This window comes from Pseudobacillus sp. 179-B 2D1 NHS, from assembly GCF_045370945.1.
In the GTDB taxonomy this organism is placed as follows: domain Bacteria; phylum Bacillota; class Bacilli; order Bacillales; family Domibacillaceae; genus Pseudobacillus.
Genome location: NZ_JBIQDP010000024.1, coordinates 1 through 57,671 on the forward strand (window position 1 = coordinate 1; position 57,671 = coordinate 57,671).

General features: G+C 35.9%; 48 protein-coding genes (1 of these 48 running past the window's edge). 31 read left to right on the forward strand and 17 right to left on the reverse strand.

All coding sequences use genetic code 11. The features are described from left to right. Positions 1 to 211: 211 nt before the first annotated feature. Complete coding sequence (locus tag ACH0BF_RS19430) at positions 212 to 1,033, forward strand: SMI1/KNR4 family protein (protein ID WP_406910053.1); 822 nt, start codon at positions 212 to 214, stop codon at positions 1,031 to 1,033. Between the two features lie 260 nt (positions 1,034 to 1,293). On the opposite strand, the gene ACH0BF_RS19435 is transcribed toward ACH0BF_RS19430, so the two are convergent. From ACH0BF_RS19435 to ACH0BF_RS19460, 6 genes are all read right to left on the reverse strand, one after another. Further along, positions 1,294 to 2,271, reverse strand: a complete 978-nt coding sequence (locus tag ACH0BF_RS19435; RefSeq protein WP_406910054.1) for a DNA adenine methylase — start codon at positions 2,269 to 2,271, stop codon at positions 1,294 to 1,296. A 57-nt stretch (positions 2,272 to 2,328) separates the two neighbouring features. Further along, the gene (locus ACH0BF_RS19440; RefSeq protein ID WP_406910055.1) at positions 2,329 to 2,478 is read right to left on the reverse strand and encodes a hypothetical protein; all 150 of its coding nucleotides are present in this window, start codon (positions 2,476 to 2,478) and stop codon (positions 2,329 to 2,331) included. A 189-nt stretch (positions 2,479 to 2,667) separates the two neighbouring features. After that, a complete protein-coding gene (locus ACH0BF_RS19445; RefSeq protein ID WP_406910056.1) occupies positions 2,668 to 4,647 on the reverse strand; it encodes an LPD1 domain-containing protein in 1,980 nt (659 codons plus the stop codon). Between the two features lie 303 nt (positions 4,648 to 4,950). Further along, positions 4,951 to 7,353 carry a preprotein translocase subunit SecA gene (secA, locus tag ACH0BF_RS19450; RefSeq protein ID WP_406910057.1) on the reverse strand — a complete coding sequence of 801 codons (2,403 nt, stop codon included), beginning with the start codon at positions 7,351 to 7,353 and terminating at the stop codon, positions 4,951 to 4,953. 252 nt (positions 7,354 to 7,605) lie between these two features. After that, a complete protein-coding gene (locus ACH0BF_RS19455) occupies positions 7,606 to 13,533 on the reverse strand; it encodes an Ig-like domain-containing protein (RefSeq protein ID WP_406910058.1) in 5,928 nt (1,975 codons plus the stop codon). A gap of 128 nt (positions 13,534 to 13,661) precedes the next feature. After that, positions 13,662 to 16,064, reverse strand: coding sequence for a CAP domain-containing protein (locus ACH0BF_RS19460; protein ID WP_406910059.1), 2,403 nt, complete (start codon positions 16,062 to 16,064; stop codon positions 13,662 to 13,664). A gap of 255 nt (positions 16,065 to 16,319) precedes the next feature. Between ACH0BF_RS19460 and ACH0BF_RS19465 the strand changes: the two genes are divergently transcribed. Then, a complete protein-coding gene (locus tag ACH0BF_RS19465) occupies positions 16,320 to 16,655 on the forward strand; it encodes a hypothetical protein (RefSeq protein WP_406910060.1) in 336 nt (111 codons plus the stop codon). An 81-nt stretch (positions 16,656 to 16,736) separates the two neighbouring features. On the opposite strand, the gene ACH0BF_RS19470 is transcribed toward ACH0BF_RS19465, so the two are convergent. The 11 genes from ACH0BF_RS19470 to ACH0BF_RS19520 form a co-directional block, all read right to left on the reverse strand. After that, a complete protein-coding gene (locus ACH0BF_RS19470) occupies positions 16,737 to 17,948 on the reverse strand; it encodes a hypothetical protein (protein ID WP_406910061.1) in 1,212 nt (403 codons plus the stop codon). Positions 17,949 to 18,103: 155 nt separating this feature from the next. Further along, positions 18,104 to 19,084, reverse strand: a complete 981-nt coding sequence (gene holA, locus ACH0BF_RS19475; RefSeq protein WP_406910062.1) for a DNA polymerase III subunit delta — start codon at positions 19,082 to 19,084, stop codon at positions 18,104 to 18,106. 291 nt (positions 19,085 to 19,375) lie between these two features. Continuing rightward, on the reverse strand, positions 19,376 to 19,783 hold the full coding sequence (locus ACH0BF_RS19480; protein WP_406910063.1) for a hypothetical protein: 408 nt from the start codon (positions 19,781 to 19,783) through the stop codon (positions 19,376 to 19,378). Between the two features lie 154 nt (positions 19,784 to 19,937). Next, the gene (locus ACH0BF_RS19485; RefSeq protein WP_406910064.1) at positions 19,938 to 20,165 is read right to left on the reverse strand and encodes a hypothetical protein; all 228 of its coding nucleotides are present in this window, start codon (positions 20,163 to 20,165) and stop codon (positions 19,938 to 19,940) included. 347 nt (positions 20,166 to 20,512) lie between these two features. Then, positions 20,513 to 23,008 (reverse strand): type IA DNA topoisomerase, encoded by a 2,496-nt coding sequence (locus ACH0BF_RS19490; protein ID WP_406910065.1) that lies wholly within the window; start codon positions 23,006 to 23,008, stop codon positions 20,513 to 20,515. 72 nt (positions 23,009 to 23,080) lie between these two features. Continuing rightward, complete coding sequence (locus tag ACH0BF_RS19495; protein WP_406910066.1) at positions 23,081 to 23,689, reverse strand: hypothetical protein; 609 nt, start codon at positions 23,687 to 23,689, stop codon at positions 23,081 to 23,083. Positions 23,690 to 23,748: 59 nt separating this feature from the next. Then, entirely contained in the window at positions 23,749 to 24,186 is a 438-nt protein-coding gene (locus tag ACH0BF_RS19500; protein WP_406910067.1) for a hypothetical protein, read from the reverse strand. A gap of 104 nt (positions 24,187 to 24,290) precedes the next feature. Then, positions 24,291 to 25,277 carry a CpaE/TadZ family protein gene (locus tag ACH0BF_RS19505; RefSeq protein WP_406910068.1) on the reverse strand — a complete coding sequence of 329 codons (987 nt, stop codon included), beginning with the start codon at positions 25,275 to 25,277 and terminating at the stop codon, positions 24,291 to 24,293. A 172-nt stretch (positions 25,278 to 25,449) separates the two neighbouring features. Next, the gene (locus ACH0BF_RS19510) at positions 25,450 to 26,775 is read right to left on the reverse strand and encodes a hypothetical protein (protein ID WP_406910069.1); all 1,326 of its coding nucleotides are present in this window, start codon (positions 26,773 to 26,775) and stop codon (positions 25,450 to 25,452) included. Between the two features lie 337 nt (positions 26,776 to 27,112). After that, positions 27,113 to 28,483 (reverse strand): FtsZ/tubulin family protein, encoded by a 1,371-nt coding sequence (locus ACH0BF_RS19515; protein WP_406910070.1) that lies wholly within the window; start codon positions 28,481 to 28,483, stop codon positions 27,113 to 27,115. Between the two features lie 19 nt (positions 28,484 to 28,502). Beyond that, positions 28,503 to 28,850 carry a hypothetical protein gene (locus ACH0BF_RS19520; RefSeq protein ID WP_406910071.1) on the reverse strand — a complete coding sequence of 116 codons (348 nt, stop codon included), beginning with the start codon at positions 28,848 to 28,850 and terminating at the stop codon, positions 28,503 to 28,505. A 1,044-nt stretch (positions 28,851 to 29,894) separates the two neighbouring features. Here ACH0BF_RS19520 and ACH0BF_RS19525 point away from each other — a divergent pair. The 29 genes from ACH0BF_RS19525 to ACH0BF_RS19665 form a co-directional block, all read left to right on the forward strand. Then, positions 29,895 to 31,622, forward strand: a complete 1,728-nt coding sequence (locus ACH0BF_RS19525; RefSeq protein WP_406910072.1) for a hypothetical protein — start codon at positions 29,895 to 29,897, stop codon at positions 31,620 to 31,622. Further along, positions 31,597 to 35,016 (forward strand): TraM recognition domain-containing protein, encoded by a 3,420-nt coding sequence (locus tag ACH0BF_RS19530; protein WP_406910073.1) that lies wholly within the window; start codon positions 31,597 to 31,599, stop codon positions 35,014 to 35,016. Before ACH0BF_RS19525 ends, ACH0BF_RS19530 begins: the two co-directional genes overlap by 26 nt. Positions 35,017 to 35,254: 238 nt before the next feature. Further along, complete coding sequence (locus ACH0BF_RS19535; protein ID WP_406910074.1) at positions 35,255 to 35,758, forward strand: hypothetical protein; 504 nt, start codon at positions 35,255 to 35,257, stop codon at positions 35,756 to 35,758. A 98-nt stretch (positions 35,759 to 35,856) separates the two neighbouring features. Further along, positions 35,857 to 37,707 carry an AAA family ATPase gene (locus ACH0BF_RS19540; RefSeq protein ID WP_406910075.1) on the forward strand — a complete coding sequence of 617 codons (1,851 nt, stop codon included), beginning with the start codon at positions 35,857 to 35,859 and terminating at the stop codon, positions 37,705 to 37,707. Positions 37,708 to 37,885: 178 nt separating this feature from the next. Further along, positions 37,886 to 38,470 (forward strand): hypothetical protein, encoded by a 585-nt coding sequence (locus tag ACH0BF_RS19545; RefSeq protein ID WP_406910076.1) that lies wholly within the window; start codon positions 37,886 to 37,888, stop codon positions 38,468 to 38,470. Positions 38,471 to 38,833: 363 nt separating this feature from the next. Next, the gene (locus ACH0BF_RS19550) at positions 38,834 to 40,687 is read left to right on the forward strand and encodes a hypothetical protein (RefSeq protein WP_406910077.1); all 1,854 of its coding nucleotides are present in this window, start codon (positions 38,834 to 38,836) and stop codon (positions 40,685 to 40,687) included. 788 nt (positions 40,688 to 41,475) lie between these two features. Continuing rightward, complete coding sequence (locus tag ACH0BF_RS19555) at positions 41,476 to 42,345, forward strand: RNA-binding protein (protein WP_406910078.1); 870 nt, start codon at positions 41,476 to 41,478, stop codon at positions 42,343 to 42,345. Next, complete coding sequence (locus ACH0BF_RS19560) at positions 42,338 to 43,318, forward strand: hypothetical protein (RefSeq protein ID WP_406910079.1); 981 nt, start codon at positions 42,338 to 42,340, stop codon at positions 43,316 to 43,318. Before ACH0BF_RS19555 ends, ACH0BF_RS19560 begins: the two co-directional genes overlap by 8 nt. Before the next feature lie 30 nt (positions 43,319 to 43,348). Further along, a complete protein-coding gene (locus ACH0BF_RS19565) occupies positions 43,349 to 45,010 on the forward strand; it encodes a P-loop NTPase family protein (RefSeq protein ID WP_406910080.1) in 1,662 nt (553 codons plus the stop codon). A gap of 331 nt (positions 45,011 to 45,341) precedes the next feature. Then, positions 45,342 to 45,878, forward strand: coding sequence for a hypothetical protein (locus ACH0BF_RS19570; RefSeq protein WP_406910081.1), 537 nt, complete (start codon positions 45,342 to 45,344; stop codon positions 45,876 to 45,878). Between the two features lie 109 nt (positions 45,879 to 45,987). Continuing rightward, positions 45,988 to 46,299 (forward strand): hypothetical protein, encoded by a 312-nt coding sequence (locus tag ACH0BF_RS19575; protein ID WP_406910082.1) that lies wholly within the window; start codon positions 45,988 to 45,990, stop codon positions 46,297 to 46,299. A 33-nt stretch (positions 46,300 to 46,332) separates the two neighbouring features. Continuing rightward, positions 46,333 to 47,256: a hypothetical protein gene (locus ACH0BF_RS19580; protein WP_406910083.1), complete on the forward strand. Its 924-nt coding sequence runs from the start codon at positions 46,333 to 46,335 to the stop codon at positions 47,254 to 47,256. 95 nt (positions 47,257 to 47,351) lie between these two features. Then, positions 47,352 to 47,732, forward strand: coding sequence for a hypothetical protein (locus ACH0BF_RS19585; RefSeq protein ID WP_406910084.1), 381 nt, complete (start codon positions 47,352 to 47,354; stop codon positions 47,730 to 47,732). Further along, positions 47,733 to 48,542: a hypothetical protein gene (locus ACH0BF_RS19590; RefSeq protein ID WP_406910085.1), complete on the forward strand. Its 810-nt coding sequence runs from the start codon at positions 47,733 to 47,735 to the stop codon at positions 48,540 to 48,542. Between the two features lie 79 nt (positions 48,543 to 48,621). Beyond that, a complete protein-coding gene (locus ACH0BF_RS19595) occupies positions 48,622 to 48,849 on the forward strand; it encodes a hypothetical protein (protein ID WP_406910086.1) in 228 nt (75 codons plus the stop codon). A 34-nt stretch (positions 48,850 to 48,883) separates the two neighbouring features. Then, positions 48,884 to 49,111 carry a hypothetical protein gene (locus ACH0BF_RS19600; RefSeq protein WP_406910087.1) on the forward strand — a complete coding sequence of 76 codons (228 nt, stop codon included), beginning with the start codon at positions 48,884 to 48,886 and terminating at the stop codon, positions 49,109 to 49,111. A 98-nt stretch (positions 49,112 to 49,209) separates the two neighbouring features. Further along, positions 49,210 to 49,425 (forward strand): hypothetical protein, encoded by a 216-nt coding sequence (locus ACH0BF_RS19605; protein WP_406910088.1) that lies wholly within the window; start codon positions 49,210 to 49,212, stop codon positions 49,423 to 49,425. Next, positions 49,422 to 49,688 carry a hypothetical protein gene (locus tag ACH0BF_RS19610; RefSeq protein WP_406910089.1) on the forward strand — a complete coding sequence of 89 codons (267 nt, stop codon included), beginning with the start codon at positions 49,422 to 49,424 and terminating at the stop codon, positions 49,686 to 49,688. Before ACH0BF_RS19605 ends, ACH0BF_RS19610 begins: the two co-directional genes overlap by 4 nt. A 48-nt stretch (positions 49,689 to 49,736) precedes the next feature. Further along, positions 49,737 to 50,087 (forward strand): hypothetical protein, encoded by a 351-nt coding sequence (locus ACH0BF_RS19615; protein ID WP_406910090.1) that lies wholly within the window; start codon positions 49,737 to 49,739, stop codon positions 50,085 to 50,087. 102 nt (positions 50,088 to 50,189) lie between these two features. Then, positions 50,190 to 50,438: an LPD11 domain-containing protein gene (locus ACH0BF_RS19620; protein WP_406910091.1), complete on the forward strand. Its 249-nt coding sequence runs from the start codon at positions 50,190 to 50,192 to the stop codon at positions 50,436 to 50,438. A gap of 531 nt (positions 50,439 to 50,969) precedes the next feature. Then, entirely contained in the window at positions 50,970 to 51,188 is a 219-nt protein-coding gene (locus ACH0BF_RS19625; protein WP_406910092.1) for a hypothetical protein, read from the forward strand. Positions 51,189 to 51,536: 348 nt separating this feature from the next. Further along, the gene (locus tag ACH0BF_RS19630) at positions 51,537 to 51,836 is read left to right on the forward strand and encodes a hypothetical protein (protein ID WP_406910093.1); all 300 of its coding nucleotides are present in this window, start codon (positions 51,537 to 51,539) and stop codon (positions 51,834 to 51,836) included. A 47-nt stretch (positions 51,837 to 51,883) separates the two neighbouring features. Beyond that, positions 51,884 to 52,858: a phosphoadenosine phosphosulfate reductase domain-containing protein gene (locus tag ACH0BF_RS19635; protein WP_406910094.1), complete on the forward strand. Its 975-nt coding sequence runs from the start codon at positions 51,884 to 51,886 to the stop codon at positions 52,856 to 52,858. Between the two features lie 44 nt (positions 52,859 to 52,902). Next, complete coding sequence (locus ACH0BF_RS19640; RefSeq protein WP_406910095.1) at positions 52,903 to 53,370, forward strand: hypothetical protein; 468 nt, start codon at positions 52,903 to 52,905, stop codon at positions 53,368 to 53,370. A gap of 23 nt (positions 53,371 to 53,393) precedes the next feature. Beyond that, positions 53,394 to 53,807 (forward strand): hypothetical protein, encoded by a 414-nt coding sequence (locus ACH0BF_RS19645; protein WP_406910096.1) that lies wholly within the window; start codon positions 53,394 to 53,396, stop codon positions 53,805 to 53,807. A gap of 122 nt (positions 53,808 to 53,929) precedes the next feature. Next, on the forward strand, positions 53,930 to 55,465 hold the full coding sequence (locus ACH0BF_RS19650; RefSeq protein WP_406910097.1) for a DNA cytosine methyltransferase: 1,536 nt from the start codon (positions 53,930 to 53,932) through the stop codon (positions 55,463 to 55,465). A 253-nt stretch (positions 55,466 to 55,718) separates the two neighbouring features. Next, positions 55,719 to 55,964: a hypothetical protein gene (locus ACH0BF_RS19655; protein ID WP_406910098.1), complete on the forward strand. Its 246-nt coding sequence runs from the start codon at positions 55,719 to 55,721 to the stop codon at positions 55,962 to 55,964. 79 nt (positions 55,965 to 56,043) lie between these two features. Beyond that, positions 56,044 to 57,000, forward strand: a complete 957-nt coding sequence (locus tag ACH0BF_RS19660; RefSeq protein ID WP_406910099.1) for a hypothetical protein — start codon at positions 56,044 to 56,046, stop codon at positions 56,998 to 57,000. A 143-nt stretch (positions 57,001 to 57,143) separates the two neighbouring features. Beyond that, positions 57,144 to 57,671 carry the 5' portion of a hypothetical protein gene (locus tag ACH0BF_RS19665; RefSeq protein ID WP_406910100.1) on the forward strand. The gene runs 384 nt beyond the window's last position, so the window shows 528 of its 912 coding nt (coding positions 1–528); the start codon lies at positions 57,144 to 57,146; its stop codon lies off the right edge, out of view.

The window sequence follows — 57,671 nt, forward strand, 5'->3', positions numbered from 1 at the left end:
TACCCCGGCTACCGATAGGATAAATCCTAAACAAAAAAGATCAACCAGAAAAATCTGGCTGACCTTATAATACGAACGGGGCAGTTTAGTTACAGATTGGAGGATATTTCAACTAAAAAAATACTTCCTATATTACATTATTAGAGGTGTATCAGTTTTTTGGGGAAATAGTGTAATTGTAAGTATTATTTATAAAATGGGAGTTGTGGAAATGGAATTAATCTTATGGGAAGAAGAATTTGATGAATATTTTTTAGGTGAACTAGAGATAGAAATGCTTCAAAAAGTACAATTTGAGCTGAATATTGATTTGCCCACTTTATATATTAACTTAATGAGTAACAGGAATGGGTTTTATTTAAAAAAGAAGTACTTCCCTACATCTACTGCCAACAGTTGGGCTAATAATTCAGTGCATGTAGATTATTTATATGGTATTGGAGAAAATCCAGGATTATTAGATAATATATACTTGCGTAAAGAATGGGGAATAAGAAGTGAAAAATTAATAATTGTATCGGCAGAACCACCGATATTTATCTGTTTAGATTATAGAAAAAGAAAAACTCCCGCTGTTACTTTTATTGATGTAGAGGAGAAACAAGAGTTTCAATTAGCAGTTAATTTTGAAGAATTTATTACTGGACTCGTCAATTACATTGAAGAAGACGAAATTGATATGTTTGATACGAGTCTATCGCAACAAGAAATGAAAGATTACTATGACAAAATCGATGCAATAATTGCAAAAGGGAAAACAGGTGAAATAGACCGTTTATTTACTAAGGTTCTCTCGACAAATAACGAGTTAATCAGATATATGATCGAAAAAATGCGGCAACATCCAAACTCTAAAGTCCAGTTTTATTTAATGTTGTTCCTAAGTGAATGTGCAGAAGGGCACAACAAAGGGACAATAGAGGATAACTATTTACTCGAAGTAGTGAACGAAATTTCAACATCAAAAAATAAAGATGCCAAAGCCTTTGCTATACGTAGTTTAGAACATTTACATAAAAGGCTTAAAATCTAAAGGATTTTTTTGTTGCAATATTTTAAACTAACGGATGCGTTAGTTCAACAAGAAGTAAACAACTTTATTATTCATTTTTTAAGTATTACATAAGTAGATGGATATAATTTGAAACAATTTTAAAGAGCCTTGCTGCATATAGAATGTAGTAAGGCTCTTATCTTTTTAATCAAAATTCAATAACTTTATTATCACTATACAATAAGCTTTTTGAAAAACAGCATGCCCCTTGTCTCAATAGCTTTTTTTTAAATTCTTGATTATACTGAATAAACTCTTCCAATAACCTCTTTTTTGGGAAACTCATATAATCCTTCAATCCATCGTTCATAATCATATGTTAGAACAATGTCTGCTCCATCAAAACCAAAATGCAATGTATCTAACAAGCAAGCAAGTTTACAATGATCTTCCTTTGTGAAGTAGCAATGATAAAGATCTTTCCCTTTTTTAAAATATGGGGGATCAATAAAGATTGTTGTTTCCCTTTGCCAATAAGCTTCCTCAATGAGTTCAACAGCTCTTTCCTGTGTGATTTCATAATGATCACTTAAACAATGAATCTTCTCAATCTTTTTAATAAGGGCTGACGGATTCCAACGAGAAAGTAATTTCTTTTGACTACCATTTTTACCGCCAAGAGGATTTGCCTTGACTATACCGCTATAAGCTAACCGATTTACCAATAATGAGGCCCAAGCCGCTTCCACAGCATTTAACCCTACATAATCTTGCTTTATGGCTGTTTGAGCGGTAAAAAAATGTTCATGAGTAGGTACGATAGTCTGTAATCGGTCAATCAGTGCATATGGCATGTATTTTATAACCCACCAAAGGGAATATACCCCTATGTCTAGATCATTTAAATATAGCTTTTCCACAACTCCTGCTTCTAACATTGCTAATTCAAAGCTTCCCCCTCCAGTAAAGGGAGAGACTAACACTTTTGACTTTGCTTGTTGCAGATGGGAGTACAATAAATTTATCATTTTTGATTTACCACCAGGATATCTATAAGGTGAAAGCCTTTTTGATAACTTTATTGGCGGTGGATCAATGTGTGATTCATTTAATGACCTTTCCTCAAGAATAAGTGTAAAACGGTGTTTAACAGCATCCTCTTGTATATAGGTATAACCATCACAGCTTTCACACCAAAACCCTTTATTCCATTGATCTAGTTGAAAATCACCACTTTCAAAGGTGCTTTCAAGACCACAAAATTGGCATGTGTACATAAAGATATGTCCTTTCTCTCTTCTATGTATTGTGTTAAAAATATTTTTCTATTTGAGTTATTTGGATCTTTCCCAACGGCTACTTCTGCCTTCTCTTAATCCTTGTTTATATGCTTCTTTCTTAATCCTGTTTATCTCTGCCTGAGCAAAACACAAAATAACTAACCCAACAAAACCAGCTGTTCCTACTATTAATAGCAAATCCATTTTCTGGGTACCTCCACTTATTTTCCTATTAATCCTTAAGAAGTTTTTCCTCATTTCATTAAGTGCTTTTCTTAAAATAAAACAGGAGATCTTTCGTTAAATACTGCCTTCGAAAGAATCTCCTGATATTGCTTTTAGTTCTTTAGTGAAAATCTTAATTTATTTCTTCCATTCCTTTAAAACATTTATTTAAAAAAGCGATAATTGAACGCAATCTCTTTCCGCATTACTCTCTAACATAACTGGTTGGACTATATTTTTCTCAGCATTGTAATTCTCTGATGTCTTTTCCGGAAGGCTTGCAACTGTCACTAATCCTACTGGTTGTTGGATTTCCCCATTTTTTTCTACCTTTGATATAAGGGTAACCTCTTCTTGATCCTTTCTTTTCTGAAGTTGGCTCATTAAGTCATCAAAATAACAGATGACTACCTGTAAATAGCGTTGATCTTCAGGATATACAATATCCTCATATTTGGGTTTTAAAAAGGAAGTCTCGACTCTTTTCTGATACAGATATAACTCGAAAGAACGAGCAAATACTTCTGTTGGCATAAGATAATAAGAAGAATTATACTTTGATTTCCCTTCCCATTGCTGTTTGAACGGATCATCAATTGGTAACTGATCTACTTTTCTTTGTAAAACTTCTTCATATACATGCAGGACCCGTCGAAATGCAAGACCTTCACTCAACATGTATCCACTGCCTAAGAAAGTGAAATCAATAGAGTGAGCCCACTCATGTGCAAAGGAACTAGGAGAATCAATATCTACAATCGTTGCACGATGATAAGGAAAATATAGACCCGCTGCACGATGGTGTCCTAATTTCTTAATACGGAAGCTATGATCCTTCATTTTGATTAAAGGTATAATCTTTTGAAAAGCTACAAATTCCTCTTCAAGTTTTTTGAACACATTCAAATCTACATCATTATCTAATTCCACATATCCGAAAATATCTAAGTATACATTGTTTTCCATAACTTGTTGTGTTTTTTTGTTAATGTGTTTTTTTGTTTCAAATGATTTTGCGTAATCTGATCTCTGTTGAAGAAGGTGCTCTGTCTTCAATACTACCTGACCAGCTTGACGTAAAAGTTCAGGAATCGCAGTAAATAGCACTAGATTATTCCTTATGTGTTCAATGTGTCCTTTTTCATTTGTAGATAAGTAGAAAGCTTCCATCATATCTTTTGCGGAGCCACCCTGCGGCCAAATAGCAACTACTTGATCCATAAGACCAGCATCTTCGAACGCTTTATGCAGGTCCGCTTGAAACTTCTCATTTATATATGGAAGATGTAAATGTTTGGTTTCGGGATCAAAGCACTTCATAAAGAGTGTTTGCATTAGAGCAAACCTATAGTGATCTCGATTGTTCAACAAAAAAGCTTCCAATGTATTGATGATAAATGCTTCAGCTAAAATGATTGGTAGATCTACAACTTTAACCATTGATGATGCTCCATATTTCGGAAAATAGAGCTCTCTATTATGTCTTTTTTTACTCACCTTCGGACCGGATATTATTCCATAAATCGATTCCTCTACTTCTTTTCCTTTACCACCAGGTTGTCTTTTCCTAATTGTAAGTTGAAGCGGAATGTTTTCTTTCATAAGTTGTGTCCGTTGTTCGGCAGTAGCATACTTTAAGTTAACTACTCGTGCCAATAACTCTATATTCCTCTCTGCTTTTTTTATTTCATTCATACCTTCATCATAATCATTTTTTAGACAACGCTCTTCTTCCTTAGAAACCATCTGTCTCTCATGTTCAGACATGTCAATTCTATAGTGTCGATAAGCAGCAGCTTTCTGACGCCCCTCCTCAATCAACTGAAACAGCGGTTGAATACTAATTAACTCGTATTGTCCAAAGAATAAACTTTCAATGAATATTTTTGTTTCGTCCCAGTCTTTCATACTCTCAATTTTTTTTCTAATTTGTTTGGTAAGTGACTCCACTAATTCATCCATCATCTTTGATCCGTAGAACCAAGTATTCCAGTGGTTCTTTTGCGTATAAGAAAGATAGGAAGATACCGGATCTTTTAACTTCAGTTTAAATTCATGAACTCCCAGAGCTATGCCCTTTTGTTCAAACTCCTTTTCGATCATTTTTTTTCTTAATGATAGGATTCTTTCTTTTGTTAATGCAGTCATTGTTATTCCTCCTGAAAATGTTTTTTTTCCACAGCAAAAAAAGCCCATTGGAATGATTGTTCATTAACAGTAGGCATTACTGTTAGATCAAATCACCCAATGGGCTTTATTATTGTTATAATTGTTAAACTGAAAAAAAGAAAAATAAATTGTTGCTAATACTCATTATACTGAGTTTTAATTCTTTCTACAATCGAAACTGAATGAAATCATTACTTTTAATTGTTAAGGATATTTTAGTAATGAATAGCTTTTAAAATACGAATTGATTCTAATTAATCCACCATCATTGAACTCTTGTATTTATACAGCCTCTTTCGTTTGAATACCTTCATTCATTGATTGAAGCAATTCTTCTTTTTCCCGACGTTCTTTCTCGATAATTGAAGCGGTACAACGAGCGATTTTTTTCATTAGTTTTTCTTCTATATGAAGAAAAACTGTATGACCTTCCATCATATAAGCTCGAAGTGGCTGCTCCTGTGCATACGAATTGTTATGAATACCTTCTTGTAAATGTTCCATAATATCAATCAGATCTAACCATTGACTATCTATGATCTGGATTGATTGAATTCTACAAAGCTCAAGCACTTCTTCCTCTGTCTCATCGAGCATGGTGCTACTTAATAAGTCTAAACTTTTATGAAATTCATGTAGTTGCCTTTTGCTCACTTCTTTTAATTCAGGAATAGTCTCTATTGGAAGAATACTATGTAGTTTCTCTAATAGGACAGATTCAGGAGGATCTATATATTCTTCATCACCAAATAACGCCAACTGTTCCATATAATCCTCTAAGACTCTGCCAATCGTGAAGGAGATTGCATCATTTAACAAAGATCGATAACTCTTTTGATCTAACAAGGTATTTCTTAAGTCATACAAATGGTCGCGCTGCGCATTAATTACACTATTTAATTTCATCATATAATCACGTGATGTATAGTGTATAGATTCGCACACTTTTTGTAAATGATCAGTAAAAGAACGAACTTTCTTTTCCTTTATAATTCGTCCATTTTCATCTGCTTTTAGAGTTTGAAGCCACTCCTTTCTATTTTCATTAATATTTCTAATGAATAAATCATCCTCTAAAGAAGTCATAAAGATTGAATCCCCTGGCTCTCCTTGACGACCAGCACGACCAATCATCTGTAAATCAATGCGACGACTCTCATGCCTTTCTGTCCCAATGACATATAATCCTCCCAATCTTTTAGTTTCCGGTGTTAGTAAAATATCCGTGCCACGACCAGCCATATTTGTAGCAATCATAACATTTCCATATTGCCCTGCCCGTCTAATTAGTTGAGCTTCGTGTTCGGAGGAATGAGCGTTGAGTACTTCAAATGGTATATCTGTTTCATCAAGATACTTAGCTAATTCAAATGATTGCTCAATTGAAACTGTACCTACTAATACAGGACGACCTGTACGAAAGACTTCACTAATTCTTTGTACAATGGCTTTGTATTTTTGGTCTTTTGTTTGGTATATCTCATCCTTATGATCTTCTCTTATCACAGGTTTATTTGTAGGAATCGTAACAACTTTCACACCGTAAAGATTGTACAATTCTCTTTCTTCTGTTTTAGCAGTACCTGTAAGGCCCGCTAGTATTGGATATTTTTGATAGAAGTGCTGAAGTGTCACAACAGATTGTGTTCGATTTTCAAGCGTTAGACCCACCCCTTCTTTTGCTTCAATTGCTTGATGTAAACCATTACTAAGACTACGTCCTTCCATTATTCGACCTGTTGTTGGAGCAATTAATTCAATTTTCCCTTCTTTTGATACGATATAGTCTACTTCTTTTTTCATTGAGACATTGGCTGTTAACGCTTGATTTAATCGGTGTAATAATGCTCTATTTTCTATATCATATAAATTAGAAATTCCCATTTGATCTTCTAAATAAGAAATTCCTTCCTCTGTTAATACAGCAACTTTACTTTCTTTTTCCTTTTCATAATGAGTACCTTTTTTCAACATGGTGATGTACCGCTGACAATCTTGTAATAAGGATTGATCCGTAAGAAAGGGGACAGCCAAGATCAAAGGTGTACGTCCTTCATCAATTAGTACACTATCTATCTCATCTATAATTGCATAATGAAATGGACGTTGTACTTTCTGATGATTGTAATACACGTGATGATCTCTAAGATAGTCAAAGCCAAATTCATTACCTGTACCGTATGTAATATCACATAGATAGGCAGCTTTTTTTTCTTCAGGTTTCATCCCTTCCATATTCATACCTACTTTTAAGCCAAGCATTTCATGTATAGGAGCCATTGCCTTACAATCACGCTCCGCTAAATACTCATTAACTGTGATTATGTGAACGCCTTTCTCTTCAAGAGCTCGAAGATATGCAGCAAGAGTGGTAGTAAGGGTTTTCCCTTCTCCTGTTTTCATTTCCGCGACGTTCCCTTCAACTAATGCCAAACCTCCAATAAGCTGTACATCAAAATGACGATAACCCAATACTCGATAGGCAGCTTCCCTTACTGCTGCAAACGCCTCTATTCGGAGGTCATTCAATTCCTTTCCTTCCTTAAGCTGTTGTTTAAATTGAGTTGTTTTAGCACGTAGTTCCTTATCACTCAAAGCACCATATTCTTCTTCTAAAGCTAAAACTGATTTCACAATTTTCCGGTAGCTTCGAAGTTTCCAATCCTGTTTAAATGACGTTTTCATATAATTAAACACCCTCCACTACTTTTTGTTAGGTTCGAGTCAATTATTTAAAATTATCTTTGTAGAAATGATGACGTGATTCTCAGATATTAGAAGGATAAATTTTTTTCTTTGCTCAAATTTTTCATATGATACTATACCTTTTCGTACTAAAATCGAAAAAGCCCCGCAGAAGTTGATATTTCTCTTCTGCCGGGCTTTTTTATATTGCTAACATGTTTTTTTACTATTGCTTGCTATTAGCATTGAAACTTATTTTTTTAATGACACTTCATATTTAAAGTCGCCTTCTTCTTCTTCAATAAAGAAGGATTCCTTTACTTCGACCGGTTCGCCATACTTTTCACCATCTTCCGTATACCGTTGAACGATATAGATGCCGCCTTCTTGCTGAGGGAAGAACAACGCAGGCTTGCCGCTTTCCTGGAACGTGACATCATCTAACAGATGTGCGTCTCGCTCGTATGAGCGATTAATCCGAAGCTTCACTTCATATCGGTAGACGTTCCCCTTCTTCACCGTGGTATCCACATAAGGGTCTGTGCCGCTGATGGTTCTGGAAGAACCGTCCTTGGTATAGGAGCCGTTTTCCTGCTTCACATAGCGTTGAATCCGGTACCCGTCAAGCCCTTCCGTTTTGGACGGAGTGATGACATACTGCCCGTCCTTAGTCACAGTGGCCGTCACAGCGGCTGGTGTGACTGTTTCAACCGGCGCTTCCGGCTCTTTCTCCGGTGGCTTTGGCAGCTCTCCGCTCTGCTCAGAACCATCTACCCGTTGAGTATAGTCATACACATAGTTGATCCGAGGAGACACCATGAACTTCACCTCTGTATTTTCCGGCAATCCTTTAAAGGTTGTGCTTGTGCCGATCGCATTTTGCGGATAGGTGAGCGGCTTCCATTTGCCGTCTTCCCCTTTTACATAGGCGCCCACACGGTAGCGGTCCGCCCCTTCGACAGCTGGCCAGGACAATTCGGCTTCTGTGCCATTCATATGAATGATTAAGCCGCCTACATCCTCATTTACCAGCTCTTCTTCCGTTGTGCCGCCTGTTTCCGGCGCGTCTTTTGCCGCCAGTGTGACTTCATTGGAGAAGCCAGCGGCTTCAAACACCGTTTTCGTGCCAAATCGAGGGATGACTTCATATTGATAGGTCGCCCCTTCTTGCACCCGTGTATCTTCATAGGACGTACTGCTTGTCTGATATTGAGTGCTTTCCTTGCGGAACGAACCGTCGTCTTGCTTCACATACCGTTTAATCAGGTACAAAGAAGGAGTTTCTCCCTTCATTGTTAAGGCATCAAAGGTTAGAAGAACCTTGCCATCTTGGGCTTTTGCCTGTACATTTTGTACCGTAGCTTCTTCTTCCTGTCCACCGCCAGTTTGTTTTGGCACCTGCACTTCATTGGAGGTTCCGGCTGCCTCAAACAAAGTTTTTGTACCGATTCGCGGAGTGACTTCGTACCGGTAAACAGCTCCTTCCGTTACTGCTTTGGTGTCTTGGAAAGACGTATCCTTCACATTTTGCGAAGCGCCGTCCGCTTTGAACGTACCATCTTCCAATCGAATATAGCGCTGTACTTTGTACAGGCTCGCTGGCTCTCCGCCTTTTTCATAGGCTGACCAGGAAACAGACATTTTTCCGTTTTCATAGACCGCTTTTACGTTAGCCATGCCAGCGGCTGTGGTTTTCGCTGTCACTTTTGCCGGTGCGCTTTCCCGTCCTTTCGCAGTATAGGCGGTGACTTCATAACTGTACAAAGTATCCGAAGCCAGTCCATTATCCGTATAGGCGGTTTCTTTCGTACGGGCAATTTCTTTGCCGTTTCGCTTGATAATGTATCCTTCTACCTCACTTGGCGACGCCTTCCATGTCAGAACGGCGTTCTGATGGGTCGTTTCTGCCTTCAATCCGGTTGGCGCTTCCGGCAGGTCGGCTTCCACTGTCACAGCGAGTGTACGGGACACTTTGCCGCCATAGGCATCGGCAGCTGTCACCGTGACTTTGCCTGTTCCCGGTGCGTTTGGTGTCACCTTCAATGTGGTGCCATCCACTTTCGCTTCATAAGCTTCTGTGCTGGCTCCTTCCAGGGTAAAGGTCAATTCATCCCCGTCCGCATCTTTAAAATGCGAGGACAGGTCCAGTGTTTTCTCCTGTGTGCCTTCTTTCAATGTCATCGCTGGAAGAACGGATGCCGTAGGCGCTTGGTTTTCGACTTCAAACATAAATGTTTTTTCCACAAAACCACCTCGTCCATCTTCTGCCCGAACCGTCACCTTCGAACTGCCCACTTGATGAGGCGTAAACACAAGCTGTCCATCGGTCAGGGCAAAACCAGCTAGCGCGTTCTTTTCCATTGTGACTTGGTACGTCAACGGATCACCATCTGGATCGCTGAAATATTCATGGAGGTTCATGGCAAGAGTCACACCGCGCACTGTTTTTTGCGGACGGATCATGCCGGCCGTTGGCGACTGGTTCTTCTCTGGAACAGAGACTGCCAGGGTCACCGGTTCACTTTCGTGCCCGTGCTCCACCGCTTTTACACTGTAAGTGTACGTGGTTCCGTCCTTCACTCGCTTATCTGTCCAAATGGTCTCTTTGGTGCGAGCCACTTCTTGGCCATCCCGTTCCACAATATAGGTCACATTCTCTTTTCCTGTCCAGGAAAGCGTGACATGGTCGGTTGTGACTTCTTCGGCTTTCAGGTCACGAGGCGGTGTGGCAATAAAGTCCTTCTCAATGTTAAAGACCGTGGAAGCGCCCGCCATTTTCTCTCCTTTGTCATCCAAAGGCTGAACCTGTACGCGGTACTGTCCGGCATTCGCAAGAAAGAACGACGTTTCTGCCGGCTTCACTTGGGTTTCTTCCACCACTTGTCCCTTCATATCCTTCACAGTGACTAGGTAGGCAGCCGCTTTTGGATGAGAGGACCACTCAACCGCTACTTCATTGCCAGTCACTTTTGTGATAAGATCCATTGCTGGATGGACTTCTACATCGCCCACTTCAATGGCATCATCGTCCATTTCCGTGCCATCTGCGGCAAACGGAATGATTTCAAAATGATATTTTGCGCCCTTTTTCAGCCCCTCTAAAGTATGGCTGTAAAAGTCTGTGCCATTTTCCTTCTGCGTGTGCACCTTTTGGCCATCCTGATGAATTTCATAGTAAGCTGCCCCGTCAATGGCGTACCATTCCAGTGTAATGAAATCCTCTCCGATGATTGGCGGGATCGACGGTTTCGGGTCTGCCGGTTTTTCAGGATCAGTTGGATCAGTCGGACTTGGTTCCGTTGGATTTTCTGGATCAGTTGGATCAACTGGATTCGGGTCCGTTGGGTTCTCTGGATCAGTTGGCTCCGGGTCCGTCGGATTTTCTGGATCGGTTGGATCAGTCGGATTTGGTTCCGTTGGATTTTCTGGATCAGTTGGATCAACCGGATTCGGCTCTGTCGGATTTTCCGGATCAGTTGGATCAACTGGACTCGGGTCCGTTGGATTTTCTGGATCGGTTGGATCGGTTGGATCAGTCGGATTCTCCGGTTCTGGAGCCGGTACGTCAATCGGTTTATCTGTTTCTACTACAATATCTTCAATTTCAATTGGTTCCCCTTCAGAACCATCTTCATACACAGGAACGGCTCGATAACGGTACGTTTCGCCCAATTTCGCTGTATGATCCGTATAAGATGTTTGGTTGCCTGATACTTCTCCCAAGAGCGAGCCATTCCGATTAATTTTAAAGCTTACCGCATTCTTCACCGGCAGCCAGTGGAAAGTCACATCTACATATGTTTCTTTCTTCTTCACAGATAATTTTATTTCCTGAGTAGTCGTACCGCCTTTCCCATCTGCCGCTGTCACAGTTAGAGTGGTTTGTCCTTCTTTTAATGGGGTTAAAGTCAGTTGACCATTAGAAATTACATATGAAGCTACTGTGTCATCGCTTAGCTCTACAGAATAAGAAAGGTCATCTCCGTCCGGATCACTAAAATACTGAGATAAATCAATCACCGCATTCGTTCCAATTTCCAGTGTTTGATCTGGAACTGCAGTAGATTCTGGTGGTTTATTCTCACTTATCCAAGTTCCAGTTTCAGGATTATACACTATTTTAGAGGGTGAAAAAAGCAAATATGGTAAGGTCTTACCCTCATCAATCCCCCATACTGGTGAGTTTTCTGAATCCATAAAATCAAAGCTACCATCTGATATATAACTTGTCTTACTTAAGGACTGTTCTTTAGATATTTCTCCACTTATTTGATTATTATTACCGCTACCTTCCATCCCATTATAAGAATACATGGATTTTACATCTGTACCCTCAGCGCCGCCGATTCCTTTACCAACTGCTGTTGTTCCTTTTACTGATGGATTTAATGCAAATACACTTTTTAGTGTCCCATACCTACTGTATCCGACAATTCCACCTACTTGGTTTGTTCCTTCAACGATTCCTGCTGTAATAGCATTTTCCACAATTGTAGGCCCACTAGCATTAAGATTCCCTACTAAACCGCCTACCTGCTGCTTTCCTGTTATTTTTCCGGTTGAATAAGCGTCCTTTATTGTACCAGATGTATGAGTACCTACCAGACCTCCGGCACCAGCATCAGAAGCAGTTACTTCCGCAGTGCTGTATACCCTCTTCATACTCTTTTGCCAACCATAATAATCCCCCGCAATTCCACCAACAAATGCTACTCCTTCAATTCTCCCCCCACGGACATACACATTTTCTACATTACCTGTTAATTTTCCCGCGAGTGAACCTGTATAGTAGCCACTTGATTTCACATTCGGATTAACTAACCCTAAGTTTTTGATGGTTGCTCCTGTTTGGCCGAAAAGCCCACTATAATGCTCCTTTGAATTAATCGTAAGGTTATGAATTTCAAAGCCATTCCCGTTAAATATGCCTGAAAAATCTTTTATTGGCTGCCACTCAATTTCAGATAAGTTAATATCATTCAAGAGAACATAAGGATTGTTTTCTCGAATAATTTTTAAATCCTCTGCATCATAGACAGGGTTATATAACTTTCCATCATGGATAACCACAGTGATCTTTTTCTCATATTTTGGTTTTATAAGATCAGGATTATTTTTAAATCGAAGCTGCGGTAGATCATTCTTTCCCGGTTCCCACACGTTCGTAAAGTCAAATCCACTATATGATTGACTGTCAGTTACCTTTTCCTCTTCGATAAGCTGGGTTTCATAGTTAACAGCACCGTTGCCTCCCATCTTGTCAAGAATTGAAACATCCTGTGAAGTTTGCTCAACAACTTTTCCAATTCCTTTACCAACTACCGTTGTTCCTTTTACTGATGGATTTAATGCAAATACACTTTTTAGTGTCCCATAACTGTTGTACCCGACAACTCCACCTACTTGGCTTGTTCCTTCAACAGCTCCTGTGGCAAAGGCATTTTCTAGATTTGTAACTCCACTAGCATTCAGGCTCCCTACTAAACCGCCTACCTGCTGCTTTCCTGTTGTTTTTCCGGTTGAATAAGCGTCCTTTATTGTACCAGATGTATGAGTACCTACCAGACCTCCGGCACCAGTATCGGTACCAGTCACTTCCGCAGTGCTGTATACCCTCTTCATACTCTTTTGCCAACCATAATAATCCCCCGCAATTCCACCAACAAATGTTACTCCTTCAATTCTCCCCCCACGGACATACACATTTTCTACATTACCTGTTAATTTTCCCGCGAGTGAACCTGTATAGTAGCCACTTGATTTCACATTCGGATTAACTAGCCCTAAGTTTTTGATGATTGCCCCTGTTTGGCTGAAAAGCCCACTATAATTTTCCTTTGAATTAATCGTTAGGTTATGAATTTCATAACCGTTCCCATCAAATGCGCCTGTAAATCCGTTTATTGGTTGCCATTCAATGCCTGATAAATTAATATTTGTAGTTAACTTAAAGTGACTAGATAAGTTATTCCTTATATCATTTAATTGGGACGCACTAGCAATCAAATACGGATTAGCCGCAGTCCCGTCTCCCCCAGCAAATACTCCAGCGGCTTCGGCCTTCCCTACTTCTGACAAACCTGTTAAGTCTGCTACCGGAATACTTGTTGCCACCATAGGGGCAACCATTAAAGCTGTGGCAAGACGTTTCTTTCGCTTGGACAATGCTTCTTTTTTCATTCAAGTAAACTCCCTTCAATATAAAGAAAATACTTTCTGCAAGTAAATATGAAGGGAAACTCTGAAATTTGAAGAGCAAATTTAAAAAAACCTTCTCTATTTGCAATAGAGAAGGTTTTTATCATTTTTTATTGAACAGTAAATGTAAATTTTACAGGTTCTTTTAATTTCTTTCCGTTTAGTCCTTTAATTTCATCATCAAGATAAATAGTAAATGTTTGTCCAGTTGTCCATCCTCCACTTTTAGGAATGATTCTAATTTGTGTGCTCGATAGTGCCTCAACCTTAATATCAACTAAGTTCCCGAAGTTATCTAAGGCAAATACAGTTTTTTCAGTAACGGTAGAACGATCAAGATTCCCCTTTATTGTTACAAGAAAGGACTTATTAGATTGAATATCCTTAAATGTTTTGAACTCCTTTTTGAATTTTTCTAAAGGCGGTATATCTTTAGAAGGTCCTTCTCCTGGATTAGTTGAAGGAGCATCATTTTTAATGCTAATATTGAATGTCCTTTCTACTACGCCACCTTGCCCATCATCTGCTTTAATTGTAATAACCGCTTTTCCTAAAGATTTAGGTTGAACAATTAATTGATTTTCTTTTATCGAAACTATTGCTTTAGTGTTGTCGGACGATGAAGCAGTATAAGTTAATTTGTCCCCATCCGCATCAGAAAAATACTTATTCAAATCCAAAATATAAAGTTGATCTGATAGATTCATTGTATGATCTTCTATTACTTTGCTACTTGGCACGCGATTTTCTACTGTATAGGTGAATGACTCTGAAGCCTTACCACCTTTATTATCTTCCGCAGTTACTTTAATAGTTGTTTGCCCTATTTTCTTTGGCTTAATAGATAATGTACCATTGTTAACTGAAACTGTTGCTACGTTTTCATTTGAAGAAGTAGCAGAGAAATTCAATTTATCTCCATCGCCATCAGTAAAGTAGTTTAATAGATTTATTGTTTTGGTATCAGAATTATTTCCTTTAAGGTTTGGTATGCTGTTAGCTTTTGGTGGTTGATTAGTAGGATTTTCTTCTGAACCATTGTCGTCTTCTGTTACTTGAACGGCGAATGAAGTGCTCACAGACGCTTCTCTTGTATCTGTAGCATGGACAAGAATATTGGTTGTCCCTGATTTTTTGGCCATTACTTTAAGTGTATTTCCTATCACTGATACTTCAGCAATGGATTCATCCGAAGAAGTTACCTGGTATTTCAGAGTATCGCTATCTTGGTCAATGAAATATGACGATAAATCTATACTTTTTTCTGTTCCCTCAACACTCACCATATTATCCAGCTCACTAGATGTTGGGATAGATGAGGAAAATGACAGATTATAACCGCTTACTTTCATTGGTGAACTCCAGGTCTGTTTTCCTAACTTAGCTACTAAACGATAGTCTGTTCCATCCGTCAGTCCCGAACCTTTATATTGTTGATCACCTTGAGTGTTAAAGGATTGAATTAGCTTACTGCCTTTATAAACTTCATAACTTAACTGTTGTTGTCCACCGCTTGTTAGGTGTAGTTGTGCTAGTTTAATCCCCCCGTTTGCTACCCGAGTATCCGCTCCTTTAATAGCGTGTGTACGAGCAGTCTTAAAAGACCAATTATAAGACTTTTTCATAGGTTCTCCTTTTGGAGATTTATAACTAGCATCAATTTGAACATGGTACGTCTCATTTAAAGAAAGTGGCTCTTTCGGAATGAGAAATATCGTATTTAATACTGATTCTTTTGTAGCATCTAGGCAGTAAAATTCTATTTGTTTTCCCTTACTATCTGTGATAGATGCTTTTTCAGCCTTTAATGATCTCCCTCCAAATTCTGAAACAGAAATTGGATAACCAACAAATTTAGATGAATTTGTTTCATATCTAAGAGGATCTGGAATTTCGGTATTTTGCCATCCAGTCTTAACTCCCAGCTGTCCATTATAAGGATACATGATTGTTTTTGAAACCTCATTGCCAAACCAATCTTTCCCCATATTAATGACCAATGGATTCCAACCTGAATTAACAAACTCTTGATAGATGCCCCCCTCTTTTAAAGCAGGGTCCATCATAGCAATTCGATGATAGGGCGCATCAATTAATCCTTCAACTCCGGAAACTGCTTGACCACCCTTAGTAACAAGTACTTCAGTAGCTTGTCCAGTATATCCAAAGTGTTCAGCCCGCTCTTCTGGACCAATACCGGTAAATTTCTCATATCCTTCACGCTCACTATGACCGTCTGCACTGTTGTGATATGCCATATATTCTGCGTGGGATTTGGCAGACTCCAATAGTGAAGAATTTAACTGAAATACAGAGAGTCCGAGCGATTGACGCCATTGATTTAATAGTTCCCACCCTTGCTTCATATTTTCATCTATACCTGTCTCTGCTACATTGGCAGCAGACACTGTATACTCTAAATTCGGAACTAAATCATAGACTGGTGTTACAATTAATCCAGCAGCGATTACCGCCTTTGCAAATGGCATTTTCCAATTAGTATGTTTATTCATTTCCCCTATCTCCTTATTATGTATATTTTCTCTTTTATTTTTTGGTTATTCCTATTTAAACAAGACACTAACTTATCTAGTAAATTATTCATATAGTATTAATTTATGGATTGAGAACGATATCCATATGTAACACATTGATGTAATATTTTACTTATTGATTTTATCGGTTGTTTTTTCTTAAAATGAATAAGTACATACTTTTTACTAGAAAGTGACAATAAAACCATATATTACGAAAGGTCGTTGCCTACCATGAAACCGCCCAAACTGGATCTTTTTTTTAAAAGAGTATCCGATATACTAAAATCTCTTTTCTCTAGTAAAGATAAAGAAGATCCAGCGTCAAGTAACTCTGAAAATTCTACTCCAATAAAAAGCAAACGTGAAGAACATTTACTTAGAGAGTATAGACAAGTTCTTGATTTTCTTCAGGAGCAGAATGAAGCATACACTTCTATACAACTGATCAAGGGAGGGCATGATAACGAACGAACCTTCCAAGTAATATTAGATAATAATTATCTATATGAATTCATATTTGTAGATGGTAACCTGCAACGTGTTCAAAAGAAATTGAACGACGACTAATAATAAAATACCCAAATACATAATCGTTTCTTAATTTTACAGATGAAACTAATCAGAGTTAATTGCACTTTATCCTAGATGTCAGAAAAGGCTTAATTGAATGTTTCGTTTTGTAAGGGCATACTCTTCTGAAATATTGAGACTCAATTGAATCCCCTCTTGTTCATGTATTCTCTCTAAAGAGGATAACACTCTTACGTTGTGTACTAGACATTCTTTACTTTCCCAACCCGTCTTTTTTTCTGTAAATATATCATTATCATGGAAGTTATATATTTGACGACTCTTTCTCCCTTCCAACCAGCCAGAGGAGTCGGCAGAAACGAAAGGATACTTCAGAAGTATTGAGCTTGATCCCCCTAGCCAATGAAAGTTTTGGTCGGGAAATCTAGTGAAAATTTCGTGAAACAATCGGTCCTTCACTTCATTTTGTCGATATACTCCTATATTTTTGCCTAAGTGTACTGTACCACCAATAGCAATTAACTCGTGATCTTCTTCTATCATTTGTTCAAGTGCATCCCATCTGCTTTTCCTCCAATCTTTTGTATCACAATGCCATACAGGAATAGGAGATATTTGAGTGTGTTCTTTTAACCAATCAAAATTCTCCTTTGATTGGATGGGATCACCTGTAACATCAAGATTCATGTATCCCCAAAGAAATTCTTTATACTTTTTAATAAAATTTCCATAATCCAGAGGTTTAATTGGGGTAAGAACCTTTCCTTTTTGACTCGCTTTAAACCTAGAATATTCTCCTGAATCAATAAGCAAATACAGGTTGTTTTCTTTTATAAATTCAAACAATCTGTGTAATGCTTTTACACCTTTTTCACGTAAATAGAAGTACGAGCATAAAATAAATTTTGCCCCTCCTTCAATAATCGAATCTTTATCTTCTCTACCTGAACGATCTAATCCACTAAAAAAGAAACGCACACCTTTAATTGTAATTCGAAGTTTCCCTTTTACAGTTTTATGGATTTTGGCAATTTCAATAAGAATCATCTTTAACAATCCCATTAATGCGGAATTAAAATTTGAAAACTGTTCTAAGTCTTTTCGAGTACCTGTTCTTTTAAATAGCAAATATGCAATTGCTTTTCTAACATTCTTCCGATTAATTTTATTACGGTTCTTTCCTTTTAAAGATTTAACTATAATCGCACTTGCGGAAACTGTTATTATCTCATTTTGTTTTTTATTCCCTGTCAAAAAATGCAACCCCCGTTTATAGCGACGGAAAAATTGTCTCTCTATTTCTTCAGCTCTAATGTCAAAAAAGTTCATATCTTATATCCACATCCTTATTGTTTATTAAGATTCATGTAAATGTCTTATTAAAAGCAAAAGAGACACGTATATGTTCCGTATCTCTTCTTAATCACTCACGTAGTATTCTTTTGTATTTAACCCTATAGAAATATCTCTTAAGTATCTGTAATTTATAAACTGCTAATAAACACTTCAAGAGTCATTACCTGGTCGTTTCCTGTTTTCATAGAAAAATCAGCATTAGCTGCTTTTTCAAGGGCTAACAAAAGAGCTCTCTGCGAAAACTGGCGACTTTGTTGCATGGCTACTTTTACTGCATATGGATGCAATTTAAGCCGAGCAGCTATATCTTTTTGAGATACCCCTTCTTTCTCCAATATAGAAACATGAAGAATAATACGAATTTGACGTGTTAGAAGGGATAAAATTTTTATTGGTTCCTCTTTTTGGCGAAATAAATCCTGAAGCATACCAAAAGCTTCTTTGTGTTGACGTTTCATTACTTTGTCTACCAAAGTAAACACAGACTGTTCTAAAGTTTTTGCAACAAGGAGATCTACCACATCCTCGTTTATTATTCCACCCTCTCCCACATAGGAAGACATTTTTTCAATCTCATTATGTAAAAGAAGGAGATTTACACCCGTCATCTGCAACAACCTTCCACACCCATTGGATGTTATTTTCACTCCAAATTTCATCGCTGATTCTTCCACGAAACGGGTAGCAGCCGTTGGATTAGAAACATTTGCTTCTATTACAGCGGATTCTTTTAGCAACTTTTTGGGAAGTTTTTTACGCTTATCTATTTTTTCGTAATTAGATACAATAACAAATACTGAATGAGGAGCAGGATTATGAACATACTCTTCCAAACGATCTAGGCTATGATCTATTTTTGTCTTTACATTAGTAGTTGATAAAAAGTACGCATTTTTGCATATAATAAGCTTTCTATCTCCTAAGAAGGGCATGGTTTCAGCTTCTTCAATTGCTGCATTTACAGGCGTTTCTTCCATGTCATATACGGAAACATTGAACTCTATGTCCTCTTCAGATATCGCTTTTCGCGTTATCTCTTTCAACGCTTCATCAATTATAAATGTTTCTGTCCCATGAATAAAATACACAGGATGAATAGTCTCTTGCATTCTAAATCACACCTCTCGTTTTCTCTTCTGAAAATAATTTCTCTACCTGAATCGCTTAAACTGATCTGAAAAAATGATTCATTACAGCCCCCTATTCTCTTAAAATACAAAAAAGACCTTTCGAGAAATAGATATACAGCTGTTGCTGAAAGATCTAAAACCCGAAAGGTCTATATTGTTAAAGTGGTTAAATAAAAAGTAATAAAAGAAAGTGTAACTTCCTTCATTATATCAGCAACAACTTTAATTTACTACTTTCTTTTTAGAGGTATAGAACAAGAATAATGGACCTTAAATCACTTCAACAATGTACGGTTCTATTGTCATTATCTTCTCAATAAATGCCTTCTTACTATAGTGAGTCTCCTCACTCCTATTTTCATTATTTATAAAAATAAAAGGTTCGTGTTCATTTTTAGGAACAAATACCACTTCAAAATATTCTGTTCCCCTCTCCTCACTCTCTAGATGAAGAAATAAGTGATTTCGTCGACGAATTGCTTCTTCAAGAATCTTTTTTACACTTCCGGATGACTGTTTTCCATAATCATCTAGCATAAATTGAAAAGCTAAACTCTCAAAGATTTCTAAGACCTTTGCCATTTCTAAATTTCTAGCAAAGGTAACTTTTAAAGTCTTTTTAACTTCATTGCCTTTACCTTCAGCATAAATCCGGTCTACAGTCTCTTTAACTGACATGGAAAGAGTATCTCCATTCGGCAACGCAAGAGTATATATCTCATTTGGTACTTGTTTATTTAGCACAAATTTATCAATATAACGTTTTAGCATATGAATTAAATCAACATTACTAAATTACTGTTGATTTCCTTTTCCCTCCTTTAAATTATTATCAAGCATCCAGTGCATGTTCTAATCTTTCTCCATTAATAAAGAAGGTTATTAGTTGATCGGAAAGTACATTTACTTTTCTATGCTCTTCATCAATTTCTGATAGTTCATTCACCAGATCATCCACATTTTTCCGATAAACAGAATGATACTCATGCACGAATACGTTGATTGTTCCCTCATATATTGAAAACCTTAGTGGTACCATGAATTGTGACTCGACTTTCAAGGCGGCCTTACTCATAAGAACATATAGCTCACATGATTTTTTTGAAGCTGATATCTTTTCTGCTATTTCTCTGAGTGAAGGACTATGTTGATCTGTTTTGGTCATCTTTACAGCAGCACAGGCTTTTGCATTTTTAACAGCCTGCTTTCACCTGCTTTTCACCTGCCTTTCATTTTAATAAGCTATTTAAACTACAATGTGTATTAAACCAGCCAAGTTTTATCATTCGTGGATATTATGTAGGGCATATAGACTTGTGTGAAGAGTGAATTTTTCTTTTTTATAATCTTTTCAACAAGTAATACCCCTGATGGGGGAAGACTCCATTACCAACAGGGGTTAAAAATTTAATTTACATATAAAAATTGAACCTTTTTCTCTTCTTTCAGATATTTTAACTTCATCTTTTTTGTCTTTCCATCTTTTTTTACAGTAATCGTGTCTGTCTGACCCTGAGTTACTAATTTAGTTAGCTGGTTTACTGTAATCTCAGAACCAAGAAAATATCGGCTCATGCTAAATGAACATTTATTTAATTTTGCACCAGAACAGGCATACCCTTTCTCAAATTGAACAAGTTCTTTGCTACAAAAAGGACAACACACAGATAGAATCTTAGCATTATTTCTTTTCTTTTCAGGAAATTTAAAGCTCAAACTTTGTTTTGCATCGTTCCACTCTAAAATTGCATCAAAAGTATTTCCAGCGTTTCCTTTAAACCCCTTCAACAAATCGGTTTTACCTGATTCCAATAACTTTCTTATTTGTGTTTCACTAATTTCTTTACTGGCTACTTTGCGATTGATCGAAAAGGTACATCCAATTTCTTTATAAGCACTACATCCAAAAAAGCTTCCTTTGTTTTGTACATTTCCTTTCTTGCATTTTGGACATGTTCCTAAGTTGCTTTTTTCCTCAACTTTTGTTATCAATTTTGCAAAATCCCAATTGTTCGCTTCTTCCTTCAACTGCTCAATCAATCTGATAGTCAATTTCCTACTCTCATCAATAAATCGTTTGGAGTCAAACTCTCCTTTTCCGATTTTACTCAATACTAGCTCCCATTTTGCAGTCAATTCTGGCGAACAGAGTATCATTCCATTTCCTAAAGCTTCAATGAGAAGAATTCCTTTTTCGGAGGCATAAACCTTATTAGACTTAATATAATACAGCTCTTCTTTTCGAAGCTTCTCTAAAATTCCAGAACGAGTTGACTCTGTTCCAAGAGATAGAAGAGAAGTATTATTTAACAAGTTCTCATCTTCCCAATTCGAAATTTCCATGAATCTTGTTGGGTGCTTCATTATGTTGATAAGCGTTCCTGGTGTAAACCTCGCTGGCGGCTTTGTCTTAGCCTCATTAACTCCTAGATGTTGACACAGACCTGTTAAGCCTTTTTCAACCGGAGGCAAAGATAGCTCTTCTTCGTTGTTTTCTTTGTTTTTTTTCTGTTTTTTTTCATTGCTTAGTAATACACGTTGAAAACCCTCTTCTATTGTAACTTTCCCTTGTGAAAGAAAAGTTTCACCCTCTGTAACCGTAATAATTTTTGTTTGGTCTATAGTAGCTGGTAACGAGTGTGCAGCAATTAAGCGACGAACAACCAGATCGTAAATATTCATTTCATCTTTAGAAAGTGATCCGGGTTTAGGCACTTGCTCAGTCGGCAAAATAGCATGATGATCACTTACAAGCTTAGGATTGGTATACCGCACATCAGTAGATAAATCTTTCACAGGCAACGGAAAAAAAGCAGCATACTCTGGATAAGTAGTATAAAGACCTTGTAAAATTTGTGGGAATTCTGCCGCTTCGTCCGCTGTGATATATGCACTATCACTTCTCGGATAACTTAAATACCCTCTTACGTATAAAGATTGAGCAATCTCTAAAGTTCGAGCAGATGTATATGAATATTGTTTATTAGCTTCGACCTGTAATGACGATAAATTGAAAAATTGTGGAGGCTTTTGCGTTATTCTTTCTTTTTCTATTGATTGAATAACAGCAAGTTTCCCCTTTAAACGAGAGGCCATATGATTAGCTGCTTCCTTCTCTGTAAAGCGATCCACTGTTTTATTAAACCATTTACCTTCATATGTGTGTTCACCAATCTTAAAGGTGGATTTAATCGTCCAAAAAGGGGTACTTTTAAATTGCTGAATTTCTTTTTCACGATCGACAATCATTTTTAATACAGGGGATTGTACTCGTCCTACACTAAAGAGAGTACTAGATCCGAAAGATTTAGCGAAATGTTTACTTATTCCTTTTTCCAATAAAAGAAGAGTAAGAGCTCTAGTTAAGTTTATTCCTACTAGCCAATCGCTTATTTGACGAGACTTTGCCTCCTCATAATAAAGAAGATCCTGTTTTCCGTCTCTTAATTCTTCAAATCCTTTCTTAACAGCAGATTGTGTAAGAGAACTAATCCAAAGACGACGGCGTGGTTTTCGATCACCAATAAAGTTCAATACACTATGCGCTATATTGGAACCTTCCCTTCCTGCGTCTGTAGCCACAACCGTCTCTTTGATATTGGGGTCCTTTAACAATTGACGAATTACATTGAGAATTTTCTGCTTCCCATCTGACACCCGGTACTTATATTGGCTTGGCATGATAGGCAGGGATTGTAACGACCATTTTTTTAATTCAGGATTGTAATCTGCTGGTTCACATAATTCAATTAAATGACCAATACAATAACCAATATAGGCTCCTTTCGGAAAAGTGGGGCAAGGCATAATTTCAAAATAACCCTCTTTTTTCTTATGTGGATATGGTGAAGCAAGCTTTTCAGCTGCCATTGGCTTTTCAGCCAAAATAAATACAGAAGGCATTATCCCATTCCTTTCTAAGATTTAAAATAGCCCTGCTGTACATTAACAGGGCTATTGTTTTTAATTTTGGTTTCACTTTTTGGCGTTAACGAATTCTTTAGAAAACTTATTTACTGTTTTAAGATCATAAATAACTCCTAAACTCTTCTCTTCCCATACAGCATCCCTTTTTTTAGGGAATTTAAGATTTAAAAACTTCTCAAGCCTTGTTCGGTCCACGTTTGCTTTGAATTTAACATTTCCAAAAGCATAGTTGATTTGGACATCTTGCAGTTCTGGATACTCTAAAAATAAAAACACTGAATCTTCTAAAGGCATACGCTTATAGCGATCATATCCAGTCCAATGCTCTTTATATTGTTTTTCTGTAATATTGGTAGCATCTACACCTTCTTTAAATTCTTTATAACTTTTGTAGTAATCAAGTACAGCATAATCATCACCAAGCTCTGTTTTTTCAATATAAATACCGCTACCACGAGAAGTGGCATATGCATCGAAAACCACTTTTCTTGTTTCTTTGTCTACGGTTTCAGCAGCAACCTTTCCCTGCTCTTTTTCATGTGTATCTTCATTTAAATATGAATAAACCCCGAATAGTATCAGTAAGCCAGCACTTACACAAAAGCTAACAAGTGCCGCAATTTGAATTTGTTTGCTTGAAAAACGCTTTTTTTCCACTTCTACTACATCCTTTCACTTTTGAATTTCAAAATAACATCTCACCTAATTCAGCAATTTTAAAATATATATAATACACTTACTGCGATATACAGTAATCCTCCACCCATAATGGTTGTGGCACCAGGAAAGTGATCAAAAATTCGAGTATTATCAATCGGCATACCAGGCATAAGGATTGTTTTGACAGTATTAATTTGTTCCTTAAGTGTATTGACTGGTCCTATCTTCACTATTAAGTAACCGTAAGTGTACAAAATGAATAAGAGGAGATGAAAAATTACCACTCCTATTCCAATATGTAAAAAGAACACGCTTGGTAATGCCCCCGTTATTAAAAAAGCGGATACGGCCATCATCTTTGTATCTCCTGGTGAGGATTGACGTAATACTTCTAGTAACAAGCCAAATATTAAAGCTGTAAAGAAAGCAGCCCATGGTGTATACCAAGCAGAATATGCTCCCGATGTATAGATATATATAGCTCCCACTATCAAAAAACATAAATGCCACCAATTTTTTGTAATACGGTATCTACAGTCCATATATACGTTGAATATGTGATACACAATATAAATCACAACTGGAACAACCAGTGGTGTCATTTCTTCACACCTCTTTTAAATAACCTCGCAAAAAAGCCAGGCTGTCTTTTATCCTCTTCTATATTCATTCCAGTACCGTAAAGTTCTGGAGTAAGATGCTCCATTAACTTTTCTAAGGATTGATTATAGAAATGATTTTTTTGTTTTAAGACATTATAGTCTTTGCTATCAACTAGATTAGGCATCTCTTTAACATACGGTAAAAAAAACACATTTTGAATGGCTGTTGTATTAGAAATGAATGATACCCGTTCTTGCTTACTATCTTGGGAGCGATTAACCGCTAAGCGGATTTTTGACACATCTACGCCCGAATACTCAAGCAAACAACGGCCTTGGTAAATGTTATGGAAAGTAGTCTCATAATCATCCGTCACATAAACTATATCTGTCGCCATTTCGAAAAGCTTCAGTGTTGCTTCCTCAAAATTCGGTCCTGTATCAACTACAATTACATCAAAGCTTTTAAGATGGTGGATCAGTTTTTCAACAAACCAGCCCGTATTAACAAGAGACATGTCTTGTAGGTCTCTAAGAGCGGGCAATACTTTTAATCCATTATGATAAGTCAGCAATAGATTCTCTCTCACTTTTTCATCGGATAAGTCATCAGGAACATCGTAAAAATCACTTATACTCCTTTCATAACTCATGCCAAGCATAGTGGGTACATCTCCAATTGGAAGATCAAAATCAACAATTACCGTATTATCATTTTTCTTCTGGTAAGCCAGAGCCATTAGGACACTAGTTGTTGATTTGCCAGTGCCTCCTTTTCCAGATGATCCTACAACGATAATCCTTTTTCTATTCCGTCCAGCATTATAATGTTTTCGTGGCTTTTCAAGGAATAAAGGCGTTGAAGTTTCTTTTAAGTTGATTCTTATATTTGATTCTTCTTCTAGATTTTTGAAAGGTGGAACCTGGGTATTTACATCATCCTCCATAGGTTCAGGTACAAGTTTTAAAAGATCCTCTGACATAAACAATCTACTCCCCTTTTTTCTTTGATTATTTTTGTTGCGATTTTATACGCTAAATACTCTAAAAAATTTCATAAAAAAAGCAGTCTCCCTATTAGGAAACTACTTAAAAAGTGTTGGTTGATGAAATTATGATGACTTTTCAAATTTATGCAAGACCTTTTTTCTAAAATCAACTCTTTTTTTCTGCTTCTAATAACTCATCTGGAATATCTTCCAACCAGTTCTCAATAGACATCCCTGAATTATCTATTAAATCTCTTTGGTATTCGGTCATATAACGAAATGACTCTTCCAATTGTTGTTTTATTACTGATACTTCTTCTTCAAGCTGTGCAATTCGTTGCTTAGAGGCATCAGTACTATAAGTCAGTTCGGGGAAGTCCTTAAGTTGACTTTCGATATCTTTTAACTGCTTTATACGCTCTTGAACGATTTCCGTGTTCTGAATCTCTTCTTCACTAGGCTGAGTTATTTCATTCTGCTCTACTATTACACTTTTCCAACGAGAAAAAAATCCAGCACTCTTCTTCTTCTCATTTTCTAAAGCTAGTCGCTTCTCATTTATCAACATTTGCTGAGCAATTCTTTTGCTGCTGTCTAATTCACGCTCAGCTTGGTCTTTTTGTAATTTTAAAGATTCTATTTTAATAGTATTAAGCTTAGTCTTAAAATCATAGTCTTTCACCTCACTTTTTAATCGGTTAAGTCGATCACTTTTCTCCTGAAGTGCAAGCAGATTTTTATAAACAGTGAGGCTTAAATGTAAATTCCCTACATTAAATTGATTTAAGCGATCAATTTTCTTATTTAAAACACCTACATCAACAGGCGGTAATTTTTTAGGTCGTTCTGCCTCAATCAGAAACGCATCTTCGCCTAACTTAATCTTTATGTCAGATAGACCTTTGCCTAGATCTCTTATATACATACATATTAAATAAACCCGATAGACACCATCATATTTAAGACGATAGGAAGATCCTGATCGTGCAACACCTATATAGCTAGGCAAACTTGTAAGATAGTATCTTATGTTAGATTGAGACCGCTCAATATAATGCGCTATGTCAGGAACTCTATATTCCAGCGAAGTAGATAGTTCACCTAAAAACTTTGGAAACAACTTATCTCGCGTTCTTTCCTCTACCTGACATTCATTAAAAAGAGGATCATCCTTAAAAATTTTCTTAATAAGTTCTTTCATTTCATTATAATTTTTTTCAACGATCGTCTTCTCAATCTCATCGTTTTCGGAAACAGTTTGTTTAATATCCCTTTCTTCGGACATTAAAAACACCTCTCTTAAGAATTCATTTATTAAGTGGTTGCTCAACACTATTAAGTCGAGTAGTAATAAAATCATTTTAACAAAGCTAGCGATACTTTTCTTTATTTTTGAAAACAAAAGAAAATAAAAAGCAATCATGTAAAATAAAAAAAATCGCACGATATTCTTTTGTTTTTTTATTAAACAGAAGCCTATTATTGCTCCCAACAGCAACATCATGCCACAAAAAACAAAAAAGAAAATAAAACAAAACAAAACGATGATTTTTCTTGTGGATTATATTCACGATTTTATTTTTTCTTTTTTTATATTTTTTTATAGATTTATGAATCACACTTTACTTTCTTTTCTTTTTTTAAATTTTCTTTTGTGTAGATTATCACAACTTTGCAATCTTTCCTTTTTTCTCTTTTTTATTTTGATAATTATATTTTTTTATTGTTTTTTATTTTTTTGCGTATGAATAGATCCTTTATAATAACTATTCTCTCTTACTAATCAAAAAGCCAGAGTCCATTTAAGGGACTCTGGCTCTACTATACAATTAAAAATCAATATCTTTAAGGTCATTAATAGATAGTTTTTTAACTTCATCTGTCTTTTTATCCCATTCATCATCCAGATCGTCTAAACTCAATTTACTGCTCTCTCTCTCGATAGGCTTACGAGTTGAAAACTCTGAAGACTCAGAACTGAAAATATCCACAAATTCCGATAGACCCAGGGCATCTGCTTTTTGTTGTTTCCTTCTTTCTTCTTCCTCTTCTTTTTCCTGCCACTCAACAAGCTCATTTTTTAATTCTATTACTCTACTAGAAGGAGTTCTCATAACTGCAAGGCCGTAAATAGTAATTCCATTAATTTCTTTGTTTGTTGTGATAGACAAGTTTACTTTAGTTTGAAGGATTTCAGAAGTATAACGAAAAATATCATCTGCAGTTTTAGGTGATATTTTTTTTGATGCAGGATACATAACTGCTACTCCACCTGATGCTACATCTTCGATTTCGTAGGTAGCCAATACTTCATTTCGATTAAATAAATCATGTACCATTTGCTCTACATTATCATCTGCTGAAGCTATTAGCTTTGATACAGAAAGCCATCCCGGTGTAGAAATAGTACTTAAAAACTCTGTCTTGTCATAAACAGCGCGTCCTTTTAATAGTGGAATAGAAGCAACTTCCGCAAGTAATGCTGCAACTACCATATTGCTATATGATTTAGCATCAATCTCAGTACCACCATAAGTTTTTAAAGGTTGTTTTGCATAGTAATCTTTCATTTTTTCATTATCAATGACTAACGCAGAACCGATCTTACCAGCATCCATTAGCTTTTGAAGAACAGCTATACCAGTCAAAGCATTTTTACGGTAAACAGATCCTTTCTCGTCTTTGGAAGGAAGTGAACAAATGACTCCTAAAGGTATCTTTCCATCAGGGAGACGTTTGACTTTTTCACGTATTTGAGATAAATAGCTAAGAGCCAATTTCAAAGCTCCGTTTCCAGTCCCTCCACCTAAAGAAACAGTCACCCATACAAAGTCGGCATCTGTTACATCATCATTAATTGCCAGTTCTTTGTATTTCGTCGCATTTTCTTTTGCAATTTCTAACCCTAAGACAGCATTTTTATCAGTTCCTTCTAATTCCGGATAGGCCGTGCTTTTTGTCAGAATACGACGGTTCTCAGGTATAAGGTTTGAATGCTCTTCCATATCTGATTTAGAACTATTTACTAAATATGTAGGAAACCCGAAACGTGATAGTTCAGCAGCTATTCTTCCTCCTCCTTGTCCTAATCCAATGATTGTTTGTTTTGGATAACGATCAAGTTCCTCAGTAAGTTCCTTTGATTCCATATGTGGAGATAAAATAGCTTTTAATGCACCTGTTTTATCAATCGTAATCATTTTTAACTTCCCCCTTAATTTAAATTGAATCATTTCTATTCTTCATTTGTTTCTCTTCAGCTAAATATTGGACTAATTGTTTCCCTCGAATAGTTAAACAATACGGACGCATAGTTGCTACTTTCTTTTTTTCGATAAAACCTTGAGCTTCTAAAACACGAAAAGCATAATCAAATAGTTTTCTCTGTTGGTAATAAGCCCCGCACTTGGTTTTTAACAATCCATCCTCACCAGACTTAACAACCATTCTAAAGCAATCAATCGCAAAATCATCTAATTGCATTCTAAGAAAGCGAATAACTTCTTTCGAGTATGTAAGTTCATCCATTCCGTTTTTTATATCGCTATCTGTTGTTGGATCATACACCTTTATCACCACCTAAGACTACTATTACTGGTACATTATACTGGTACAATTTACTGGTTCACCATATTGTACCAGTATATGCAACGAAAATCAAGCACGCCAAATTCCTTGCTACATAACGGATTCAGTACAAATATTTACTGGTACATTAAACTGGTACATTATGATGTACCATTACTTTTTGAGAAGCTTATCTCTATTCACTCTGGCTAACTATTAGGAATTAGCTAGGATTACCGTAAATTATCATGGGATTTTTCATCTAATCATCATTTACTGTTAATGGACCACAATAGTGATCCACTTTAATTTTATGAATACTATAGGAATTTGTTTACTTTAAACTTCTTACGCTCATTTAATTACTCTTTTCCTCCTTGCTTGAACTTACATACCATAGAAGTACTCAATTGGGGGTGAGTTGGGATAGGTGTAAATGTATCTCCAGCAATAACCACCTTTACCTAAATAATAATTTCTTTTGTCAAACTTCTTCAATCTAAATAATATTATCTACTCCATCGAAACTATCAGGTGCAAATGAATCTATCCGTTAATCTAGAGCAATAAAAACAGCCTACTTATTCATCTATGCTGCACCCATTGTTCAATAAAAAAAGCAAAAAATGTCGCTTACAATTATGCTTTTTTTAGTTTTTTCTCTGTATAAAAAAGTGAATAACTATCCTTTGTTATCGTCATCTTTTTTTTCGTTTTTTTAAGCAGGGGAGTTGATGTAGACCGTTGAGGTTAAATGTTGAGGAAAAAGAAAAAAAGTGCCTATCAACAAACCCTATCAACAAGGACGTTGAGGTCTAAAGCCTGTGTTCTTGCTACTTCAATATAAAAAAAAATAAAAAAATAATCCTAACTAAATACCTAAAAAAAGGTCTTCGAACAGGTATAATCACAGCCCATACTATTGATAGAGTAAGTTAAGAATCGACAATTCTGCGATATTTTTTTTGGCGTTTTTAATTTTTTTTTTAAGGGTTTCCATATTTTCTTACTCTCTGAATCAGCAAATGAAAGGCGTGATTATTTATGCAAAAAACATCTGATCTATGCAGCGAGCATGTTCCTCAAATTAAGCCCTTCACTTTGAGATATATTACTGGACACAGAGGTACTGAAGGTTTGTATTTGATAGAAGCTGACTTATACATGCTTTACTTTCTTTACTTACAAAGAGAGGTTTCCCAATCTCAGCTTAATCGTTTTTATAATCTTTTTATTGATGCTGCTTCATCCACATTTCGTGGGAAGTTAATCAGATTAGAAAAAGAGCAATTAATAGCAAAATATAGTATTGCCTTAGCTAGATCTGAGAAAAGAAACTTAGTTACTTTGGGCAAAAAGGGATTTGATTTGCTTAAAAGAGTGGGTTGGATTGAAGAGGAAGATAATAAGCAACTTTTTACAGGTAGAAGAAATTATGATCATTCAATTGGAACTAAAGAAGTTGTTCTTCAAATTCTAGAAGAAGAAAGGGCTGCTGGATACCTTTTTGGAGGAGGAGAGAAAGGACATCTCTTTAAATCTTTTCCCCAGCAACAAAAAGTGAAGAGAAAAACGTTAATTATGAATGCTTCGAGAGGGAAGTTGCCTTTTTCTCACACGGATGAAGAGATAAGGAGCTACATTCATTCCTGTATTCCTTCCAGCTTTCCAGCTTCCAATTACGAACGTATGCTTGATGAACTACCTTGCAAGGAAGTTAATGAATTTGAAGGGCGTATTCGGGCTGATCCGCACGAACATACGTTTGAAGAAAATAAAAATCTTGTTATGTTCGGAGACGAGTATTCAAATATTCCTGATAATCGGCTATATATACTTGATCCGCTAGAAGATCCACTTTTTTTTCGGAATAAAGAGGATATTATTCTAATGCCTGACGCTACTTTTAAATTAAACTGTCATCGTATTCACATTGAATTAGATGCACGCACGGAGAAAATTAAGAGGGGCAAGAGGGATAGCGCACAAACTACTAGCCTTGAAATGAAATTTGAGAAATACGACAAGTTAGCGAAAGAACATCCAAATATCCATCATCATGTAATCTTTGTTCAACTAGATAATACAATTGACCTTACACGACAATACGGAAAAGGGGACCGAAGAGTACGCAACTTAAAAAAAGAAATGCTGAAAGTAGGGGAATTAAAATCTCTTACTAATATAGATGTTTACTTTCTTTCCTTAGAACGTTTAAGGGAGGTTAGCTCTTCTCTGATTCGATCTCTTCGTAGTGGTAAAGGTTGGGTGGACCAAACTGTGTACTCGCTCAAATTAATACGCAGCTACCTTGATAGAATGACTGGATATAATAGGGAGTCCATTTTCGTAAAATGGGAAAGTTTTTTAAACCAATCCACGAGTAAATATTCTGATTATGAGCAACCAGGTGTGCTTGTGACCAGAAAGAAAGATGCCCATCCCAATTTTAAAACCATAATTCCTGTTTTCATGCGTGAGGGAAATATGAAAGATGAAGAACGATTACGCTATTTTGCTTCTCGTGCTAAAGAATTGAGAATTGTATTAAACAAAAAAGATATTAGGGCAGAACGAATCGATACGGAAATTTGGGCAATTTATGAAACTAAGGCTCAAATGGATGAAGATATTCTTCGATTTGATATTGACTATGATAATGTCTTTTTTGTAAACATAGAAGAAATGCAAACAGAAAGAAAAACTCCTTTGCTTTATAAAGGAAAAGAAAGGAGTAGGATTCCTTATGTTGATAAACAAGAAACGCACTGAACATTACCCGTTTATTATCGTAACAACACTACTGTCTCTTTCCATTTGGTTTTTTCTTCGAGGATTTTATAAGTACATTTCACTTTGGCTTATACAATGGGGTAAAGAGCCCATGGTTATTCCGCTTATTATCGGACAACCACTAAAAACTCCATTTCATCTTGAATTACTTATCTCAGCTCCCATATTTATTATCATGTGGATACTCTCAACTAAGGTGCAGTTATATCAAAAGATGATTTGGCGTATTTTTACTGTATCGGTTATGTATTTTGGGATCGTCTTTCAACTTTTATGGAATGGTAGTGCACCTATTGTTCGTTCTCTTATTCCATTTTTATATGACAAGAAAGAAATGATCTACATGGAAAACATGGCTTTGGAGCAAGCACTTTTAGCCAATACAGATAATTTAATGCTATTTCTGTTGTCTATCCCACTTATTATGTCAATATCAGTCACTCTTTGGTTATTAAACTTTTGTAACCAACATTGGAAGGACATAATTGAGCGGTTTAAAACGTGGGAATATAGCTTAAGCGTTCCAAGCATTGCTTCCTTATTCATGACGGATGAAAAGAAAAGAAAAACTTCATCTAAAATTCGTCAATTCTTCGACCAAGAGAAGAAAAAGACTATACCACTTCCTGATATTGAACTAGGGGCTAATACTAAATCCGGAGAAATGGTTATCCTTAGAGGAAAAGACCGAACACTCAATAATCTAATTATAGGTAGTATCGGAACAGGTAAAACAAGCGCTCTTGTTTTACCTATGATTAATCAGGATCTTCATTACATGACCTACATGATCAATAATTTTAAAGCCTTATTTGCAAAGGGAGAGAAGTACCATACAGAAGATATAAAAGGGTCTTTATTAAATGGAATTACCGTAATTGAACCTTCAAAGGATTTGTGTGACAAAGTATATGAATTAGTACTTGCACATGGCATACCGAAAGAAGCGGTTTACTATATTGACCCTACAAATCCAGATACTCCTTCATTAAATCTTTTTAATGCCCCGGTTGATAAAGTTGCCGAAATGTTCACCATGGTAATAGAAGGAGTTGGGGAAAAACAAGAATTCTTCTTCCAGCAAAGTCAACGAGCTCATTTAAAAATGCACATTTATTTACTTATGCTGCATGACCCAGACAAGAAAGCCAGCTTTGAGAACTTGATTGAAATGTATAATGATGCTCAACTTGTCGCCCGTATGCATTTAGCATTAAAGGAGACTATACCTGAAGACATAAACCAAATTACTGATCGTGATGAAAGAAACCATTGGTTAATTGTAAAAGGTGTGGATGAATGGTTTAACGAAACCTACGTTAGTGAGAAGCAAGGATTTGGAGCAAACCAAAAAGATATTGAAATTACAAGCGGTCCTTATCGTGGCGATAAGAAAATGATGGATAAAAAGTCAGAACACGTTGTAGGACTTCGAAACATTTTGAATGATATTGCATCGAATATACTTATGCGCCGAGTCCTGTTTGGAGAATCAAACTTCGACTTCGATAAGCATTTAGAATATGGGGGAATATTACTAGTCAACACAGCTAAGGGTGACTTGTCGGAGTTATCTGATATTTTAGGGAAGTTCGTACTTCTCAGCATGCAAAACGCGGTATTTCGAAGAAAGCCTAATCTCTCAGCTTACCATTCTCTTTATGTTGATGAATTTCCTGACTATATAAATGATAGTTTTAAAAGCTTTCCTGCCCAATCCCGAAAATATAAAGCTATTGTTACGGTTGTTGCACAAACAACTAGTCAGTTATCCCACAAGTATGGATCATCTTTCATGCAGACTCTTATTAGTACTTTACGAAACAAGTACTTATATGGGGATACCACGCAAGAGGATGCAGAAATGTTTTCCTCAATTTATGGAGAAAAGATTGTATTTGATGAGGGGGAGAGCGATCAAGAAGTATCTCCATTAATGGAAAGTCCTATACGCCGAACAGGTAAAACTTACATGGAGCGAAAAATGCCCGTCCTAAGTCCAAGTGAGTTAATCTATCAGGATGCTTTTGTTTGTGCAGTTAAACTAGTTGATAATAATAAGCCGCTACCTGCACAGCAGATTCTAGCTAACTTTGTTCCTAGAGAAGAATTTAAAAAAGCTATTGTTACTGTAGATAAGGAAGCAGGAGCATATTGGATAAACGTTCGAGAATCTCAAATGAGTGAAGAGTGGATTTATCAAGATATTGATGGAGCAGTCGATGATGTTTTGTCCGAAAAAGAATCAAATGAGTCCCACTTTGTAACAGATGAAAACTTGCTTGACCAGTCATCCTCTACTGACTCGCTTGCAAAAGAAAATATAGAGTTACCGATCTATAAAGATGTAGCCGCGCAAGTATCTTCTGCACTTGATCATTTAGAGACTAATGAATCTAATACACCAGTGGCATATGAAGTATCGGTAGATTCTAGTACTTATCCAGAGATAAATACAGAGGAAGTAATGTCTGAGGAAGAGCTACAAGAATTTTTACCGAGTTCTCCTGGATCAAACTCTGATGTTGAAAATGAAATGATTGACACAGCAACAGAAAAAAAAGTAGAGATTGCTGAATTTACCGAGGATATTACAACCAATGTTATTGAGGACCCAGAAGTCCCTACTCAACAGGAGGAAACAACGCTTTTAGATGATATATTTATCGGATATGAACAGCACTCCTCAAATTCAGATACATCTGAGCCAACTGAAAACAGTAAATCAGAGAGTGAAACGTTCATAGATGACTCTGAGGCGACAGAAGAGGGATTAAGTAAGTTTCTCGAAAATAACGAGAGTTCAACGGAATATTCTATTTCAAAAAATATAGAGCCCAATAATACCGATTCCAGTAATGTAAATGAGCCACACGAAGAGGGGACAACAAATAATTCGGTTAGAACAGCTAAAGACGTTACCGCTGAAAATATAAAGAATCAAAACGCAAATTCTACTCAACCTTCTAGTGTAGCAACACAAGACATTCAGGTGAATCTAGGAGTTCAAACTGTCCCTATGGATTGGTTCTCCAGGGAGAAAGATGAGATTTTGGAGAAGGATTTTCAAGAAAACATTGAAGAAGCATTAAAACAAAAAAATACTATGGCGATTCAGAGTAGAGCAAACCGCTCGTCTTCTAATGTAGCAAACTCTGAAGAAATGTCTCAAGAAGAAGTAGATGCCTTGACACTTCAAGCCACTCTAGAGACAGGGGAAGATTTTAGTCTATTAGATAGTGAAAATGCTCAATTGGATAATGTTGTGCGTAATGCCCAGGATCCTTCCCGCTTTTCAAGACAAAACCTTCCTGTCGGTTTAGCGAGTAGCCTGGCAAGACAAGCAAATGATTTAAATTTAGACAGTGATTAAACTTAAGGGACTCCTTGTATAAACGTTAACAAGGAGTTTCTTTATTATTTATTTTACTAATTTTTTAAAATTACCCTTGACGAATTTTCGATCGACTTCATAATATCCGGGAATCTATTAGAAATCGTACATTTGTTACGAACTTGTGACAACCTCTTCTTGGCTTAATTATAAAATTGAAAATTGATACAAATGGGCAGAAGGATAGTTCGTTAAATAAGGAATGGAGGAATTAAAAATGCAACATGCTTTGATTAGTCATGCTCAATGGACCAACCATTTTACTCCTCATTACATACAGACAAATATCACCTTTCATACCGAGCAAATGGGCATAGATATAAGTGGAAACGAGGCTACTCTTTTTATTTTTGACAATCGATGGGGAGGAAATAAAGTATTAAACATAGCTGAAAAAGACCAGCTAATCATCCAAAAGGCTTTTTCTGCTATAAAAGGCGCAAAGAATATACAACCTTACAAACGAGTTGCAGTTCTTACTAACTTAACCTTAAGTATGGAGTTGAACGAGCTAGAAAAGGTGGCAGAAAATATGTTGTTACTTATTTCAAACACTCTATCTGATGAATTACAAGTGGAAGCATTGATTTCTGTAACTAATGAAATGGAGATAGAAAGCAAAGTCTTTAATATCGAACAAACTTTTAAAAGAGCGGCATTTATAGAGAAGAATGGAGTGATGATGAAATTTATAAACTCGAAAAGTGCTGCTATTTCATAAAAAACAAAAAGCCTGCTTAAGGGAAGGAGTGAAGTACCGTTTTCCTAAAGTATTTATAAGTGAATAACGTATGCTAGGGGAAGAACGGTACAACACAGATGAACAGACTAAGAAAAATATTTAAAGATAAAAAAAAGAGAAACTGGTTAATAGTTGTTTTGATTATCGTTGTAGCAGCACTGATCGGCTTGCAGTTTTATTTTCCCGAAAATGATGAAGTTGAAGAACAATCTTTTTCTTCATTTGTAACCTTTATGGAAACGGATAAAGCAAAGAACATGACTGATGTTGTCATGGATGAGGCCTTACAAACGCTATCTTATACCTATGAGGGAAAAGAATATACTGTAAAACTACCCCGTGGCTATTTTACAGATTATTTTACGAATAAAAGTAATAAGGAGAATATTTTTCGTCGAAACGGAACTGAAGTGGAATTTAAACCTGTTCAGCTAACAACATCAGGATGGGTCATCTTCTTTGAATTTATTATACTTCTACTTTTTACAGTTATCGTCGCATACTATATTTTTCGTCAATTTATTATGCCTAAAAGAACAGACATTGAAGAAGTAAAAAATGAGTTAACCACCTTTAAAGATATCGCCGGATATGACTATGTAAAAGAGGAATTAATGGAGATAGTCGATTTTCTAAAATATCCACAACAATTTAGTAAGTATACGAAGCGTATTCCAAAAGGTGTTTTGCTAGAAGGCCCGCCTGGGAACGGAAAAACATTGTTTGCTAAAGCAATAGCAGGGGAAACTGGTACGCCTTTTTTTCACATCTCTGCGTCCGATATTGAAGATAAGTATGTAGGAGCCGGTGCTCAAAAGATAAACAAGATATTTAAAAAAGTTCGTAAACGTGCAGAAGAATCAGGATGTGCCATTCTATTCATTGATGAAATAGATGCGGTCGGCACGAAAAGAGAAATGCGCACATTAACCGAAACGAATCAAACGATTAACAAATTGCTAACAGAAATGGACGGCTTTAACAAAGATTCGAGAGTCATTGTTATAGCAGCAACAAATCTATCCAGTTCGTTGGATGCCGCTTTAATACGCTCAGGTAGGTTTGATCGAATCATAACTATTGATAAACCGAATCTTCAAGAAAGAGAAGCAATATTACAACTGTATTTAAATCAAAAAGGAGACTTGATACATAAAGATGTGAATCAGAAGAATTACCCTTACGTTCTTGCACAGCAAACTGAAGGTTTTTCTAATGCAGACTTAGATAAACTTGTGAATGAGGCTAGCCTTATTGCCAGAAAAAGAGAAGAGTCACAGATTACAATACAGGCACTAAGGGAATCCTTTACTAAAATTATAGCTGGACCACAAACAAACCGTGCTTTAACTGAGGAAGATAAAAAAATTATTGCTTATCATGAAGCCGGACATGCAGCGGCACAGATACTTACAAGCCCAGAAGGATATAAAAGTGTAGCCTACATTACTATCACACCTTATGGAAAGTCTCTTGGCCACGTATCGCCCGTTAGTCGAGAAAGGGTCTTATTAAAGAAAAGTGATTTACAAAATCAATTGATGGTTACACTTGCAGGGCGAGCAGTAGAAGAAAAAATTTTAAATGGGGATTATACAACCGGGGCAGCTGCTGATCTTCAGCAAGCAAATTCACAGCTTCTTATGTACATTACCAAATACGGTATGGATAGTAACTATCAAAATCTATTTATTGAGCGGCAGGATGAAAATAATGACTTTACTCAAAAATTACTGGTGGAAGCACGAAAAGAAATCTATAACTCAACCAAAGCGTTGCTATCCGCTCATTTCGATGTTGTAGAAAAGATTGCTGAATATTTATTAGGGCACACATCAATAGAACAACACGAACTTCCAGCTATTCTACGCGGTACAAGTTATGAAAGAGTGAAAAAACAGGATGAATATGGAACATCCTGTATATAAAAGTGACTATGCACCTAGATTTTAATCCACGAATAGGTTATAATGTCCTAGTCAACCACCCATAATAAGGTAATTTTTCCTATGGTTAATATAATGAAATAAAAAATGGTTGATTTTCCAAACTAACCGTTTTATGATGAACATAATTATTCATACTGTATGAAAGGAGGGGAGTCTGTTGACAAGTAAGAAAGAGTTTCATTCTAATGATGAAGACGCGTTATCATTACATCTTCCGGTAGACTTGTTAAAACGCTTATCAAGCTATCAGAAAGACTATCAGTTAAATTCTGCTGAAGCCGCTATTAAGCTATTAGAAAGAGAACTCGAAACATATGAAAATAGATTAAGTCTCGACCTCTCTCCTAACTCAGATGAAAAAAAACGCTGTGCTATCCGAATGTCAGAAGTATTGCTAAATAGAGTAAAACGGTATAGTACTTATACTAATGCCGCTAATAATCATGAAGCTATGCTGCAGCTACTTAGAGACGAAATCGATGAATTTGAATCCGGTAAGCTCAATTTATATGAGACAAGCGAAAATATAAATACAGCCAATTATACAAAAAAAGAAATGATCAACCTATTTCTTTTAAATGATTTTCTTAAACGCCTAAACCGATATATGTATGAATTCAAGATGAACCGTTCGGAAGCCGTGATTTATATTTTAGAAAAAAGGATCAGCCGCTGGGAGAAAGAAATAGATATCGATTCCCATTTCCACACGGAAGCGGATCAATTATCACTTTCTGTCTAGTACAGTAATCTATGTGCATATAAGTACAGTAGCATCAACACAATTTACAAATACAGAAAAAAGCCCAAAAAAAGAAGAGCTTCCGCCCCGAAGCCCCTCGTACATTGGCAGTCCTGTATATCCTTTAAGGCACTCTACACATAGGAAATCCGTTTTATAACAAGAAAAAGGAAATCCATTTTATACCTAAAGAACACAAGGAACATATGTGACATGATTATAACTTACATTTCACTTTAATGCAACACTAAAGCGAAGTGTTTGTTGATTATTTTGACATTTCCTCCTGACTTCCCCAGTTTTTTGGATGAATGGATTTCCTCTGTAATATCGTAATACATATGAGAGAGGAAATAATTCATTATGATTGATATATCGTATCTTCATGATTCCAAAGCATATAAATATTCCGCTAATATGATCCGTGCTGTTTATTTTCTTGGTCCTGTTACAGATCTACTTGACCAAAGAATCAACACCGAAGATTTAACGGACCTTCTATCTGAAAAATTAGCTATTGCCAAAAACAGAGCTCGTAAAGTGGTTCAACAATTACTTGATAATTGTGTAATAAAAAAAGAAGTAGATGGATTTTACAACTGTTCTGCTACACGTTATCAAGAAAAGTGCCGCTCTTTTCATTATCTTCCTAACTATGAATTTTTTGATGAGAAGAAAAAAGAGTTACTTACACTTTCAACAGCAGAACTAAAGGTATTTAACTACTTAATTTCTCGTGGCAAGCCTGGTACCTTGTATCATTTCTTTGTTGAAAAAATGTATAAAACAAAGCAAACGAAACATGCAGCTGATTTTCCACACCTCCATAATTTTGGAGAAACGCAACGTATACTGGCAAGATTAATCCAAAAAGACCTTATCCACTTGCGCTTTACAGATGAGGATGAAAGAACACTTTGGATTCACCAAGACAATATTGCAGAGGTCTTTCCTAAATTTCTTTCGTATTGTGGGAAAAAAGGTGATCAGCGTAAACAGCGCTTTCATTTTGGTTTTGCAAAAAATAAAAATGCGAAATTTCAAAAAGGACACCCTGTATACATACGGATTAATCCTGTTCATTTTTATCATTTACCGCAAATGGAAAATAAAAAATTAAATGAACTTCTTTTTCCCACCGTTGGAAAAAGAAAAGAAAACAAGTTTTTCATGAAGTATAAAGTTCGTCAAACCAATGTACATGAGCGCATGTCTTCTCTATGGGATATTCAAAAGATTGCTCTTTCTTATCATTATGACTTTCTTGATATGTCGGAAGGCGTATTTTCTGATCATGAGGTGAATCTGTCTGTTAGGGAAGAATTGTACATAGCAAAGGAAAACGTTGCTAAACTATTTGGAGCCGAGGGTATACGACTGTATCGACAAGCACTGGGTCGATATTTCCAAGAACGTCATGCAGCATTTCCGGATGAATTGGAACAGGGAATATTTGTGAAAAATTTAATTTCGTATTACCTTAATCCTTTAATTCGGGAAGAGTTGCTTGAACTGGCAAAAAGATTTTTAAATCAGCCATCTGTTGCTCCCTTTATGCAATCAGCCTATGATTACCTAACAACATTGCCTTCAAAAGATCATTTGCTGATTTTGTCAAATGAATTAGAACAGTCTGATACTAAGCTACCTTCTTCTATAGAAAAGAAGCTTAAAGCTGAAATAGAACATGTATATGCAGAAGCAAATACACTTGGGAAAAGTCGCGAAGATGTAATGAAAGAAGCTTATGCTTTACGGTTATCTGCAAAACCTTCATCAACTAAACCAATTAAAGATGAACAATTTAAAAATAAACGTTGGAAAAGTAACCAAGGAACTTCTTCCCGTACAGAGTTGCTACCCTATTGGTTTAATAATGAACAAGCTGCATCTGAAATCGATCCCAAAGAACTTCCTGAATTATTAAAAATGAAGGAATCATTACTAGAGGAAGAAAGTTTGCGAGAAAAGGCCTTACAAAATAAATCTTCAACTGACTCTTATAAAAAGAATACAACTACTCCGTTTAAACAGCGTAAACAACGTACTCATGGGAAGGTTCTTCGTTATGAAATGTTACCCGATTGGTTTCATGATGAAGAAGCGGGATTAAGCAAAAGAGTAGAAGATATGTCCGAGTCTGAAAGAAAACATTATGAGATCAAGCTTAACGCACTGGAGGAAAAGATAAAAAATAGACGAAAAAATAGAACATGAAAAATCTCATGAGGAGCCGACTTTAAAGAAAGTTTTTTAAAAAATCCATATTACAAATTCTGCCATTTTGAATCATTTTTCTTAATGGTTATTTGTCATGCTTTTTTTGTTTTGCCTAGAAACTATTAAAAGAGACAGAAAGTACTCGTTACTCTCTGTCTTTTTTTATGCATTATCAAGGAAGTAAATTCATTAACAGGTGGAGATGGTTGTATAAATAGGTCGATATATGACAATATTTGTCGAACATTTTTAAGTTATAGCGATCTTTTTATTTTTATTAATAATGATTTTTCTTTTTATGCATTCTTTCAATATTTTAGATTCTTTTTTTTATTACCATGAATTTCCCAATAACAAAAAAACCAATAGCATCAAGGGTTTATAAGGGATACTTTTCAGTGGTTTTTCTTCTAATTTATTAATATTAGTTATTTTTATGATCCTTTTTTATTAGCTACCTTTATTATTATTGTTTTAGCGGCAGCAGCCGCATTAAAAATATTTCAATTTCTCTTCTGTTAACTTTCTACTTAGAGCCGTCTTTTTATCGGTTCAATTTTTATATAGTAGATCCGTTTCTTCAGTGACTAGTACTACAGAATGTTCCGCTCAAAAATATTTTTTATAAATAAGTAAATTCCCACTTAGAACAGAAGCAAACTGTCGCCATAATATCTACAACATCAGTAATTACGGCATATTGCTGGTATCAGTCAACAATCAGTCGTATGTGATGAAATATAAAAAAGTTTATTTAAGACAGACAATAATAAGGAGGAAACAAAATGGCAGTATCAGAACGCTTAGAAAATGCGAGAAAAAGTGGGGAAGCAGTAGAAGCAATGATTAGACAAGTAGGTACACGTAAACTACCTGTTTATGATGAAGAATCCAAACGAGTGGTAACAAAAGAGGTGGAGTGTGCCATCTTTGAATTAGAGGACGGAGTAAAGGGCATATGCCCAGCTCCAGAGTTTTCAGATTACGAACATAAATCATTGGTACGTTTTGTTGGTACTGTACATGAAGTTATCGTTCTAAAGGTAGACCAAGAGGAAAAGGTTGCAGTTGTATCTGTTCGAATGGTGAATCAATTAAAGCGTGCTAACTTCTGGAGAACCATTGAAGCACTCGAATCGGAAGGAACTCTTCATGAGAAAACATTTGAGGGAACCATTACTGGCTACAAAGAAGAAAATCGAACAATCTTTGTAAATGTCGAAGGACAAGATTGTTATATGAAGCATTATGACTGGGATCACAATCGGAGAAATGTTGCAGAAGCTGCTACGCCTAATAAAAAGATTGAGGTAAAAGTGCTTCGTTTTGATAAAGAAAATCAAATCGTCCAGGTTTCTCGAAAAGCGACTATTCCTGATCCGATGGAGCAACTTAAACAATTTAAAAATGACGAAGCTGTAGTAGGAGCTGTAACAGCAGTCCATCCAATTCACGGCATTTTTGTTCAGGTAATTCCAGGTTTTCAAATTAAAGCAACTAAGCCTCGGCATTTAGAAGCACCAATTGTAGGAGACATTGTAAATCTCCGTATTCTTCAAATTGATGAAGAAAAGCGTCAAGCAAAAAGTGTCATTCTAGGTTACCCTCAAGGCAAAAAGAAGGTAAAAGACTTAGGAGACTTTTTGTATGAATAATCCGGGTGTTCAAATGGCAGCATCGCCACGAACTCCCTCCTTTTATATGAATTCAGGTAATAGATTATCTATATGGGACGACCCCTCTATTCAAGGGGGGATCGTTCACCCAGAACCACACCGTTCATTGACTCTCTGGAGTGCAATGGAACGTATTAATTCGGGTTTTTTTGACGAATTGGATATGAGGATATTAAAGGTATTAGGAGATGCAATTGCTGCCAATGAAGATCAAATTAAACGTTACATGAAGTCAAAGACGACTCGCTCACAAGTATCGAATCACTTGCGAAAATTAAGGGAGTACTCTCTCGTAAATCGGTGGGATATTTCGTCTGACCTATTTCCTGTGGAGGGTGAGAAAAAACCACCAGCGCCATTCACGATTGGTCTTACAGGATTTTCAGTATTAAAACAGCTATATCATTCAAGTTTTTTTATGGCCCCTCATAGATGGAATTCACAAGGACTCCCTAATATGCAGCGCTTCGTTGCTACAAATGAACTTCGCTGTCAGTTAGTGGAAGAAAATCGGCTTTCTGCTTGGTCTTGGAATCCAGTAGTTTTAAATACACCCGAATATAAACGTCCGCTCGCTGTAGCAGAAGTACGGTCCCCAAAAGGAAATTTCAACTTTGTCATTGACCGTGTTCAGCAAGGTAGAGACTATGTTGGCTACCTTAAGACAAAACTTCAACAGTGGGAGGATATACAAAGTGAAGGGCTACCATTTTCCTTTAAAAATATAAGTGGTATTAATCCAAGCGTATTTATCATTTATGTATCCACTAAAAAGATTGCGGAAAAGATTGCACAAGAAATTGTACTTGAGAAGAAAAAGCTTAATATTTGGTTTTGTTTAGAAGATGAATTAATAGAATATGGTCTTGCTCATGCTTTTTACAAACCTATAACAGACGGAAAATTAACAAGACTCCAAACTTCTTTCCTACTTAATCCGCACAAAGAGTAAAGACCGCTTTTCCTGTGATAAGCGGTCTCTATGTGCTATAGGAAGGAAGAACAAAGAAGGGAAGGTGAAACATCCGGATTAATAATAACCGGATTGCCTATGCAGGAAAAAAATAAAAAGAGGGTGCTCCTTGCTATAAACGATGATGTTTATAGTCAAATTCTATATAGAAATCTATCAGCAGAATTTGAGTTGTATCCGGATCCTATCTATCATATTAAATACTTATTAGAATTTATTGAAAACCAACGGCCTGATATTGTCATAGTACAGGATCAACGATTTGGATTGGAAGCAACACAACCACATGATAGGGAAATAGAATGGCTCCGTTTCATAGAGAATGTTCGTCGTAAATATGATGATGAAGTTCGATTCGTTTTTCTATGTGAGAGAAAGGTAGGAGATCCATTCCTAAGTGAGTTGGTAGCAAGAAATGTTTTAGACATTTTTCATAACCGTAATGTGGATCTTCAATCATTAATTAACCAAATGAAGGACAATCCACGCTATTCGAAAGTTGCTTACTTAGTGGTAAAAGATTCTAGGAAAGCATTTGATGAGGATAAAGTATATGAGCCATGGGAGCATGAAGAGCCCTCTAAAGAACAAGTAGAAGATTTTCAATCTCCATTAGAAGAAGCTGGTCTCGAAGAACAGTTTGAGCTACTGAAAGAAGAGGAAGAAAAACAAAAAGAAGAAAAAGCTCCTCGTCCCTTTAAATTACCCTTTGGGCGTAAAAAGGAGAAAGAGAGCACAGAAAGCGTAATAGAGGAAAAAAAAGAAGCTATTAAATTTCCTAAACCAAAACTTCCTAGCCTTCCAAAGTTTACTTTTCCAAAAAAAGAGCGACAAGAAAAACAGGAGGAGGAACACAAACAGGAAGAATTGCCGGTAGCGGAAGAACAAGAGAACATCGAATCAAAATCTGAAAAAAAACAGCGTAAATCTTTGATTACCATTAACCGACCTGCAGTATCATCTCCTTTGATTCCACCTAAATTAATTGCGGTAGGAAGTATTCATCCAGGAGCAGGTTCTACTTTTTTGATTCATAACTTTAGTAGAAATCTATCAGATCTCTGTGTACCAGTAAGTGTTGTGGATTCTTTTAATGAATATGAAGCGCTATATTCATTATTTGCTGCGGAATCTCCTCCACCTGATAACTGGGATAGTTTGCACTATGTCATGTCAAAAGGATTTAAAAATATAAGTATTCCACGTTGGCAATTTGAAGAAGTAACCGTATTTGCTCAAAAAGGAGTAGAAGATAAACAACTCGATATAGAAATGACTAAAGAGTTATTATTTGCCGCAAGACAAGCCCCTATTGTTTTTGTTGACATTTCACATAATTGGGATGATCCAATCTCAAAGGAAGCTTTGCGAATTTGTGATGAATTATGGTGTGTCACGGAGCCTAACCCTCATTATATCCATTCTATCCGCTCAAATCACAAACATATTTATCAGGTAGCAGATCGAGTAGGAGAAGATGCTATTGTTGTAATTGGGAACCGATGGGCACCTGGATTGGATATCGAGAGAGTACCTGAAATTTATACGGAACTACCTTATTTTAAAGAAAATGTTAAAGCTTTAAATTCTGGATTACCTCTTTACAAGATGAAACCTAAGTTGTTTTCCACTGCCTTTGCAAAACTGGAAGATCGAATTATTTTTGATTAAACTAGCTAGTTTATAATCTTGAAATGGGAAGAAACCACTGACAAATCTCTACCCAAAAGGCCAAGTTGTAGTCACAAAGTGCAGCTGTGGCTTTTTTATACATACTTATCCAGACTATTACTTAGTTATTAAAGAATGGAAATAACGGAAATACTTGCCTAAAAACTCGTCCCATTATATACTGAGAGTGTATCACTTCTATCTTTTTATTTTTTACTTTTTATCAACACAACAAGTTAAAGCCCATAGGGTTTTTGATGTAGCCATGTGCTAACAATCAATTTCCCTATGGGCTTTTTTGTTGTCTACAAATGGGAAAGGGAGGAAAATCATGTTCAAACTAACACTGTTTTTGGACAAAAAGCCGCAAGAGCTCTTAGCTTTAATAGAACCTATAGGCTTTCAGGCAAATGCAAAAGGAGAGATAACCTGGAGACGAGAGGAATTATTTTTTACACTTGTTCCTTTCAGCGAAAAGGCTAGAGGCTATAATGTGTGTGGTTATCGAGCACTTTTTAACACAACTCCAGAAGGGACCATTCATTTACTCAAGTTATTCTCACCGTATCAACCTACTTATAGAGGACTCGAGTATGCGATGACAGCAACACGTTCTAAACAAGAGTGGATACGCTATTTTTCAGAAACTAATGGTTTTAAAGTCGAAAATCCACGAGGAATTTTCAGTCAAAAAGATATCGGCATCATCGTACTCGCGGATAACCATGTTATATTGCAAGTTCGTCCAGAGAAGCCTAAAGGAGTCATTAAGCTTAAGCCGGCACTCTTTGAAATTGAGGAATTAGCGGAGAACATTCATCCTAAAAAGTACGACTTGTTTTCTATGATGCAGGAAGAAGCGATGTAACTTTTTTCAGAAACTAATCAATGACAAATTAAAAATCATAAAACAGCAGATCTCTTTCAGTAATTATTGAAGACCAGGATCTGTTTTTTTATTTAAGGAGGAACTACTAATGGGAGCAATTTTGCAATTACCTATTGAAAAAATTAATTATGAAAGAAGAGAAGATATTAATTTGCTGCGAGGCCATATTGTTGATGAAGAGGGGAGCATTTCAAACATTCCTATTCAAATGCCATTGTCTAATCTTGAAGCATTCATTAATATTTTCGAGAAAAATTATCTTGTATTTAGGAATCATGCTGGAGAAGACCTTTTTGAAGTATCAGAGGGCATTATCTGTGTGGTTCATGAAGAATCAGGACTAACAAAACAAGAACTTGTTAAAGCCTTCTATCGAAACGGCTTAAAAATTGTGAAATAACGAATATAGAATTTAAAAGGAGCGTGTCACCTTATGGCAATAAAAAACAAAGAGAATCAAAATAATCCACAAATGGAGGCTCTTCTTCGCAAAATAGCAGCCAATGATGATCTTAGTTTTTTAACTGAACAAGAAAGAGGAATGTACTACGAACATGTTTGCCAGGAGTTTGGCCTAAATCCAGCTACAAAACCTTTTTCTTACATTACTTTTGAAAATGGGAAAACGGTGTTATATGCCATGAAAAATGCAACAGATCAGCTTCGGATCATACATGGTGTAAGTGTTACTATCACTAGTCGAGAACGGTTCGATAATGATGTTTATATTGTTGTTGCAAAAGGTCGAACAAGTGATGGCCGTGAAGATGAATCAATTGGTGCTTCAGCACTAGCTGATTGGCAAGGTGATCGCTATACAGCATCTAGTTTAGCTAATGCAATTATGCACGCAGAAACTAAGGCTAAGCGACGTGTCACATTATCTTTATGCGGCGTTTCCTTACTAGATGAGACAGAAGTTCAAGACATGCGAAACAAGTTAAAATATGAAGCAGTGGATAGTGAACAGGAAAATGTGTCTATCAATAACAATACTCAATCCCCTGAACCTTTAAATGATCCATCAAAGACTCAACATAGCACAAGTAAGGAGAATAACGAAATATCTTCTTCCAATCAACAAGATGGAAAAAAAGAAGGTAATAAGCCACCTGCTAAGCAACTTGTTCGTATTATATCTATTGAAGAAAAACAGGGGTCTGCGGATTCAAGCTACTTAGCATTGACTGTTAAGGATGAACAAGAGAAGCAGGCAACCGTTTATGCCGTAAATACACTTGCTAATAATATTCGAAAAGCACAACCCAAAAAGGATGAAGCTTTTTATATTACTACTAGAAAGACAGCAAAGGGTTTTCTTCTTACCACAATGAGCAAAGCAGCAACTGCTGTATAACAAATATAAAGAGAAAAAACATACCAGGTCCCTTTAATTGTAAGGGACTTTTTGCATATCAAAAATTAAGAGTCTGAGAGAGAAGGAGATAGATCATGTCGTATGGAGTCACAAGAACAGAATTACTGGATATCCGGATGAATAGCGGAACGGTTTACGTTCAAACTGCTTCATATCTAATCGATTCATATGTTACTCCGCCTGATTATAGTGTTCATGTGGAGTGGGGAACATTATATCGAGGAGTAAAAGACAGGGAAACAATAGAATTCTTAGAGAATCATAAGGGTTTTCGAGCATTTGTAGAAGAGCAGCTGCTCTTTCATTTAATGCCACCCTCTATAAAAAAAGAAGAAAAAATGGAAGTATTCTTAGATTCGATTGCTGATGATCCATTTTTCATATCTTCTCGCGCAAAGCCCACTAATGCTCTCTATAGCCTGCAAGAGCCGGTTAAAAAGAGAGGAGTGGTCTAATTGAATGCGGGAGAAATGATGGAACAGTTTGTAAGAGACCGTTCTTACTTTCATTTAAAGCGAATGGAACAATACAAAAGCCACTTTCAGCAATTATTAAAGCAATCTTTTCAAGAGAAAGAGGAAAATCGGATTGTTCATGAAGCTTACGGATACGTGGCAAAGTGGCGGAAAATGCCTATATATGACACAGACCATATAGGGTTGAATCACTTTTTACACGATCATGGGTTATTTCTTCCGCTAGCATCCCTACCTTTAAAAGGATTACCAAAGGATGTGGAGCAAGACATTGCTACTTTTGCCTTGCCCCCGACTTATAGCGTATCCACAAATCCTAATAAAAAAGGAAGAGTGGTGCTTGAAGACATTCCTAATATTGTTTTTTCAGTTGAAGAGCAATGGAGTCATTATGTTCGTTCAGACAGAGAACATGCTCTCTTATCAAACAGGTATGAGAAATTAAAAAAGAATATGCTTGAATGCCAAGTTCTTTTGACAGAGAAGAAAATTAAGCATGAATTTGGATCGGTAAGCTTGCGTGAAAAAAAAGCGGGTTATGATATATCTGCCATTTTAGAGTGGTACGGGGAAGAATTTTTGATAGAAAATGCTCGAGTGGAAAACTCCAAGCTCGATGTGTATATGGCAAAAGGATTAATTCACCCTAAAGATATTGAGCCATTCCGCAAAGTAATAAATATGCGTGCAGATTTTATTTTAATGACGATAGAATCCGAGAGTTCAATGATAAAAAATTATGAACAGCGGTTGCGTTATTTATCAAAAGCGGCAACAGATATCGCTTAATAAAAAGCTTAGATAATGATTGTTAGTAAGCATCAATTAATTTAGAACAATAAATTTTTAAAATAAAGGAGGCTTTGTCATGACAATGACATTAGCTGTAAAATCCGTAGCTGAGAAAATATTTGTAAAAAAGTATACCGAGGAAGACGTATTACGTGCAATGAAGGTAAAAGGATACGAGAAAAAAAGTCCGATGTTTTGGGCAGATGTTGCACAGTATTATCGCTTTTGTGAATGCTGCAATAACTATGTCGATGTTGATCAAATATCTGAAACGACATGTGATCAATGTGCTTGTGAAGAATAAACCGCAGTAACAAGTTAAAAAAGGAGGAAAAGATATGAAAACAATTATTGTAGTAAATGGTGGGATTATTCAGCACGTTTTAACAGATCAGCCCTCAGAAGTATATGTTGTTGACTATGATACAAAGGATGCCGTTGCAGATGAATTGACCGTTATCCAAGGTGAAGAAGCATATGTATATGGTGGTATCCATTCTGCTGAGGTTAATCCTAAGAAAGTAGAAATAATGGTTGAAGAGATCAATGAAAACCAGACTAATTGAATCGTGATAAATATTTAGTAATAAAGCGTTCCGCAACTGTTAGGGAACGCTTTTCTAATTATTAAACGGTTTTGTGATGATACAGGAGGCATTAAACAATGATGACAAGTAAAACGCCTGTTGAGCCCTATTTCTTTCAGTTGTCCTTAGAAGCGGAAAGAGCTGGCCACTATATTGCTGTAAAAGATATAAAATCCCATTACTACTCAGTTAAAGAGAGATATGGAGAAGAAAGAGCTAATAAAGCACTGCTTTCTAGCCTTCGGGAAATGAAAAAAATAAGGAAAGAAGAAAAAGGAGAGAAAATATCATGATTACAGTGATTAGTTTGACCAAACCTATTAGTCAGTTGCAAGAAGATATTATTAATTGGGACAACTTGCCTAAGAAGGTAAAGACCTATTTATTATCTGGAAAAGAATATAAGCCAGGCAGACAAGAAATGCTTGTATATGACGGTAGAAAAATAATGGCATCCTGCTCTGTTTATAACTGGGATGATTCAAATAAAGCGTTTCGGATGGAAATTACCGATTGTTGGACAAAAGACGGTAATTTATGGCCCTTAGAAGATTAATTGTACGTCAGTCTATAAACATATAATAAGCAAAGGAGACATGAAATCATGAGGGGAAATATGCAGGAAGTAGAAAAATGGCTAGGAAGGCTGAAAGATCTTTTGGCTTCAACAAAAAAACAGGAAAATATTGAATTTATTCATAACCGGATTACCTTGTTAGAATGGTTGATTAGTAAAGTTAAAGAAACTAACCAGTTTAATTTTCCTGTGAGTGAAAAGAACGCACAAAGGAATGAAAACATAGGTAAAGCCGAGGAATGGCTAGAGCAAATGAGGAGTCTAGCAGCATCTACAAACAAATCAATAAGCATTGAGTATATTCAAAAGCGGATTAACTTGATGGAATGGTTGGTTAGTATTGTCAAAGACGTTGCCCAGCCTAAGATTCTTACGTAAATAAAAATGATCTTTCATAAATAATTTGTAGCAGCACTCATCTGCTTCGCTTTCGACACAAACTATATATCAAATTCTAATTTTATACAGGGAGAGGATAATATGACAGGATATGAAAGTATTTTACAGTCAGATAAAAAGTTTAGATATCAAATGTTGAGCCGTTTGAAAAGTGACTGCGAATATTATTTAGGGTATGGAGGAAGAGGTAAAAAAGCATTGTGGGCAGAAGATGAGAAAGAACAAATTGAAATAATGAAAGCATTGTGGGAGAGCTTTGCAGAGAGTGATAAACCAGAATGGTTGACATGGGATGATATTCTGGATTATGAAGTTAAGATGATAGAATAAAAAGTTATTTTTAACAATAGATAAGGAAAATATAATGTCATAGGTCAAGGAAAAAGAACAGGCTAAAAGGGCGGAAATGTATAAATCTTAACTATTGCATATTGGCAGCAATCGGCCTTTTAATCCTGGTAAATATGCATTTTTTGCGGTATATGAAGCTGATCGATGATTTAAAATACAAGATAGTCCATATCATTGTAAACTGGTAAATAAATAGTTATAATGAAGAAAGTAACAATTTCTTTTTTCTTTTTTATTTAACCATATCAACAATTACAAGCCCATCGGGTGATTTGATTGAACAGCTATTTTTGCTGTTTATGAACAATCATACCGGTGGGCTTTTTTGTTGTTGAAATCTTATGACAATAGGAGGAGAACAAGAAAGCAACTGCGGTTGTATGATTGTTAAGAGTAAATTTTTCAGTGATTATGTAAGTGATTATGTTGTCTATGTGAAAAAAGTTGTTTTTATCTGACCATAAAGAAAAGTCAATATGAACAATAATTATTAATTTAGGAGGACATAAGATGCCTATATATAGTGTTCTATGGAAGGATAATGATTCTACCGGTATTGGCAAATTCGAATTTGACTCAAGAGAGCAATTAAATGAACATATCGAAAGAATTTGTTCCAAGCCACTTCTTTTAATTAGAGGAACTAAAGCTGTATCTATCGTCGAAGTACCAGGTGATAAAGCTTCTTTGGCCTATGACCTAACAATTCATCCAAAAAGCGGTTTATAACGAGCACAGTACACTGGAACAAATGAGACACTTGCTAACTAAAATATTTTATTAAGGAGCTAAATGTTATGACAATGACAACAATTGGTAATGAGGTTGAAAACAGGTTCAGCGAAATAAGAAGAAGGTATGGAAAGTTTTTTGTGACGCATTAAAAAAGTGAATTTTACTGACCATCTTTCAACTATAAACCCACCGGGTGAATTGATCTAACAGCTAGTAAAAGCTGGGTATATTCAATCATTCTGGTGGGCTTTTATCGTTGTATGGAACAGACATTTTAATAAGTATGTCTTTAATAATGCAAAGCAATAATATTAAACCTTTGCTAGATAGGGAGTTTTGTTAATGACGAATTTCAAAAAAATTAGCAAGAAGATGCATGAGTTATTAAAGCAAGGAAGGCATGAGGAACGTAATCAACTTGTTCCGATTTGGCGCAAAGTCTTTAAAGAGCATGATTTTGGATTTGAAGTTGGAGAGGTGGTCAAATATCATTTTTCCATTCATACGATCAGGAACGGAGCCATCTTAGCTATAGACGAGGATTGGCAAATCACATTTTCAGATTGTATCGTACCTGCTACGCTTGTCAGTCATCTGGAAGATATGCCAATTAAGATAGAGCAGCTAACGCTATTTGAGTAAGAAGCAGAAGATCTTTTGAGTTAATAACATTTTGGGGTGAATAAATAATGAACCATATTATATTTTTTTCAGGTGGCAAAAGTAGCTTTGCTGTAGCGGATTATGTAAAAAGCAATGCTTCTAAAGAAGACAACATCGTTCTTTATTTTACAGACACGCTTTGGGAGGATGAGGATCTTTATCGTTTTATTTACGAAGCAGCCGATAAATTGAAATTACCAATGTTAATCCACAGTAGAGGTATTACACCACCACAGCTTATGGTACAACAAAAATTTATGGCCAATAGTAGAGTAGGAACTTGTTCAAAAGAGTTGAAAATGAAAGTGGCGGCTGATTATTTAAAGAAAGGGAAGGTTCCAGAGATTGAAAAGTGGTATAACAAGAAATTTCTAAAGAATGAAGATTTTGTGTCAGATGCAACTCTTTATTTTGGGATCGGTTTCGAAGAACTTCATAGAGAAGGACCTATCAGAGCTAACTGGAAGCCTTTCAAAGTGGAAATGCCATTGATTAATAACATTATAGACAATGACGCTGTTCTTAAGCTGTATCACATCAAGCAGCCTAGAATGTACGATATGCAATTTGCTCATAATAATTGTAAAGGTCGATGTGTAAAAGCAGGTCAAGGGCATTTTAAAAATCTATTAATGAAAGACGAAAAGACTTTTACTGAATTAAAGGAACAAGAAATTGTTATTAGCGAATATATACGTTACTGCAAACAGCCAGCGATCAAAAAAGGGATGCTACCAGATCATATGTTTAAAGATGTATGGGGATTTGTTAGCACCGGACAAAAGTCAGATAAGATAAAAAACATCTTAAATAACTCTAATTATTTAAAATCAAAAAATCGTCTATTCGGACAAAACAAAAAAGGGGAAGCCATTAATAAACCCTATACTTTTATGAAAACCTTGTCTTTAGAGGATTTAGAGAAACAACCGATCCAATTTGACATTTGGGATATAGGTGGTTGTGGTTGTTTTGTAGAGTATGAAGCAACAAAGGCTTAATAAGTCGCTTCATTTTAAAAGAAAAGAAAGGAAAGAGGAATATAATGATCAAGATTAATGAGGCCAATATCTTATTGGAATGGGAATGTGATTCTTGTTTCAGTAAAAATACAGTAAAGATGATTAATCCAGTTATAAATAAAAATTTATATAAAAGTAAATGCCAATGCTGTTTTAGAGAAAAAAATGTCATCATAAACGTGACAGTTATTGATTCAGAACAAGTACAACCATTTTTAATTGAAGTTAAATACTTTAAAGGTAAGGACAAATGGAACGTACTCATTAAAAATATGTTCGATGAAATAATTGAAGAAAAGATACTGGGAAGAAATACTGTGGCAAGAACTGTAGGACATGACTTACATCGTCACTATAGAGAGGCGAGACTAATACTCTATAAAAAAAATGGCGATATATTTAAAGCTTTTATGTCATTTAAGGAATATCGAGAAGAATTAGATAAGCAAAAAAACCTATCTGTTTCAAATCAAATTAGCAAAATTAATTGAGATATAAGTTAAGGAGGCCCAAGATGGCTACAACAATTAAGAGTTTAGAATTTAGCTCTGAAAATATAGTTTATATGAACAGTGAAGAAGTACTATCTGTAATTGATGATCAAAATAAAGTAACTATTACTTTTAATGAGTTATTTGATGAAGATTCTGATTCAGCAGACGTATTTAGAGGGGTATTTGGAGATGAACGGTTTGAAGAAATCGTAAATGCAATGATGGATGAAGATTCCTATTCTCTCAAACATACTTTCTTTATCAGTAATTCAAAAGAGGAAACTCCTTTTAATGATAGAGGAATGGTTAAAAGATTGATAAAAGATAACTATTGGACTGGCTTAATCCTCCATGACTATCCGTTAAAAGGCGGTCTCTATGCCATGATAGTCAAAATAAGAAATAAAGATGATTTAGACCAAAACTTTTTATAACAAACTTTATTAATAATAGAGACTAGACCTTATCCCAGCAATCTTTGGAATAAGGTCTTTCTTTTTTCTATCACTTAGCAATCATTTATTAGAGAACAATAAGCAGAAACGAGGAGAAAGAGATGTTAATTAAAAAAAGAACTGCAAAACCTTCTTCAAGAGGAATATATCTGCAAGATAACGAATTAAAAGAGACACAATTTAAGCCCGGTGAAAAGTATCGATGGGTGCTTGATCCAAAAAATAAAAAAATTATTATTCTTCCCAAATCCACTGAAGGGAACGTTGTCTCCAAAAGGAAAAGAAAAGAAGAAATTTTCCCTGTTATTGATATTCGAAAAAAAGAGGTTCTCTCCATATTCAAAGAAGTGGACTACCTACAGATTGAAATATTTGAGGATCGAATTTTAGTAGAGGGATATGTGAAAGATGAAGACATAGAATCCACTTTTACAAAAGTCGGAAAAAATGTTTCTCATATTACTCATTTTTTAAAAGTAAATAAGAAGGCTTCCATATCAATAGCGCGCGATCAGCTAAGAATGGCAGCTGGTGATATAAGCCAAGACTGGATTCACTCAACTGTTACAAGCCTCTCGGAGTCAACTGGTCAGTTGGTATCTATGGCAGATACCGCTCCTTTAAAAGAGTTGGAGGTACCTCTACAAATTGGAAGTCTGTTCAGTGGAGCTGGAATGATGGACTATGCGTTTATTCAGGAAGGCTTTGACATTGCTTATGCAATCGAACAGGACCCTGATGCTGCGGAAACTTATCGAGAAAACATAGGGGATCATGTTCAAGTAAGGGATATTACGAAAGTGAATAAAGCATCTTTACCGACTGTACCCATATTAATCGGAGGATCGCCATGTCAGGGATTTTCTAATTCTAATCGAATAACCAATTACTTAGATAATCCTAACAATGTGTTAGTGAGAGAATACATTAAAACTGTTAAAGAAAATCCTAACGTTCAAATATTTGTCCTTGAAAATGTCCCTCAGCTGTTAACAGCGGGTAATGGACAATTTGTTGAGGAGATCAAACAGGAGCTTAGCGATTTTATAATAGATGCTAAAGTGCTAGATGCCGCGGATTACGGAGCTAGCATGCACCGAAAAAGAGCTTTTCTCGTTGGATCGAAGGTGGGAAAAATAGAATGGCCAGAGCCAATCGTTCGGACTTATCAGACTGTGCGTGACGCTTTCCGTGGAATACATGGTTTATTGCCCAACCAACAAGATGTTTCTATCCCTAAAGAGGAAACAAGAAAGAGAATGTCTTTTGTTCCTCCAGGTGGAAATATCCATGACATACCAAAAGACATTCGACCAAAAGGTACACACTCGACTATGTATAGAAGATTAGAGTGGGATAAGCCTGCTTGCTCTATTGTGAATTTCCGAAAGGCAGTCATTATGCCGCCAGATGAAAATCGGATTTTAAGTGTACGAGAAGCCGCAAGACTCTTTGGTATAGACGATTCTTTTGTATTTAAAGGACGACTGAGCAAGATGCAGCAGCAAGTTGCTAATGGAGTTCCACAGCCATTAGGAAGAGCCATTGCCCGGGAAGTTAAAAAGGCAATATTACGATTTCATGTTCGAATGAAGAATATGTTTAGAAGAAAAGAAGCTAATATTTCAACCAATTAATAAACCAAGAGAAAAAGAGTATCCGTTAAATAACGGTACTCTTTTTTTATTTTAAAATGGGAAAGTGCAAGTGACCAGTAGAGAAACAAAACGAAAACAAATCCTCCATAAAAATAAAAAAAGAGTTATGTGTGTTTATTGTTATGAGAACAAGATACTTTAATAAAGTTAATAAATAGAAGGATTTATCATAACTATGCAGAAAAAAACAGAAGACCTAAAAACAAAGGGAAAAACTAAAGGAGTTAAGAAGATGACATACAAGGACTATCTAATGAAGAAATATCGTATAAGTGAAAGTTCTGCAAAAGATTATGAAGGCCGTTTAAATGGACTTGTTAACAGAGGAATCTATAAGGGAGAAAATGAGATGACTGTTAGTTTAACAGCGGCTATTGAGAAAGAATATCCAAATTCAAAAAATCATTATATCCTTGCAATTAAACGGTATATTGATTTCCAATTCGAGATGAAAGACCGAATGGAATATTATAAATAATTACCCATAAACTGTATCTTATATCCCCTCAATACTGGTAGAATGTATCTAATATTCTTTTGTATTGGGGGAGCAGTATATGAAAATTGTTTTAAATACATCTCTTTTTACGGATGAAGACAAGCAACTTGTTGAACAACACTTAAGGGATTTAATTACTGATTTATCTACTCCATTAGATATTTCCTCATTAAGACAGGTAATAGTCCCTTCCGATTTTACAGCTGAAGTGATAGAGTTCCAAAGGTCTCACAATAAAGAAGAGATTGGTCACAGGGACTCAGAGAGTGGTGCAGCATTCGCCAAGGTGATCACTTACAATGAAGGGACTGAGTTCTCTCAAGCAATTTTTTTGCATGAAGGACTTATTAACGGTCTTTATAATGAAGAAACATCTAGCGATATTGTTCACTATATACATCATGAGCTTGGTCATGTTCATGATAATCCGTATACTAAGCATACTCTTAATCTCCTTTTAAATATGGGGAATAACCGTAACAGATTGGAAGCTTTACTCCAAGATCATTCAAATATAATTTGGTCAGAATACTTCGCCAACCGCTGTTCCTATTCAACGGCAACTCCTAAGATAATGATAAATACATTTGAAAATGTCATCGACCATATAACGTACGTAAAGGAAAAAAGCAAAGAATATATAGACAACTATCGAGATAATAGAGATACCCTAGAGCTAATAAATAATTTTCGCCAATCAACAGATTTGTTGTTTTATTACACAGCTCAATCCTTTGGGTTTCTGCACCCTTTAAGAAAACAAGTGGATGATATTGATAAATCTAATGACGTAGACAAAGAAATTCTGTCTCGCATTTCACATTCTTATTACCTAGATACTTGGAATCGAATAGACCAAGCCTTATCCGCACTTTACAGTACTTATCCCAATTGGAACAGCTCTTCTGCATTTGATGAGTTAAACCAAGCGGTTTTACAATGTTGGGAAGAGCTAGGTGTATCTATGCTTATGCATGATTCTGAATTATACATTGATGTTCTATCTGAGGTTTAGCAACCGTTAGGATTACCGTTTAATATCTTATACCTGTATCTTCACTTAACTTAGTTAATGGGAGATACAGGCTTTTATTTTCATTAACTATAAAGATACTTATATGAATGGAACTAGTTAATAAAGTTGGAAAGTGGGAGAGAATGATGAAAAAATATTTTTTGGCAGCATCATGTTTACTGTTTTTAACGGCATGCTCTTCAGAGAGCGAGGAAAAAGTAGATGCGACCGAAGAAGAGGAAGAGGTTGCCGAAGCGGTTCCAACGGAGGAAGAAAGAGACGCATACTTGGATTCAAACAAATATATTGTAGAGCACGAACATGAAACCCCCTCTGAGAATCAAAACCAAGTTTATCTTACTATTAAAATGAATGAGGAGTTTGCTAGACTAAAAATTAGCGAACAATATCTTTATTTAGTTGAGTTTTATGAAGATTATAATGAGAAGTTTAAAGATTTGCTTCCAGTATACAGTTTTTTAAATCGAATGAAAGTCTATCTTAATGATACAGAGTTTCCAGCTTACGAAGTATATGCAAAATCATTTCATTTTGTAGCTGCCAATTTTGGCATTGACAGAAATACAGGGCAAATACCAGACAATGAAATACTTATTTTAATTGATACGTTAGATAAAAAACAAGTTATGTCTGGAACGTATAATGGTTTG

Bases quoted from the DNA above. Each gene is read 5' to 3' on its own strand.
- ACH0BF_RS19430 (WP_406910053.1), top strand. From the start codon at position 212: ATGGAATTAATCTTATGGGAAGAAGAATTTGATGAATATTTTTTAGGT.
- ACH0BF_RS19435 (WP_406910054.1), bottom strand. From the start codon at position 2,271: ATGTACACATGCCAATTTTGTGGTCTTGAAAGCACCTTTGAAAGTGGT.
- ACH0BF_RS19440 (WP_406910055.1), bottom strand. From the start codon at position 2,478: ATGGATTTGCTATTAATAGTAGGAACAGCTGGTTTTGTTGGGTTAGTT.
- ACH0BF_RS19445 (WP_406910056.1), bottom strand. From the start codon at position 4,647: ATGACTGCATTAACAAAAGAAAGAATCCTATCATTAAGAAAAAAAATG.
- secA (WP_406910057.1), bottom strand. From the start codon at position 7,353: ATGAAAACGTCATTTAAACAGGATTGGAAACTTCGAAGCTACCGGAAA.
- ACH0BF_RS19455 (WP_406910058.1), bottom strand. From the start codon at position 13,533: ATGAAAAAAGAAGCATTGTCCAAGCGAAAGAAACGTCTTGCCACAGCT.
- ACH0BF_RS19460 (WP_406910059.1), bottom strand. From the start codon at position 16,064: ATGAATAAACATACTAATTGGAAAATGCCATTTGCAAAGGCGGTAATC.
- ACH0BF_RS19465 (WP_406910060.1), top strand. From the start codon at position 16,320: ATGAAACCGCCCAAACTGGATCTTTTTTTTAAAAGAGTATCCGATATA.
- ACH0BF_RS19470 (WP_406910061.1), bottom strand. From the start codon at position 17,948: ATGAACTTTTTTGACATTAGAGCTGAAGAAATAGAGAGACAATTTTTC.
- holA (WP_406910062.1), bottom strand. From the start codon at position 19,084: ATGCAAGAGACTATTCATCCTGTGTATTTTATTCATGGGACAGAAACA.
- ACH0BF_RS19480 (WP_406910063.1), bottom strand. From the start codon at position 19,783: ATGTCAGTTAAAGAGACTGTAGACCGGATTTATGCTGAAGGTAAAGGC.
- ACH0BF_RS19490 (WP_406910065.1), bottom strand. From the start codon at position 23,008: ATGCCTTCTGTATTTATTTTGGCTGAAAAGCCAATGGCAGCTGAAAAG.
- ACH0BF_RS19505 (WP_406910068.1), bottom strand. From the start codon at position 25,277: ATGTCAGAGGATCTTTTAAAACTTGTACCTGAACCTATGGAGGATGAT.
- ACH0BF_RS19515 (WP_406910070.1), bottom strand. From the start codon at position 28,483: ATGATTACGATTGATAAAACAGGTGCATTAAAAGCTATTTTATCTCCA.
- ACH0BF_RS19525 (WP_406910072.1), top strand. From the start codon at position 29,895: ATGCAAAAAACATCTGATCTATGCAGCGAGCATGTTCCTCAAATTAAG.
- ACH0BF_RS19530 (WP_406910073.1), top strand. From the start codon at position 31,597: ATGTTGATAAACAAGAAACGCACTGAACATTACCCGTTTATTATCGTA.
- ACH0BF_RS19535 (WP_406910074.1), top strand. From the start codon at position 35,255: ATGCAACATGCTTTGATTAGTCATGCTCAATGGACCAACCATTTTACT.
- ACH0BF_RS19540 (WP_406910075.1), top strand. From the start codon at position 35,857: ATGAACAGACTAAGAAAAATATTTAAAGATAAAAAAAAGAGAAACTGG.
- ACH0BF_RS19550 (WP_406910077.1), top strand. From the start codon at position 38,834: ATGATTGATATATCGTATCTTCATGATTCCAAAGCATATAAATATTCC.
- ACH0BF_RS19555 (WP_406910078.1), top strand. From the start codon at position 41,476: ATGGCAGTATCAGAACGCTTAGAAAATGCGAGAAAAAGTGGGGAAGCA.
- ACH0BF_RS19560 (WP_406910079.1), top strand. From the start codon at position 42,338: ATGAATAATCCGGGTGTTCAAATGGCAGCATCGCCACGAACTCCCTCC.
- ACH0BF_RS19565 (WP_406910080.1), top strand. From the start codon at position 43,349: ATGTGCTATAGGAAGGAAGAACAAAGAAGGGAAGGTGAAACATCCGGA.
- ACH0BF_RS19570 (WP_406910081.1), top strand. From the start codon at position 45,342: ATGTTCAAACTAACACTGTTTTTGGACAAAAAGCCGCAAGAGCTCTTA.
- ACH0BF_RS19575 (WP_406910082.1), top strand. From the start codon at position 45,988: ATGGGAGCAATTTTGCAATTACCTATTGAAAAAATTAATTATGAAAGA.
- ACH0BF_RS19580 (WP_406910083.1), top strand. From the start codon at position 46,333: ATGGCAATAAAAAACAAAGAGAATCAAAATAATCCACAAATGGAGGCT.
- ACH0BF_RS19585 (WP_406910084.1), top strand. From the start codon at position 47,352: ATGTCGTATGGAGTCACAAGAACAGAATTACTGGATATCCGGATGAAT.
- ACH0BF_RS19595 (WP_406910086.1), top strand. From the start codon at position 48,622: ATGACAATGACATTAGCTGTAAAATCCGTAGCTGAGAAAATATTTGTA.
- ACH0BF_RS19600 (WP_406910087.1), top strand. From the start codon at position 48,884: ATGAAAACAATTATTGTAGTAAATGGTGGGATTATTCAGCACGTTTTA.
- ACH0BF_RS19605 (WP_406910088.1), top strand. From the start codon at position 49,210: ATGATGACAAGTAAAACGCCTGTTGAGCCCTATTTCTTTCAGTTGTCC.
- ACH0BF_RS19610 (WP_406910089.1), top strand. From the start codon at position 49,422: ATGATTACAGTGATTAGTTTGACCAAACCTATTAGTCAGTTGCAAGAA.
- ACH0BF_RS19615 (WP_406910090.1), top strand. From the start codon at position 49,737: ATGAGGGGAAATATGCAGGAAGTAGAAAAATGGCTAGGAAGGCTGAAA.
- ACH0BF_RS19620 (WP_406910091.1), top strand. From the start codon at position 50,190: ATGACAGGATATGAAAGTATTTTACAGTCAGATAAAAAGTTTAGATAT.
- ACH0BF_RS19625 (WP_406910092.1), top strand. From the start codon at position 50,970: ATGCCTATATATAGTGTTCTATGGAAGGATAATGATTCTACCGGTATT.
- ACH0BF_RS19630 (WP_406910093.1), top strand. From the start codon at position 51,537: ATGACGAATTTCAAAAAAATTAGCAAGAAGATGCATGAGTTATTAAAG.
- ACH0BF_RS19635 (WP_406910094.1), top strand. From the start codon at position 51,884: ATGAACCATATTATATTTTTTTCAGGTGGCAAAAGTAGCTTTGCTGTA.
- ACH0BF_RS19640 (WP_406910095.1), top strand. From the start codon at position 52,903: ATGATCAAGATTAATGAGGCCAATATCTTATTGGAATGGGAATGTGAT.
- ACH0BF_RS19645 (WP_406910096.1), top strand. From the start codon at position 53,394: ATGGCTACAACAATTAAGAGTTTAGAATTTAGCTCTGAAAATATAGTT.
- ACH0BF_RS19650 (WP_406910097.1), top strand. From the start codon at position 53,930: ATGTTAATTAAAAAAAGAACTGCAAAACCTTCTTCAAGAGGAATATAT.
- ACH0BF_RS19655 (WP_406910098.1), top strand. From the start codon at position 55,719: ATGACATACAAGGACTATCTAATGAAGAAATATCGTATAAGTGAAAGT.
- ACH0BF_RS19660 (WP_406910099.1), top strand. From the start codon at position 56,044: ATGAAAATTGTTTTAAATACATCTCTTTTTACGGATGAAGACAAGCAA.